Source organism: Pontibacter sp. CAU 1760 (assembly GCF_054482735.1).
Window position 1 is genome coordinate 346,028 of record NZ_JBTLRL010000002.1, and the last position, 57,671, is coordinate 403,698.

Genomic DNA, 57,671 nt, shown 5'->3' on the forward strand with positions numbered 1-57,671 from the left:
ACCATCACACCCATCACGTCAGCCTCAAAGGCTTTCTTAAAAGGGTATAGTTCAATGTCGGTCAGGCGCTTCACGCTGTGCTTCACAACGGGCAAGGCATAATGCGAATCGGTATCAGTATCGCCGTGGCCGGGGAAGTGCTTGGCCACGGCCAGCACGCCATGGTCTTGCAGGCCCTGGATATAGGCAATGCCGCGGCGGGTCACCTCTTCCTTCGACTCACCGAAAGAGCGGCTACCGATCACCGGGTTGGCGGGGTTCACGTTCACGTCCATCACCGGCGAGAAGCTCACGTTCACGCCCAGTCGCTTCATCTTCAGGGCGATCTCGCGGCCCATCAGGTAAATGTACTTCTCATCGTCCAGGGCGCCCAAAGTCATCTGGCGGGCAAAGTGCATGCTGCTGTCCAGGCGCATGTCCAGGCCCCACTCGGCATCCATGGCAATCAGCATGGGTACCTTCGCCTGGCGCTGAAATCGATTGGTGAGGACTGCCTGGCGCTTGGGCCCGCCTTGCATAAACATGATGCCCCCCACGCCATACCTGCTCACCAGGGTATCTATCTCACGGAAATGCTTTTCGTTTTTGTTAGAGTAGGCGGCCACCATAAAAAGCTGGCCGATGCGCTGGTCAGGAGAGAGCGTCGCCATCACGCTGTCGACCCATAACTTTTCCTTAGCATCCACCACCACTTCCTCCGATGGCTTTAAAGACATCAGTGGCCCCATGCCGAGAAAAACAAGAATCAACAACCCTAAACTAAAACTCTTCAACATCCTCTACTGCTATTTTTTAATAATTGGAACAAGTCAAAATTAAGCCTAATTTTGCAAAAGGCGGTTCAGAAATCAGACTAATTTAAGCAGGGGTACCGTATTTGCCTTTTGCTCGTTTTGAGCGGGGAAAAGAGTCTGAACCCTGCCTTCAGCAAACGTGGCCCCCAAGTGTAGCCCTACCATACTACCGCCACCTGCCAGTGCATTTGTAAATGCAGCCCCGCCACAATTTTTAGACGGAATTAAAGGGCGAAAGTTAAAGCGGATACTTTTAGGCTTTTCCTGATTCCAGAAACAAATCAGTCTGTAAATTAATAATAAATTTAACTCTGAATAAGTTCTGATTTACATATTTAGCAAAGCAAAAATTTAGCCGCAATGGCTGTAATCAACTGATTTAGAGAATAAAATTTATATATATAAATAAGTAGCTAACGATCCGGATGCCTGACATCATACACTTACTGCCCGATTTTTTGGCCAACCAGATTGCCGCTGGCGAAGTAGTGCAACGCCCTGCCTCGGTGGTGAAGGAACTCCTGGAGAATGCCGTGGATGCCCGCGCATCCACCATACAGGTGATTGTGAAGGAGGCCGGGAAGCAGCTGGTGCAGGTGGTGGACAACGGCGTGGGTATGTCGGAGACGGATGCCCGCATGTGTTTTGAGCGCCACGCCACCTCCAAAATCAGCACCACCGAAGACCTGTTCCGAATCCGTACCATGGGGTTTCGGGGCGAGGCGATGGCCTCGATCGGTGCGGTGGCGCAGGTAGAGCTAAAAACCAAGACGCGCCACGCCGATACCGGCACCAAGCTGCTGGTAGAGGGTTCGACAATAGCTTTGCAGGAGCCGGTGGCAGTGCCGGAGGGTACTTCCATAGCGGTAAAGAACCTGTTTTACAATGTGCCTGCCCGGCGGAACTTCCTGAAATCCAACGCGGTGGAGATGCGCCATGTGCTGGATGAGTTTCAGCGCGTGGCCCTGGCATACCCCGAAATAAGCTTTGCGTTGCACCACAACGACACAGAGGTCTTCAACCTGCCAGCAGGCAAGTTGAGCCAGCGCATCGTCAGCCTGTTCGGGAGCAATTACAAAGAGCAAATGGCCTACTGCGAGGAAGACACCACCTTCCTGTCGGTAAAAGGCTATATCGGCAAGCCGGAGCACGCTAAAAAGTCCCGGGGCGAGCAGTTCTTCTTCGTGAACAACCGCTTTGTAAAGAGCGGTTACCTGAACCACGCTGTGATGACGGCCTTTGAGGGGTTGGTGCAAAAAGAGAATCACCCGTTCTATGTGCTCTTCATCGAGCTGGAGCCGGAGAAGATCGACATCAATGTGCACCCCACCAAAACGGAGATCAAGTTCGAGGACGAGAAGACGGTATATGCCATTGTGCACGCGGCCGTGAAGAAAGCCCTTGGCACCTACAACATTGCACCTTCACTTGATTTCGACCAGGACGTGAACTTCGCGCCTCTGCAGCCGATCCGGGTGCAGGGCGGTTATTACGAGTTCGACCCGGAGGGCAGCGCGAGGTCTGCGGGCGGAAGCACTGCCTTTCCGGGGTTTACGCCGCCTGCCACTTCCCGCAGGGCAACCTCCAAAGGATGGGAGCAGCTGTATGAGCCCATGAAAGAGCAGCCGGCACAACAGGAAAGTACCACCTCCGCCTTTTCGGGCATGGGACTGCTGGACGATGCTTTTGCCGCGCCTGACATGCCTACCGGTTCGTCGAACAAGGCGATCCAGATACACCAGAAATACTTGTTGGTGCAGGTAAAGTCAGGGGTGATGATCGTGGACCAGCAGGCGGCACAGGAGCGCATTCTGTATGAGAAGTACATGGCCTCGATGCAGAAGAAAATGGGAGCCTCACAGGCGCTGCTGTTCCCGCAGACACTGCAGCTTTCTCCCACAGACGCCGCTTTACTGTTAGAACTGGCAACCGAGTTCCGGGATATGGGCTTTCTGTTCGAGGACTTCGGCGGCAACACAATTGTTCTGAACGGTATACCGGCTGATGTGCAGGCGGCCAGCGAGAAAGAACTGTTGGAAGAACTGATCGAGCAATTCAAAAACAATTCGGCCACGCTGAAGCTTGATAAACGGGAGAACCTGGCACGGGCCATGGCCAAGCGCCTTGCCTCCCGGTCGCTTTCGCGTATGTCGGACCTGGAAATGAATTCACTCGTAGATAAGCTGTTTGCCTGCCAGGTGCCGAGTTACGCGCCCGGTGGCCAGAAAACACTGGTGATCATGGAGCTCGGTCAGTTACACGATCTTTTCCAGAAAGGCTAAGTTTAGTGACAGCTTTTGGCGGCAGGCAGGAGTAGACCAATTTGAAACAAGTACCGGCTTCGTAGAGAACGACTCTGGCCGGATGTATACGACAAAGAAAACGACAGATGTTCAATATCACCCCCATGGTCAGGAATCTCCTGATCATCAACGTGGTTGTATTCTTACTACAAAACGGCGGCATTGTCAGCATGGACAATTTCGCCCTTCATTATTTTGGCTCCGATTACTTCAGGCCGGTGCAGCTCTTTACGCACATGTTTATGCATGGCAGCTGGGGGCACCTGTTCAGTAACATGTTCAGCTTGTTTATTTTCGGGCCGATGCTGGAGCGCTTCTGGGGGCCACAGCGCCTGCTGGCTTTTTACCTGATCACAGGCCTAGGCGCCAGTTTGCTTTATACCGGGGTGCGCGCTTACGAACTCAACAACCTAGAGCAGGAAACCGCCGTGTACCTGGACAACCCCAACCCGGTGGCATTCAATAACTATATGGATGAGCATCTGCGGCCCGGAGCGGGCAGGGAGTTAGCAGTGGCTTACCTGCGCAACCCGAATGAGATGCAGTATGTGGAGGCCAGCCGCGACATGGTGCGCCAGGTCTACAGTGCCGTGTTCAATAGCCCATTGGTAGGGGCGTCTGGTGCTATTTTTGCTATATTGATGGCCTTCGGCATGCTGTTTCCGAATCTGGAGCTCATGCTGCTGTTCCTGCCCGTCCCGATCAAGGCGAAGTACTTTGTACTGTTTTATGGGGCATATGAATTATACGCCGGTTTCAACCGGACACCGGGTGATAACGTAGCACATTTTGCGCACCTTGGCGGCATGCTATTCGCGTATATACTCGTAAAGATGTGGCAGCGGAAGGATTATCAGGATAATTTTTAAAGGACAATGAGCATCATTGAAGATATAAAGTACGCTTTCCGGCAGCCTAACAATACGTTAAAGCAGCTTATTCTCATCAACGTGATCGTGTTTGTGGTGCTCATCATCACACGCACGATCCTCTACCTCACGGGGGCTTCGGGCTTTTATAGCCTGATGATGCAGTACTTGGCGCTCAACTCATACCCGCTAACCTTCATTACCCGCCCCTGGACACTGATTACCTATTTTTTCACCCACGAGGGCTTTCTGCACATCATCTTTAATATGCTGAACCTGTATTGGTTCGGGCAACTGGTGCGTGAGTATCTGGGGGAGAAGAAGTTGCTGAGCCTTTACCTGCTGGGTGGTATAGCCGGAGGGGTTTTATACCTGCTGAGCTATAACTTTATACCTTATTTTGCCGACCGGGCTGCTTTCTCGATGATGATCGGCGCCTCTGCCAGTGTATTGGCCATTGTGGTGGGTGCCGCCACGCTCCTGCCAGACTTCTCCTTCAACCTGATTCTGATCGGGCCTGTCAAGATCAAGTACATTGCGGCGTTTCTGGTGTTGCTGTCTATTTCGGGCGCAGTGGGCGATAACGCGGGTGGTAATATCGCGCACATTGGCGGTGCTATCATCGGCTGGGTGTTTATCAAGCAACTACAACGCGGCAACGACATGGGCCGGCCCATTCATGCCGTTCTCGATTTCTTCACAAACCTGTTCAAGCGGCGCCCGAAACTCAAAGTGTCGCACCGCAACAGTGCGCCTGTTTCGGCCACTGCATCTGCCCGCAGGGGAAACGCAACTGTGAACGGCAACAGCAAGCCCGATCAAAACGAGATAGACCGCATCCTGGACAAGATTTCCAGTTCGGGGTATGAGAGCCTGTCCAAGGAAGAGAAGCAGAAGTTGTTCCAGGCCAGCCAAAAAGACTGATCCAGGGGTATGGCGGTGTTCAGGAACGAACCGGAGGAGTGGCAACGGCTAGACTGGATGATCCTACAAAGCGGCTATACCTGCCTGTACTCCCGCCAGGAGTTTCTGGTAAGGGATATGCTGTGGTTTAGGCAGGAGCGTTACCGGGTATTGGAGTTTGACTGCACTACCTGGAAAAACGAAGCCACCCTGCACATGGACCTGAAGCAGAAACTGCGTTTCCCGGAACGACACAGCAGTAATTTCGATGCCTTGCACGACAGCCTGAAAGAGATCAGCATCACCGGGAAAGGCATGGTGTTGGTCCTGCATCATTTGGATGCGGTGCACTCAGAAACATCGCAAAAGCTTTTGAACACCCTGGTGGTGGCTTCGCAGTGGCATTTGCTGTTAGGGGAGCGGCTACTGACCCTCGTGCAGGTCGATGATTCGGAAAAGACTTTTGAGCCGGTAGGGGCAAGACCGGTTAACTGGAACCCGCATGAGTGGCTATCGCCTCCTGGTCCGTAACTCCCGCTAAAAACAGAGACAGCTGCGGCGCTTCCATTTAGGAGCGCCGCAGCTGTCTCTAAGAAAAATTTATAGGCGGTTACGCTTTGGCAGACATATTGTCTAGCGCATCCATTACTTCTTTTACGTGGCCGCGTGAGGTTTCGAGCAGTTGCTTCTCCTCGTCGTTCAGTTGCAGCTCGATCACTTTCTCGATACCGTTCTTGCCCAGGATTACCGGAACGCCCAGGTATACGCCGTCAATGCCATACTCGCCCTCCAGCTTCACGCAAACCGGGAACACACGGCGCTGGTCGCGCACGATGGCTTCCACCATTTGTGCCGCTGCCGAGCCCGGAGCATACCAGGCAGAAGTGCCCATTAGCTTCACCAACTCACCGCCGCCAGACTTGGTGCGCTCAATAATAGCGTTCAACTTGTCCTCTGCAATCAGCTCCGTCACCGGGATGCCGCCAACCGTGGTATAGCGTGGCAGTGGCACCATCGTGTCGCCGTGGCCACCCATCAAGACTGCCTGGATATCTTTTGGAGACACGTTCAGCTCCTCTGCCAGGAACGCTCTGTAGCGCGCTGTATCCAGAATACCGGCCATACCCATCACGCGGTTGCGCGGGAACTTGGAGGTCATGTGCGCCGCATAGGTCATCACATCCAGTGGGTTAGAAACCACGATGATGATGGCGTTTGGCGAGTGCTTTATCACATTCTCTGTCACAGACTTCACGATGCCGGCGTTTGTAGAGATCAGGTCATCGCGGGTCATGCCGGGCTTGCGTGGCAGGCCGGAGGTGATCACCACCACGTCAGAGTCCGCCGTGCGGCTGTAATCGTTGGTTACGCCAACAGTGCGGGTGTCATATAAGTTAATCGGGGATTTCTGCCAGATATCAAGCGCCTTGCCCTCGGCAAAACCCTCTTTAATATCCACTAAAACTACTTCGTTCGCGATTTCGCGGTAAGCCAGCACATCAGCGCATGTTGCGCCTACGTTACCCGCTCCAACTACTGTTACTTTCATTTCAGATATGTTTTATTTTGTTTGAGATTCAATTTACTTCAGTAAATCTAACAAAATCTACTATTAATCAGCGCTAAAGTTTTCGTTTCATCTCCGGCATCAGTGCGGGTATACCATAAAGCTCCCAGCAGTTACGAGATTTATAACAGATGCGCCATCCCTATCAAAAATAGCTTTCCCGATGCTGTCAGCCCTTCGAATTTTGCATCCGCCCTTGCTGACATAAAATCTTGTCAGGCGTTACGCGTCATCATAATCTCTACCACTTGCTCGGTCTTATCGGTTACCTTAAAGCGGTTATCGGGGCGGTGGCCCACCACCCAGGCAATGGACTGGTCTGAGACTAATACCAGCGTCTGGGGCTTTAGGTTAGCGGGCACTTTCTTCTCGATCAGCAGATCACTGATTTTCTTTTTCCCGTTCATGCCCAGCGGCACAAACCAGTCGCCTTCCTGCCAGGCACGCAGCTTCAAAGGGAATTTTAGTTGGCCCGCATCAAGCGCGGCAACATGGGCTTTGGTGTTCAGCTTATACTCCCCGGCGGCAACGTAGCGGATGCTAAAGCTCAAATTCCCGGCCTCCGTGCTGGTGTCGCCCTCGTTGATGAGGGTACAGCCGAAATTGCTGAGGTTGCGGGGCGTGATCACCAGCTGTTCGCGGTCCTTCACGAGGGTATGAGTAGGGGAGTCGAACTGCTTGCCCGAAATGCCCTCCAGCGCCTGTACCAGCTCCAGCACCACGCTATAGCTAAAATGGTAGGGGCGGAGCAATTCATGCAGCACCACCGGCAGTCCGGTGGCATTTTGCAGCGGCCCCAGCGATAGGTATACCGCATCCTCCTCCTCTTTCAAGCTTTGCGCCCCGAGCTGCCGGATGTAGGCCGCCACAATAGCCTCAGCATGGCTCACGCGCTCGGCGGTCTGCTGCATGGTTTCCTCCAGGCTCGGGTTGATTTCCTTCAGCACCGGAATCACCTCGTGCCGGATCTTGTTGCGCTGGTACTTGGTGGTTTCGTTCGAGCTGTCCTCGCGCCATACTATTTTCTGGGTTGTCACAAACTCGTAAATGTCGTCTTTGGTGATGGAGAGCAGCGGGCGGATGATGTGTCCGTTCTTTGGCGGGATGCCATGCAGGCCCGCAATGCCAGTGCCTTTGGTGAGGTGCAGCAATATGGTCTCGGTTGTGTCGTTGCTATGGTGCGCCGTGGCGATGTAGTCGTAGCCCTCCCGCTGGCGCACCGCCTCAAACCATTGGTAGCGCAGCGTGCGGGCAGCCATTTGTGTGGAAAGCTTCTCCTGTTCAGCGAAGGCGCTGGTGTTGAAATTTTCCGTAAAAAACGGCACCTCATACTTTTTGGCCAGCTTTTTGACAAACAGTTGATCGGCCTCCGCCTCTTCGGCACGCAAGCCGAAGTTACAGTGGGCAACCGCGAAGTCATACTTAAGCTGGTGCAGCACCTCGCAAAGTACGGTAGAGTCGATACCCCCGCTCACGGCGGCTAATATTCTGCTCTCTGGCTGGCAGAGGCGATGGGATTGTATGAAACCTGAAACTTTCTGTAGCATAAAGCAGCGGCTGGTGAAATTTTTCTAATTTTGATTTTTGAAGTACTGAGATAGTAGGCGTTAGGCATTGGACTTTAAGAAGCAGCGACGCTGTGAAAGCCCATCCGCCCAACCGTTAGTATCTAGCATCCGGATTTGTAAATGAAGCTCACAAAACTACTGTTTTCTCTTGTCTTTACGCTGTTTACGGTGGTGGTTTTCGCGCAGCAGCGGCCAACACCGCCGCCTAAACCAAAACTGCAGGACAGGCAACAGCAACCGCCACAGCCCAGGGTGCAGCAGGTCCCGACTGACAAGGTGCAGCTCCTGCCCGGCACCGACTCTCTGGTGGGTGGTGTTTTCAATGGCCAGCGCATCGACAAGCTCTATGGCAAGGTGAAGTTCAAGCAGAAAGACACCATGCTTTCGGCCGACTCGGTGTACCGTTACAAGGAAACCGGTCTGCTGGAAGCCTTCGGGAATGTGCGGATCAACCAAGGCGACACCGTGACCATTACGGGCAACCAAGCCTTCTACGATGGTACCCTGCGCACCGCCAAAATGACCGGCAACGTGGTGATGCAAGACCCCCGCATGACGCTCAACACGCCCAGCCTGGATTACGATCTGAACGCCAAGACAGCGGTTTATACTGAAGGCGGCGTGATTGTGGACCCGGAGAACCGCCTGGAGAGCCGGGTAGGCTCCTACGACGTGACCTCCAAGATGTACAACTTCCAGCAAAACGTGCGGGTCACTACCAAAGACTACAAAATCACCTCAGAGAACATGCGTTACAATACGCTGAGTAAGATTGTGTACTTTCAGGGGCCTACCATTATTAAGGGGCAGCAAGGCGATTTGTATGCAGAGGAAGGGGTATACAACACGATTACCAAGATATCGAACTTTGGCCGAAACGCTTACATCCTGACCAAGGAATACCGCTTGGGTGGCGATAAGCTGCACTACAACCAGAATACGGGGTATGGCTATGCCGAAAAGAATGTGACCTTGCGCTCGCTCAAAGACGATGTGACCATACGTGGGCAGGTTGGCCGTTACTGGCGCGAAAAAGGGGAGGCCAAGGTATATGGCGGTGGTGCCCTGATGGAAACCAAGCTCGATAACGATACGCTGTTTCTAGCTGCTGACACCCTCTACTCGCGAGAGGCGAAGCAGCCCGGTGCTGCCAGTATGGTGTTTGCCTACCCTAACGTCAAGATCTTTAAGTCTGATTTGCAGGGAAAGGCCGACTCGCTGAGCTATAATCGAACCGACTCGGTGATGCACCTGAACAAAAAGCCCATACTTTGGAGCGATAACAGCCAGTTGGCCTCCGATACGATCCATATGGTGCTGAAGAACAAGACCATCGACCGGATGGATATGTATAGCAATGCATTCATCACCTCCGAGGATACCTTGCAAAACTATAACCAGGTGAAGGGGCGGGATATGACAGCCTTTTTCGAGGAGGGTAAAATACTGCGCGTGAACGTGAACGGCAATGGCGAGAGCCTTTATTTTGCCTTGCAGGGCGATACCATCCTGACAGGTATGAACAAAGCGATTTGCAGCGACATGGTGCTTCGGTTTGATAACAGCAAGCTCAAAAGAATCTCCTTTCTGGTGCAGCCCGACGCCAGTTTTGTGCCACCGCACGAGCTAAAGCCCACCGACAAGGAGTTGGAGGGCTTTGCCTGGATGAAGGAGCTGCGGCCCACTAAGCGCGAGGTGCTGGCCAGGCGCACAGCCGGCACCACTACGGCGCCAAAGGCGAAAGCCAGTTCCAAACAGCCAAAAGCAAAGCCTAAAAAGGCGGCGCCACCTGCCAGACAGAAGCCCGAAGAACCTAAGAGAGGCCTCCTAAAGCAAAAAAACTAACGCTTTGAGCAGTTTCGGCAGCCAATACCATAGTATTCTTGTAAATCATTCGGATATTCCATAATTTTGCCTGTTCATGAATAAAGGCTTTTTACATACCGCAGTGCTTTTTTGCCTGTTACTGCTTGCCAGTGGCTGTAGCAACTATCAGAAGCTTCTGAAGAGCAACGACATCACCAAAAAGTACGAAGCAGCACTCAAGTTTTATGAGGAGGAGGACTTCTACCGGGCATCGCAGCTGTTCGACCAGATAACCCCTTTGCTGGCAGGTACCGACAAGGCTGAAAACGCCCTGTTCTATCAGGCGCAGGCGCATTATCAGCAGGGCAACTATATACTGGCAGATGCGTATTTCAGGAACTTTTATACCACCTACCCACGCAGCCCGCTAGCCGAGCAAGCCGCTTTCATGCAGGCGGAGTCGTTGTATGAGCAGTCGCCGGGCTATGAGGAGGACCAGACCCCGACCGTGACGGCCATCCAGGCGTATGAGGAGTTTGCCGTGCAGTACCCGAACAGCGAGTACGTGCCGCAGGCCAACCAGAAGATCGAGGAGCTGTACGTGAAGCTGGACAAGAAAGAGTTTTACCAGGCTCGTTTATACTACCAGTTGCGTTACTGGCGCTCAGCCGTGGTGGCCTTCAATAACTTTCAGCGTGAGCACGCTTCTTCTCCTTACAGCGAGGATGCCGCTTTCCTGAAGTTAGAGTCGCAGTACCGCTTTGGTATGGAGAGTGTGCTCAGCAAGCAGGAAGAGCGTTTGGAAGAAGCGATCGATTATTTTCAGGGCTTCGTGGACCAATACCCCGATAGCAAATACAAGCGCAATGCCGAGCAAATCTATGACCAGACACGGTCGGAGCTCGAAAAAATAAAGAAGAACAAAAAGCAGAATACCTAAAAGTATAGAGACATATGGCAGCAGTTTCATCATCAATCGTTACCCGCAACATGGCCGACTTTGCAGAGCAAACCGGCAACGTGTATAAGTCTGTGGCAGTAATTTCTAAAAGAGCAAACCAGATTTCGGTGAAGCTGAAGGAGGAATTGAACTCTAAGCTGGCTGAATTCGCCACCACTGTGGATAACCTGGAGGAGGTATTCGAGAACCGCGAGCAGATCGAGATCTCTAAGTACTACGAGCGCCTGCCAAAGCCAACTAACCTGGCGATAGAGGAATTCCTGGAAGGAAAGGTTTATGTAAGAACCCCAGACGAGGAGCCGCAGGAGGAAATCAACCTGTAAGGCAGGCGAATGCTCCAGGGCAAAAAAATCATATTGGGCGTTTGCGGCAGCATCGCGGCTTATAAAGCGGCGCTGTTGGTTCGCTTACTGATAAGAGCAGAAGCAGAAGTACAGGTGATCCTGACCACTTCTGCTTCTGCTTTTATAACCCCCCTCACTTTGGCCACGCTTTCCAAAAGGCCCGTGCTCACAGAGTTTGTGAAGGACGAGACCGGCGTTTGGAACAACCACGTGGACTTAGGGCTATGGGCCGATGCGTTAGTCGTGGCCCCGGCAAGCGCAAACACGGTCGCTAAAATGGCCAACGGTTTCTGCGATAACCTGCTTTCCGCTACTTATCTCTCGGCAAGATGTCCGGTGTTTTTCGCGCCTGCCATGGATTTGGATATGTACCAGCATCCGGCAGTGCAGAACAACTTTACGAAGCTGCTGGGGTATGGCAACCGCATCATCGAGGCAGGGTATGGCGAACTGGCCAGCGGCCTGGTAGGGCAGGGGCGCATGGCCGAGCCAGAGGAAATTGTACAGCTACTTCAGAACTTCTTCGCAGGTGATCCAAAGATCGTTTAAAGGCAAAACCGTGCTCCTGACCGCAGGGCCAACGCAAGAGCCTATTGACCCCGTTCGTTTTATCGGCAACCACTCTACCGGCAAAATGGGGTATGCTTTAGCGGAGTGCTTTGCCGCACATGGCGCTACCGTATACCTGGTATCCGGGCCTACGAGTCTCACTACTGACCATCCGAACATCACAGTGAAGCACGTAACCACTGCCGATGAAATGTATGCAGCTGTGCTGCAGCAGGCCGACGCCGCCGACATTTTAGTGTACGCCGCCGCTGTGGCCGACTACAAACCGAAAGCGGTGGCTGATAAAAAAATCAAAAAATCCGGGAACGAGCTGACGATTGAACTGGTTAAGAACGTTGATATAGCAGCGACACTGGGGCAGCGCAAAGGGGCGGGGCAGTTTTCGGTGGGTTTTGCTCTCGAAACGCACAACGAAAGCGCGAATGCCCGGGAAAAACTTCAGAAAAAGAACCTGGACATGATCGTGCTGAATTCCCTGAATGACCCAGGAGCAGGCTTCCGCCACGATACCAACAAGGTAACCATACTGGAGCCGGAAACGGTCACGACTTTCGAGTTGAAGCCGAAAGCCGAGGTCGCGCAGGACATCATCAACTTAATTTGGGAGAGAGTACATGGCTAAGAACGTATTTGTATTGCTGCTGCTGCTTTTTAGCACCGCGTGGGTAGCCCGGGCGCAGGAACTGCAGTGTGATGTAGTGGTAAACAGCGAACAAGTACAGTATACCGACCGGCAGCTGTTCACGGACATGCAGAACAGCATCTTCGAGTTTATGAACAACCGCCGCTGGACGGATCAGGCTTATGGCCCAGATGAGCGTATCAAGTGCCGCCTCCTGATTAACCTGACCAGTATGCCCGAGATTGGGACTTTCCAGGCAAACGTGCAGGTGGTTTCGGTACGCCCGGCCTACGGCACTGCCTACGAATCCACGCTATTCTCTTTTATTGACAAGGACTGGACCTTCCGGTTCAACACAGCCCAACCGCTTGATTTTGCGGAGAACAACTACACCTCCAACCTCTCCTCGATGCTGGCCTTTTATGCCTACATGATTGTGGGGATGGATAACGACAGCTTTGGGCGGCTTGGGGGCGCAGGTTCCTTCGACCGGGCAAGAAACATCCTTAACATTGCGGCCTCGCAGGGCGCGGGGTTTACGGGCTGGAAGGCTTTTGACGGTAACCGCAACCGCTACTGGCTAATTGATAACCTTCAGGACCCGCAATTTTTGCCGTTCCGCGAAGGACTCTACAACATGCACCGGCAGGGGCTTGACATCATGGCCGAAAACCCGGAGAAAGCGCGCGGCACTGTGCTAACCTTTTTAGAAACGCTCCCGGCCCTGCAGCGCCAAAAGCCGAACTCTGCTATCCTCCGCTCCTTCTTCGATGCCAAGACTGATGAGCTGGTGAACATGTTCAAGACGGCCACCCCGGCACAAAAGCAGCAGGCCTTCACCATTTTATCGCAGGTAGACCCCACCAACAATGCCAAGTACAACGATTTGCTAAAACGCTAATATTTTTAGATTTTCACGAATTCGGCGTATCTTCGCGCACCCGGCAGCAAAGCCGGCTTTATACCTCAAAGCTTATGGGCAAGCGGCAACAGCGCATTTTCCGAAAAGACATCTCGCAGCATTCACAGGAACTACTCGAACAAAAATCTGTTCAAGTGATTTTACGCAGCAAAGTAGTCATCAACGGGGAGCTTACCAGCTTGACTAGCGAGGAAATCCAACTAAAGGACCTGCGCTTTAATAAGCATACCTTGCCGCTTGATGACGTGGAAGAGATCATTTACGATGTTGAGGCCCCGTATTAGCCTCCCGTAACGCTGGCTGCTTTTTCCTAGAAAGGAGACAGAGATCACACGTGTATCTTGTGTCTTGCTTTTCTTACTTTATAATTCAATAGAATTTCCGAACTTTAGTCAGGCGAATAATCTAACATTTCGCGTCCAAAGTTATGTGTGCCTTCCTATATGCTGACAGATCTTAAAATAAAGAATTACGCCCTGATTGAGAAACTGGAGATGAACCCATCGCCGGTACTCAATATCATTACGGGTGAGACCGGTGCTGGTAAATCCATTATGCTAGGTGCGATTGGCCTGCTGCTGGGAAACCGTGCCGACTCCAAGCTCCTTTTTAAGCAGGACGAAAAGTGCGTGATAGAGGGCGTGTTCGACATTTCGAGCTATAACCTGAATGAGCTTTTCTTGAAAGAGGACCTGGACTACGATAACCAGTGCATTCTGCGCCGCGAGATCAGCCCAAGCGGTAAAAGCCGCGCCTTTGTGAACGACACCCCCGTCACGCTGGACGTGATCCGGAAGATTGGGGAGAACCTGATGGACGTGCACTCGCAGCACGACACGCTGCAACTCGGCGATACCAGCTACCAGCTCAACATCCTGGATATATATGCCGGCAACACAGCCGCCATGGGCAATACTACTTTCGATGTTTACGCGGGCAATTTATCATACCTGCGCAAGTACAACGAGGCTTATCGCCAGTATAAAAAGCTGGAAAGCGACTACAAAAAGCTAACCGACCAACTGGCCCAGGCCCAAAAGGAGCATGACTATCATGCCTTTTTGCTGAATGAGCTGGACGAGGCCGGACTTCAGGAAAAAGAGCAGGAAGAACTGGAGGAGGAACTGAAGCAACTGGAGAACGCAGAAGACATTAAACTGAAGCTGACGCAGGCCGTGCAAAGCCTCACCGAGTCGGAGTTTAACATTACCTCGGCGCTGAAAGACACCGTGCATCTTATCGGGCAGCTGGCGCAATTTTCCTCGAAATACGAGGAGCTGCGCACGCGCACCGAAAGCTGCATGATTGAGCTGAATGACATTGCCGGCGAACTGGAGGATGCTGACCGCAACACTGAAGCCGATCCGGAGCGAACCGTGGAAGTACAGGAGCGTCTCAACCTGATTTATACCCTCCAGCGCAAGCACCAGGTGCAGACCATTGCCGAATTGCTGAGCATAAAGCGCGAGCTGGAGGAGAAGGTAGGCAGCGTGCTGAACCTGGACACGGCCATCGCCAACACCGAAGCAGCTATGAAAAAGGCCGAGAAAGACGTGAAAGAAAAAGCCGCCGTGCTTTCGGAGCGTCGCCGTGCCTCATTCGATACCTTTGAGCAAGAGCTTTATACCCTGGTAGCTGATTTGGGTATGCCAAATGCCCGCATCGTCATCCAGCACAACGAAGTTGCCCCAACGCCAACGGGTACCGACGACATCAACATCCTGTTCAGTGCCAACAAAGGTGCCCAGCCACAAACCCTTATCAAAGCGGCTTCGGGTGGTGAATTCTCTCGCCTGATGCTGAGCATCAAGTATATGCTGGCAGATAAAACTGCTTTGCCAACCATCGTGTTTGACGAGATAGACACTGGTATATCGGGAGAGGTGGCCGTGAAAGTGGGCAAGATGATGCAGCAAATGGCGCAGAAACACCAGATCATCGCTATTTCGCATTTACCCCAGATTGCGGCGCAAGGCAACTCGCATTACTTCGTGTATAAGGAAGACACCGCCGAGCGTACCATTAGCCGCGTGCGCAAGCTGAACGAGGAGGAACGTGTGAACGAAATCGCGCACATGATTGCGGGTGCCAACCCAAGCGCCAATGCCTATCAAAGTGCGAAAGAGTTGCTTTCACTCTAAAGAGATATTGCTATATTGCTGCCTTAAACGTGGTAAATCATAAAAATACATAGAAGACATGTCTTATAACCTGCTAAAAGGAAAGAAAGGAATCATCTTTGGCGCCTTGGACGAAAAGTCGATTGCCTGGAAGGTAGCCAAGCGCGCCCACGAGGAAGGCGCTGAGTTCGTGCTGACAAATGCACCGCTTGCCATGCGTATGGGCGAGATAAAGAAGTTGGCAGAGGAGTGCAATGCGGAGATTATTCCGGCGGATGCTACGTCTGTTGAGGATTTAGAGAACCTGTTCACCAAGTCTCAGGAGATTCTGGGCGGCAAGATCGACTTCGTGCTGCACTCGATCGGTATGAGCCCGAACATCCGCAAAGGAAAGTCTTACGGCGACCTGAACTACGACTGGTTCATGAAAACGCTTGACGTGTCTGCGCTGTCTTTCCATAAGATGATGCAGGTAGCCGAGAAGCAGGATGCACTGAACGATTGGGGTTCTATCGTGGCGCTGTCCTACATCGCGGCACAGCGCGTGTTCCCGGATTATACCGATATGTCGCAGGCGAAAGCACTGCTGGAGTCTATTGCCCGTAACTACGGCTACCGTTTAGGCAAGCAGAAAAACGTGCGCGTAAACACCATCTCCCAGTCCCCGACCAAAACAACTGCCGGTACGGGCGTGGGCGGTTTCGACGTGTTCTATGACTATGCCGATAAGATGTCGCCGCTTGGCAACGCGTCTGCGGAGGCTTGCGCCGATTATACCATCACCCTTTTCTCTGACCTAACCAAAATGGTGACAATGCAGAACCTGATGCACGATGGTGGTTATAGCAGCATGGGTATCTCTGAGGATATCATTGAGGCGCTACAGAAGTAATTCAGCATACCGAATTTATAAAATAGAAGGGCCTCTGCTACAATAGCAGAGGCCCTTCTATTTTATTTTTTTGTTGATGCTATTTCAAAAAATACTTTTTATCGCCTATCAAATTTAGCACTTGGGTCTACATCAGGGCGTTGCAGGTTTTCTGAAACGGCCCAGCCGGTGGCATACATCCATTGGGTCATCTTGGTCAGCTTTTCCAGGTCAATACGTTCCGCTTCGTCGCGGGGGGTATGGTAATCGGGGTGGAGGAGTGTGGTGAAGAAAATGGCCGGGATACCCGCCTGGGCGTAAGGCAGGTGGTCACTGCGGAAGTACCAGTTCTCCGGGTGGGTGGCCTCGTCCCAGGATGTGTCAATCGTGAACCTGGTGTGTTGCTTATTCGCTTCCAGTGCTGCCTCCACTAACTTATTGGAGTTGCGATGGGGTGGTATAGAGCCAAGCAAAGCAGCAGAGTCCGGGGCGTTGCGTCCAATCATGTCGCCATTCAGCACCGCTACGATGCTGCCTTTATCCACGGTAGGGTGTTCCACGAACCACCGGGAGCCAAACAGACCGCGCTCCTCCGCGCCGTGCCACACAAACAAAGCCGAGCGTTTGCCTGGGTTTTTCACCCAACTGCGGCCAATGGCCAAAAGCGCTACTGTTACCGAGGCATTATCGTCAGCACCGTTATAGATGGAATCGCCATCTACAGGAGCACCAATGCCGTCATGGTCGTGGTGGCCGCTGAAAAGCACGTACTCATTCTTTAGGCTCGGGTCAGCGCCGGGTGCCTTCGCCACCACATTCATGGAAGGGTAGGTATAGCTATTCACTCTGATGTCGGCGGTGAGTTTGGCACCCGCTTGGCGCAGGCTGGGCGCGACAGAAGAGTGCGCCAGCAGCACGGGTGCACTGTTGTTTTGCCCCTTGGCGTCAGCTTCCATAGTATAGGTGCCGTCCTCAAACACATGGCCCATAAAGCCGAAATCTTCCTCTGCCTTTGCGTCTGTTACCAGCACGATTGCGGCTGCTTTCTGATTCCTCAAGGCCTTGGTTTGCTGGCGCAGGGCCGATGCCACATAGCGGTAATTCCAAAGGCTCATACCAGTAGCGGGTAATGGTTTCGGGGCCTGCAAGGTCATCGCGATCACTTTGCCCTTCAGGTTGTGTTTCGCGGTGTCGGCCAGCGCGTTCAGCCATACTACCGGGGCATCAAGGCGAATTTCAGCGGGGTTGGTAACCCATACCTGCTGCCACAGTTTCAAAGGTTTTTTACTAATGCTGATCGTGCTGTTGTCGGCTACCTGCATGCGGCTGATCGGGAAGAATTGGAAATAAGTGCCATCCTCGCCGGCTGGTTCTAAGCCGGCCTCGCGGGCCTGCTCCACCACCCAGGCCGCAGCCCGCAGCTCGTCTACCGTACCGGCTCGCTTGCCGCGCATCGCATCACCGGACAACTCAAAAAGATCCTTGCGTAGCTCTTCCGTGCGGATTGAATTTAGATCCAGCGCCTGTGAGTTTGTAGCCTCTGGTGCAGATTTACTTATGGGGGTTTGGGTGCAAGCCGCCGTGGCCAGTAAAGCGGCAAAAAGCCATGTGCTATAAAAATGTTTCATGTCCTTTTATTGGGAAGGTGAGTGTGTCTTTTTAGTGGGTTCTGTTATTCATCCTCCCGATGCACCGTGCTGATATCGAAGGCCGGGATGCAGACAGACCAGTACTCGGCCTCCTCGTCATAAGGATTGGCGTAGCGCACACGGGCACCGGCTTTGATCAGCAACGATTCTCCGGCTTTCACTTCCACTTCCTCGCCATCAATCTCAATGCGCTTTCGGCCACGGGTTACGATCGTTATCTCGTCGAATTCCGGTTTTTGGTGCGGCTCGCCCCAGTGCGGTGGTGCCACCATGTGGGCCACACTGAATCCGCCGGTTCGGGTAGAGGCGTGGCCAAAATGCTCCTCAATCAGTTTCCCGTCGTGGGTAGGCACCCGAAAAGGATTGGTCTGTTTAAAATATTTTTTATCGCTCATAGCTGTATTTGTTTAACTAATAGTTGGCTCTCATGGCTAAGGTTGGCTGTTGCAAGGGCCGGCAGTATAACCTGTGACCCCTGCTATATCGGCCATGCAGGCATTGCTGTAGGTCTTGCCATCGCAGCCGCACACAGGGTCATACTGCATGGTGCAAATGCCCTCCGGGTTAATTTTCTGGGGGTCGATGCAAGAGGACTGCACGTTTTTCTGGCTGGTGCAGGAGAGCAGGCTGGTGCATGCTAGTGTCAGAACAGCCCATGTCAAAATCTTCATGGAAACAGGTTGGTGGTGTGTACGGGCTTATACGCAGCTGTATGGGATATTGTGCAGGCATTAACCTAGTATGGCGATACCCGTATGTATTTCACGAAGTGCAAAACTATGGAATATATCCAGAGAAACGATTATTTCTGGGTATAGCTGAACTGCCGGTCCAAGCTTAAAAACAAAGAGAACCAGATCCCATGTACACCAAAACAAACAAAACGATGGATAATTTAAATAACGATAACAGTAAGATACTCCTGGCCTCGCTGGCAGGCTTGGGGGCCGGTATATTGGCGGGTGTGCTGCTCGCACCGGAAGACGGCCGCGCAGCCCGCGAAAATGTGCGCCAGAGCCTGACGGAGGCCGGCGATGAGATTAACCAGACCCTCAAGCGCTGGACAGCTAACCTGAAATCCAGAAAAGGCCAGCAGCAAGACGATGAGCTGGTGATGCATGGCTCTTGGGAGGATGTGAGAAGGCAACTCCGAAACAACTATGCAGAACTAACCGAGGATGACCTAGCCTATGAGCAGGGTGGTGAAAAAGACCTGCTGGACCGTTTGCAAATCAGGCTCGGCAAAACAAAAGACGAAATCGTGCACCTGATCTCGGAGCTGAAATTCTAGAGAATCCTTGCGCATTGCATTGATTTAGCAGATTTTAGGACCATCGGTATAGCTTTAAGCTTACTATAATTGAATTCTTCTGTATAGTTATAACTTAATGCTATATATGAACGTTACTAAATACATAGATAATCAACAGCTTTTAAATTAATTTAATAACAACCTAAAACTATGAAAGATAATAGCGGAAAGATATTGCTGGCTATGTTGGCCGGTGCAAGCGCAGGTGTAATTGCCGGTTTGATGATGGCTCCTGACACAGGCGAGGCTACCCGTACAAGTGTTAAAAAATGGGCTGGCAAAGTAAGCAAGGACTTAGAGAAGAACTTGCAGACCGGTTTGGACGAGATCAAGAACATGAGCAACGAGGCTTATGCGAAAGTAAATGAAACCATGAAGAAAGACGGCGCCAACACCACAGGTACTGGCCATACGTCTGCTTCTACGACAGGCTCAACCGGAAGCACCACGGGCACTTCTGCGACTGGCGCATCTGCCACCGGCTCAACCGGATCTGCTGCAGGTTCAACCGGAAGTAATGTATAAGGTTATTGGTTAGGTAACTGCAGCAACCGACAGGTTGCCTGTAGGCCTAAAGAAAGCGCCTGCTCTACGGAGCAGGCGCTTTTGTTTTTAGCGGGGCCGCTAACCAATTGCCTTGGCTCCCGTTTATATAGATGACGATTTGATAACAATCAGGTCAATTTTTTAAAACGAAGGCAATTATTTTTTTTAATTCAAACTAGACTATGAAAACTCATATGGAATGCAGATCCCTCGGTGAAAATCCATCAAACTACACTACGAATTCGTCTATCCGTCAAATAAAGCAAAAGCCCGACACCTCAACAAAGAAAAGCAGTGGAGGAGCAGGTATGGCAATAGGGCTTGTGGCCGGCGCAGCCGTTGGAGCATTGGCCGGGGTGTTGTTAGCGCCTGATAAGGGAAATGTTACCCGCAAAAAGGTAGCAGACTCAGCCACGAAACTCGGAGACAAAGTAAACAAAAGCTATGCCTCCGGCAAAGAAAAGGCCAGTGCCTGGACAGATAAACTGACGAAGAAGGACGGTACAACGAACGCCTATGTGAACAAGGCACCTAACTTATCAGCAACTGACAGTTCAGGCAAGCCCGCTACCACAGCTGCCGGCACCTGGAAGAAAAGCCCGTACACAGACCCTGACAAGTGGGATGATCAGGAAGTGAAGAACATGACTAATACGGCCAGAAACACACCGGGCGTGTAATAAATTTTAAGATAAAACAGAAAGCGCCTGCTATACTTTAGCAGGCGCTTTCTGTTTACAAGCTATTTATAGAGGTTACTTCTCCTCTTCTTTCTTAGCCTGTTTTTCCGGCTTCATCTGCGGGAAGAACAGTACATCCTGAATCGAGTGCGAGTTCGTCATGATCATGCTCAGGCGGTCGATACCGATACCCAGACCGGCTGTAGGCGGCATGCCGTACTCCAGGGCACGCAGGAAGTCCTCGTCCAGCACCATGGCCTCCGTATCGCCGCGCTTGCCCAGTTCCAGTTGCTCCTCGAAGCGGGCGCGCTGGTCAATCGGGTCGTTCAGCTCAGAGAAAGCGTTGCAGATTTCCTTGCCGTTGCAGATCGCCTCGAAGCGCTCTACCAGACCTGGCTTGCTGCGGTGCTTCTTCGCCAGCGGGCTCATCTCCACAGGGTAGTCCGTAATGAAGGTTGGCTGGATCAGGTATGGCTCACAGGTCTCCCCGAAAATCTCGTCGATGATCTTTCCTTTTCCTAAGCTAGGGTCGATCTTGATGCCAAGGCCTTCGGCTGTCTGGCGCAGTTCCGGCTCTTCCATCTCCGAGATATCGATCTTCGTGAAGTGCTCAATCGCCTCGAACATGGTGAAACGCTTCCAGGGGCGCTTGAAGTTGATGATGTTCTCACCCACCTGTACTTCCGTTTTCCCGTGCAGGTCCAGGGCTACTTTTTCCACCATAGCTTCCACCAGGTCCATCATCCAGTTATAGTCTTTGTAAGCCACGTATAGCTCCACCTGCGTAAACTCCGGGTTGTGGAAACGGCTCATACCCTCGTTACGGAAGTCCTTTGCAAACTCAAACACCCCGTCAAAACCACCCACGATCAGGCGCTTGAGGTATAACTCGTTGGCGATGCGCATGTACAGCGTCATGTCCAAGGTGTTGTGGTGCGTTTTGAAAGGACGGGCAGCGGCACCACCGTAAAGCGGCTGCAGGATTGGGGTTTCTACCTCTAAATAGCCTTTGTCGCCCAGGAAGCTGCGCATAGAGTTTACCAGCTGCGTGCGCTTCTTGAAAGTCTCACGCACATGCGGGTTCACGATCATGTCTACATAGCGCTGGCGGTAACGCAGTTCCGGGTCGCTGAAGGCGTCGTATACATGCTCCACACCGTTCTCGTCCACCTCACGCTTCACAATCGGAAGGGGCTTCAGTGATTTAGTGAGCACGGTCAGTTCTGTTACGTGCACCGACGTTTCGCCAACCTGTGTTACGAAAGCGTAGCCTTTTATCCCGATGAAGTCACCGATGTCCAGCATCTTCTTGAACACCGTGTTATACATATCCTTGTTCTCGCCCGGTGCAATGTCGTCGCGCGATACGTAGATCTGGATACGGCCTGTGCTATCCATCAGCTCTGCAAAAGAGGCTTTCCCCATCACGCGGCGGCTCATCAAGCGACCTGCCAGCGTCACTTCCTGAAAGTTATTCTGCTCTTTATCGAAATTCTCCTTTATCTCTTTGGCAGTGGCAGTAACTTCAAAGGTCTCAGAAGGGTATGGGTTGATACCCATTTTCTCCAACTCTTCGCGCTCGTGGCGTCTGCGTAGTTCCTGTTCGCTCAATTGCATGCTATTTCTAAGTAATAGTGGTCGTTTTAAACAATCTGCAAAATTCGTAAATAAATAGCAGCTTTGAAAAGTTTAATTGCTGATTTAACTGCGCAGATGCGATTGCCATGTTGCGGACCGACCAGGCGCAGACGGTTAGAGACAAGGCAGGGTGTATTGTGGGCGATTGTGAGTTCAGGCTTACATGGGGCAACAACAAAAAGCTCCCGCAGGATGAACCTACGGGAGCCAGGAATATGTACATGAAGAAGCCGCTTACGCCGCCTGCCCCAATCGGTAATCCTCTTCACCGAGCAGCGGCTTGATGCGCTCGTGCATACGGGCAGCCACAAAAGAATGCTGCAAGTGCTTGGGCAGTTCCTGTACGAAGGCCTCGTATTGGGTAATGCCCATGGCCTGCGCCACATAGCTCTCGTGCACGCCATTCAGGTAACTCACAATCTGCAACAGCGACTCATGAAACAGCTTAAAGTCGATGTCGGCTTGCACAAAACGCTCTATCTCGCGGTGCGACGATGAGATGCGAAGGCGCGCCATCAAATCAAAGATAGAGGTATAACCCAGGCGCCAGGTGAGCTGCTGCCAATGCTGCGGACCGAACTTCTGTAACACCTCGTTGGTGCGGCTGCTGCGGATGGCTGTTGCCGGATTTGTCTGCACCTGCTGCCGTACCTGTTTGGCCTTTTGGCGGCGGGTCGTACGCAAAAACTGCCCGATCTGCGCCTGTGCCTCTAGTTCCTTGCCCGCAATCTGCAAACCGGGCTTGTAGTGGGCCAATGGCAGGCGGTTGACGTTAAACTCATCGAAGTGACCGGAAGCGTAAAAGCCTATGGCACGCGGGTAAGCGTTTCTGACCACTAGCCGGCCCGCCTCGCGGAGCACCAAGCCTTCATGCCCTGATGTAACGCCACGCGTACGCAGGAAAGCCTGCAAGCCTGCAAACACAGTATAATAAGCCTGCGGGAAAGTCCAGTGCAGGGCATTGCGCATATAAGCCTCGTCACCCAGTTCTGCCGTTGCGCGCAGGGCATATTCAGTACTCCAGCAGCTCAACATCAGGCGTTTCACTTCCGCTAGGTCGTGTTCGCTCAGCTCGGGCTTCGCCTCTTTAAAGAAAGCCAGGTGGTCCAGGCCATTGTCGTTGAAGTGCTGGATATGATAATTTATAGCAAAAAAGTAGTTCAGAAATACCTGTGCCGGAATAGATTTCTGCCACTCTTTTTCGGTCGCTTTCTGCTCCTCCGGATACAGCGAAACAACGTTTTCCTCTTCTTTCTCTTTCATACATACACAACACTTCAGGGCTGCTATCAGTTGCATGAAATGCTAAAAATTATAGTATAAAACAGGCCTTTAGAGACTGTGAGAGGAGTTTTTGAAAATAATTTTAAGATGTCTCATGAGGAGTTTAACAAAGCGTTAAATATTGCTAATTAAATTAGTTTTATCGCGTAGGATGGTAAATACGTAAGAGGGCTATAGGGATTAAGCGTCGGGTATAAACAGCAGTAAGATGGATATATCATACATTATCAACGAACTAGGAGAGGAGCGGGAAAAGTATTTTGACGCCGTAGCGCCACCCATTATCCAGACCAGCAATTTCGCCAGCAGTTCTGTTGCCGAGATGCGGCAGAAGCTGCAGCAAGAATCCGAGGTTTACCTTTATACCCGCGGCAACAACCCCACCGTCCGGATACTGGAGCAGAAACTGGCGGCACTCGAAAAAGCGGAGGATGCGATTGCCTTTGGCAGTGGGATGGGGGCCGTGTCGGCGGCGGTACTCTCGCAGGTGAAGGCAGGCGACCATATTGTGTGCGTGCAGCAGGTGTATACCTGGACTAAAAATTTGCTGCGTAAATTTCTGCCGCGCTTTGGGATACAGGTTACGATGGTGAAAGGCAGTGAGGTCGAGTTGCTGGAGCAGGCCATCCGGCCAAACACTAGACTGCTCTACCTTGAGAGCCCGACTTCCTTTACCTTCGAACTGCAGGACCTGCAAGCGGTAGCGGCACTGGGCAGGCGGTATAATTGCACCACCATCGTAGACAACAGCTTTGCCAGCCCACTCTACCAGAACCCGCTTGCGTTTGGCATCGACCTGGTGGTGCATTCCTGCACCAAGTACATTGGCGGCCACTCTGACGTGATGGGCGGTATCGTTTGCGGATCCAGGGAGCAGATCACTAATATATTCAGGAATGAGTACATGACGCTGGGTGCCGTGATGTCGCCGCACGATGCCTGGCTGTTTATACGTGGCTTACGCACCCTGCCGGTGCGCATGGAGCGGGTGGCCGCCTCTACTCGCAAAGTTGTCGACTACCTGGCCAACCACCCCAAAGTAGCGCAGGTGCTGTTCCCGTTTCTGCCAGACCACCCGCAGTATGAACTGGCTAAAAAACAGATGCGTGACAATGCGGGCCAGTTTTCCATTATCCTTCGCACAGACAAACGCAGGAAAGTAGATGCCTTCTGCGACCACCTGCAGCATTTCCTGATGGCGGCTTCCTGGGGCGGGCACGAGTCGCTGATCTTCCCGATGTCGGCAGCCTACGCCTCCGACGACATGCAATTTGACCTGCCGCACAACCTCATCCGATTTTACATTGGTTTAGAAGATCCGGACTACCTGATACGTGATCTGGAACAGGCATTTGATGAAATGTAAACAATTGTTGGTCAAAGGTATAAATGCTGCCGTTGCTTGTTGGTGCGGATGGCAAAAGCGGGAGTCCGGGCAAACAGGTTTCGGTTAACTGCTCATTTCTGCTAAATTTGTAATGATAACCCGGTACGCCAGGTACCGCCGCAGTGCTTTTGCGGGTTAAATTTCTTTAGCCATTCGAGTCCTTACAATCCTTTCTAATAGCAATACAACAAGTCTATGGTGAAAAATTTACACAAGCTGACCGCTGTGGTGGTGGCTGGCCTATGCTTTTTTGCGGAGCTGCAGGTTAACGCACAGACAACGATTACGACATACCCTTACAAGCAGGATTTTAACACCTGCACCTACGGCAGCGAGACCCTGGCAGGGGGCTGGGCACAGGTGAGCCTGCAGGGCAACGGCACTTGGAGTTGCTCTGATTTTGGCCTGGACGGCACCGGCGCCATGCAGATGAACGGCTATGACAGCAGCGTGCGGAGCAGCGTTGAGAACGAAGACTGGCTGCTGTCTGAGGCATTTAACCTGGCAAGCCTGCCCAAACCCCAACTGTCATTCTGGAGCATCTCGAAATACCGGGGCCCGGGCCTCAAGCTGATGGTATCCACTACGTACGATAATTCCGGCACCATCAACCCTGCTGATTGGACTGAAGTTGAGGCGGCTTTTCCTGCTGTAGACTCTGATTCCTGGACGCAGGCGAAAGTGAGCATGGAAGCTTACAAGAACAGCACTGCTCTGTATGTTGCGTTCGTTTATACCTCCGGCGCCGGCTCGAACCAGGCATCGCGCTGGATGGTAGACAACGTGGAGGTGCGGGACGTAAGTCGCCAGTTGTTGACAGAGAACACAAGCTTAAACTTTGGCGATGTGGCTGTGGGGGCAGTCTCAGCTACCAGATCATTCCAGTTCAAGGCCGAAGGGTATGCGCAGGACGTGGTACTGACGGCACCGCAAAACTTTGAGATCTCGAAAGACAGCGAGGCTTTTGCCCAGGCGCTCACTTATACCCCTTCAGATGCCGCTACTGACCAAACAGTTTACGTGCGGTTTAAGCCTGCCACCAAAGCTGTTAAACTAACAGGTGCAATTTCGTTTACCAGCGGCACCGAACTAAACGAGCAGCGGGGCAGCCTGGCAGGTTCCTCTATTCTGCGGGACCAAACACTGGATATCGTCACCTGGAACATCGAGTGGTTCGGCTCTGCTGGTAACGGCCCTTCGGATGATGCCTTGCAGTTTGCCAACGCGAAGAAAGTGCTGCAAGGTTTGGAAGCCGACATCATTGGGGTACAGGAAATCTCGGACAGCGACGCTATCAGGAAACTGGCTGAGGAAATGGGGTATGGCTACGAGACAATGGAGACTGAGTGGCAGTCAGGTGACAATTCGCAGAAGCTTTACTTCCTGTACAATCCGGCGGTGGTGCGGGTCAAGAAAGAAAAGGTGCTGTTGTCTAAACTATACAGCGATATTGTAGCGGGCAATGCCACCCTGCCCAACTATCCGCACAGTAACAGCGCCACGTTCTGGGCCAGCGGCAGGCTTCCTTACCTGGTGCAGTTCGAGGTAAACCTGAACGGCATAACACAGACCGTAAACGTGGTGAACATCCACGCCAAAGCCAACAGCGGGGACGACATGCAGCAGTATGAGCGACGCAAATACGATGTGCAGGTATTAAAAGACTCGCTAGACGCGCAGTATGCCAACACGAACCTGGTGCTGCTTGGCGACTATAACGACGATGTGGATATTTCAGTGGTTGGTACTAACAACGCATCCACATACGAGGCTTTTGTTGTTGATGCAGGCTATGCAGCCCTAACCTACGAGCTTAGTGTGGCTGATGCAGCAACTTACCAATCTGGTTCGCTGCGGAGCTTCCTGGATCATATTATTATTTCGGAGCCCCTCACACAGGAGTACATCAGCAGTTCGGTGCAGGTGGAGGAAAAGTTTTTGAATACCATCACGGACTTTAGGGAAACCACGTCTGACCACGTGCCTGTTTCGGCCCGCTTTGATCTGAGCGTGACGCCTGTAGCGACCTTTGCGCAGAGCAGCCTGACTGTAGGGGAAGATGCTGGCAGTGTCATGGTAAACCTGGCCCTGTCTGAAGCCCAAGCTGCCGCCCAGACTATCACCATCACAACCCAGCCCGATGCAACGGCCACCGCCTCAGATTATACCATAGCAGGTATGGAAAGGGGCAAACTAACGCTTGCCGTGCCAGCGGGTGCCACCACGACCTCCTTCACCCTTGCCGTACTGGATGATAACGTGTTTGAGCCAACCAAGGAAGTGCAGTTCCAGATCAGTTTCACTAGCGCTAACCTGGCTGTAGGGGTACAGGCTGTATACAGCTTGCTTATCGAGGATAACGACAATACCACCGGCATAGCTGATGCCACCAAAGGGCAGTTCAAGGTTTATCCAAACCCAGCTGATGCGGCTGTACGCCTGATTTTGCCAGAGCGGGTAGCCAAACAGCAGACAATCCGCCTGGCTGTGCACGGGATGGATGGTAAGGCACATTTGATTGTGAATGGTACCCAAGAAAACGCGCAGCAGGTGCTGAACGCAGCGCTTGCCAAGTTGCCGAAGGGTATCTACCTCCTCCAGGTAATAGCTGGCGAAGAAGTATTCCAGAGCAGAATGCTGAAGCATTAATCCGTTAAAAACCTACGCCGAAAGGGGCCTGTTGTGTTCGCAACAGGCCCCTTTCGCTTGAATAGCAGGAAACATCAGAATCCGGCAGCGGCATCATCCCCACGTGGGTCGGCACCGGCCTCTAGCCTGCCATCGGGCAGTACCAGGATCGCATCAATCCGGCCATAGGGGTTTCTCTCCTTAAGCTTATACCCTTTGTTTTGCAGGATCTGCCGTACTTCCGGCGCAATGGCGCTTGGCTCGTGCTGAATCTCATCGGGGAGCCACTGATGGTGAAAGCGTGGTGCGGCCACTGCCTCCTGCATCGTCATGTTATGTGCTACCACATTCAGAATGGCTTGGTATACTGACGTAATAATAGTAGATCCTCCCGGTGAGCCCACAACCATATAGAGTTTGCCGTTTTTTTCGAGGATGGTGGGCGTCATGGAACTGAGCATGCGTTTGTTGGGGGAGATGGCGTTGGCTTTTCCTCCTACTAACCCAAACATGTTGGGCACCCCAGGCTTCACGCTGAAATCATCCATTTCATTGTTCAACAAAAACCCGGCACCTTCTACCACCACTTTCGAGCCATACCCACCATTCAACGTGGTTGTGGCAGACACAGCGTTGCCCTGGGGGTCTACGATGCTGAAATGGGTGGTTTGCTCTGTCTCATATACTGGCAAGTCGCCCGCTTTGATGGCGGAGGAGGGAGTGGCTTTAGCGAAATCAAAAGACGCCATGCGCTGTTTCAGGTAAGTTGGGTCCAACAGTTCCTGCAAAGGCACCTCCACAAAATCGGGGTCTCCCAGGTAAGTGGCCCGGTCGGCATACACGCGGCGTTCGGCTTCTGTCATGAGTTGCACGGCAGGGGCACTTTGCCAGCCATAGCTGCCCAGTTCGTAGGGTGCGGTAAGCTGCAGCAACTGCAGCAAGGCTACGCCGCCGCTGGATGGTGGTGCCATCGAAATCACCTGAAAGCCTTTGTAGGTTCCTTGCACCGGGTTGCGCCACACGGCGGTATAATGCTGCAAGTCCTCGTGCGTGATGATACCGTTGCTGCGCTGCATTTCGCGTACCAACAGGTCTGCCGTCTTGCCTGCATAGAAGCCTTCGCGGCCCTGGTCGCGGATACGCTCCAGGGTATGGCCGAGATCTGTGTGCCGGAGCGTATCGCCAGCCAGCCAGGTTCCTTCGGTTACCAGGTAGGGGCGGTGCTTGTTAAATTGGATGAAAGCGGCTTTGGTATAGTTCAGGCCATTGGCTTCTTTCTCTGTCAATACCACACCGTGCAGGGCCAGGTCAATGGCTGGTTGTACAAGCTCGGCCCAGGAGAGCGAGCCTAGTTTAGCATGCAACTGTACCATGCCGTCTACGGTGCCGGGTACGCCTGCTGCCAGGTGTCCGGCTGTGCTGAGCCCTTGCACTACATTGCCAGCAACGTCCTGGTACATGGTAGCTGTGGCAGCGCCTGGAGCCGTTTCGCGGTAATCAATAGTTCCGGTGGTGCCGTTGTGATGCCGGTATACCAGAAAGCCACCACCGCCAATGTTTCCGGCAGCAGGCAATACCACGGCCAGCGCAAACTGAGTGGCAACGGCGGCATCGTAGGCGTTACCCCCTTTTTTCAGAATCTCCATACCTATCCGCGACGCTTCAGGGTGTGCCGAAACCACCATGGCTTTATCTGTCACGAGTCCCCGCTGGAGGTCTTGCGAAGCTTTAGGCTGCGTTGCGCAGCTGCTGATCAAAAACGGTATAAGCAGGAGGAGCCCCAGGAAACTAGAGGGACAAGGGGTAGAAGATCGTCGGTTTAAGCAGAAGGAGTGTGGCATAATGGGAGGATTAGCGTAATCTAATATAAAAAACGCCAGCTATGAATCATAGCTGGCGTTTCTACTTGGTTATTTCCGGGTTGTTATTTCAGGTCTTTTTTGATGATTGCCACGGCTTCTTCCAGGTATACGTCCTGCTTCAGGCTCTTCATGAACTCCTTGTTACGCACCACCTTGGCTGTGTCGCTAGACAGTGCCTGCAGGTCCTGCTGCAAACGGGCAACATCCAACACTGGGATTTCCTTTTGGGCAGCCTCATAGCGTTTTGTTATGGCTTCGGCCTGCGCCTGCTCTGCTTTGTACTGCTCTAGCTGCAGCGAACGCTCCGTTTTATCGGACTGCTTTTTCAGGCGTTCAGCACTCTCTTTAATCAAGGCGAAGCTGTTGTTCTGCGCCACACGCGCCTTACTGTTTGCTTGTATTTGCTGCAGGTTCACGGCACCGTTTTTCCAGGTCTTATACTTAGCTGGGGCAATTTCATCAAACGGCAGCGGGTAGTCCTGCTCTTTCTCGCCAAGCTCCAAGAAGCTGTAGGCGTCTGGCAGAATTACGTCTGGCGTTACGCCGCGTAATTGTGTCGTGCCACCGTTAATGCGGTAGAACTTCTGTGTCGTTAGCTTAAGGGCACCAAATGGCTTAAAGCTGTTGAACTGCGCCGGCAGTGCATCATCCAGTTCAAAGAACTGCTGCACGGTGCCTTTGCCATACGTTGGGCTACCCACAATCACGGCACGCTTGTAATCCTGCATGGCGGCTGCCAAAATCTCGGAGGCGGATGCACTGTTAGAGTTCACCAACACTACAAGCGGACCATCATACTGCACTTTCGGGTCACGGTCGTCGAGCACCACGGCTTTGCCGGATGCCGTCTTCACCTGCACGATCGGGCCCTGGTCGATGAACAGACCGGCCATTTCCACAGCGTCAGACAGGGATCCACCGCCGTTATTGCGCAGGTCTAATACCAGGCCTTCCATACCGGCTGATTTTAATTTCTCTACTTCCTTCTTCACGTCAGCACCGCTAAAGCGGCCATCCTTGTTCTGGAAATCAGCATAAAAGCCAGGAAGCTTTATATATCCGATTTTTTTACCGTCGTTGATGATCGCTGACTGGGCATAGCCTTCATCAAGCACAATCACGTCACGCACAATCGGTATCACCTTGGTAGAACCATCGGGTTTCTTTACCGTCAGGCGCACTTCAGTTCCTTTCTTGCCACGGATCAGTTGGATGGCGTCGTCCAGGCGCATACCTTCTATCAGCACTGGTTCGCCATTGCCCTGGGCTACGCGCTGTATCGCATCGCCCGGTTTCAGGTCGCCTTGCAGGTAAGAGGGGCTGCCCGGTACGATCTCCATCACTTTAATCTCGCCGTCTTTTTCCTGTAACGAAGCACCTATACCCTCCAAACGGCCAGTGAACTCAATGTCAAAGTTGTCCTTGTCCTTCGGCGGGAAATAGCCCGTGTGCGGGTCATATACGTTCGTGATCGCATTGATATAAGTAGAGCGGCGATCCTCGTTATTTACTTTGGCAAGGCGGCTGTACAGGTCGTCGTAGGTTTTCTTTACCTTCTCGCGGGCTTCTTTTTCTAACGCCGTTACCGACTTCTTCTCCGTTTTCTCACCTTTTTCGATGGCTTTTTGCTGTTCTTCCTGCAGGTCTACCAAACGGACAAGCGTCTGGTACTTGAGCTGCTTGCGCCACGCCTCTTTCAAGGCTGCTTTGTCTTTGGCATACGCCAGCTTCTCACCGTCGGTCTCAATGGATTCGTTTACTGCAAAGTCAAATGGCTTCTCCAGGATTTCCTTGTAATAAGCTTCTGACTCTTTGATGCGCTGGGCAATCAGGTCTGCAGAAATATCGAAGAATTCCAGCGAGCCTTGGCGCAACTGTTCATCGAGCGATGTGCGGTACTTGCGCAGGTTCTGTACATCCGACGCAAGCAGGAACTTCTTGTTGAAGTCGAGCCTGTCGAGGTATAAATCGAAAACCTTCTGCGAGAAAGCGTCATCTATTTTCTCAGGCTGGTAATGGCCTGAGCTTAGGCCCTGCATCAGGGCTTTGATGAGAATCTGGTTCTTCCCTTCCGGAGCATTGTCCCGGCTATAGAAAATGAAGGAGCCTGTGAGCAGGATCACAACAAAAACTGATAGGAATATTTTAAAACGGGTTGTCAATGATAGCATCTATTTATGGATTGGACTTACAGTAATGTACTACGCAAAAGTGATGCCGCATATTATATGCGCATGTTGCCACATTTCTTTAACCTGTAATGTAACAGGAAAACTTCTCAATTCATAGAGGAGGTACGGGTTCTGTGCAGCACATTTACTTTTTTCTATACGGGTATAAAACCAGTAAAATATAACTCTAAAAGAGTTTTTTTCGTTTCCTGTAGCATAAGAACCAAATAAAATAAAGCTATGCAAGACCGTAATGAAAAAACAATAGAAGTTTTACAGGAACTGAACCAGTTCGTTAACGATAGAATAGAAGGCTACAAGCACGCCTCAGAACTCACCAAGAACCCGGCGCACAAGTCGTACTATGACAACCTGATCCAGGAAAGCAACAGCTTTTCGCGTGAGATCAATAGTACCATCAGCAGCTTCGGGGGTGAGAAGCAGGAAGGCACCACCATGAAAGGCAAGTTTTACCGTGGCTGGATGGATGTGAAAAACTCCGTTGCCGGACGCGACGAAGAGTCTATCATCAAGTCGAACCTGTACGGTGAGGAGTGGGCGCAGAAAGCCTATAACGATGCACTGGACCACAAGGCGGAATTACCGCAGAACATTGTGCAGATGGTAGAGAAGCAAAAGCAGTCTTCGTTAGAGACTTGCCAGAAACTGCACCAGATGAAAGAAAGTGTAGACTAACACTCACAAATTCAGAATAATCAGAAGGGGTTACCGGTATTTCGGTAGCCTCTTTTTTTATGCCTGTGATAAACAATTGTAAAAGAAAGCAGTACAGTTGAACCTACGTTTTGCCTATTAGCGATGAAGAACATTCTGTTTTTTGGGGACAGCCTGACGGCTGGCTACGGCCTGCCTGCGGCACAAGCATACCCTAGCTTGTTACAGGAACAGTTAAAGCAGGAAGGGTATGATGCCTATAAAGTAATAAACGCCGGCTTGAGCGGCGATACCTCTGCTGCCGGGGTGCACCGGTTGGACAGGTGGCTGCAGGAACCGATAGCGATCTTAGTTCTAGCCTTGGGCGCAAACGATGGGTTGCGTGGCATCCCTGCCCGCGAAACCAGCCAAAACCTACACGAGATCATCCGGCAGGTAAAGCACCGGTACCCGGATGTGAAGGTGATTGTCTCAGGTATGGAAATCCCGGACATCATACCTGGGCGCTACGCGGCAGAGTTCCGGAAAATTTTCCGGGAGCTGGCCCTAAAGGAGAATGCTTTGTTCATCCCGTTCCTGTTGGAAGGAGTGGTGGGTAACCGCTACCTAAACCTGCCTGACGGCCTGCATCCGAACGCAGAGGGGCAAAAAGTGCTGGCGCAACATACCTGGAATGTTCTAAAGGGTATCCTGTAAAAAAGGAGAGGAGCCTCTCTAAGAAAAGCTCCTCCTTCATGATCGGTACATATCAAGTAACTGTTTACAAGCTGTTTGAGATACCGCCTTCCGTATTTTCAGCTTCCAATTCCATTGCCTTCGCTTTTTCCATTTGTGCCTGCAGCTCTTTCTGCGTGCTACGGGCCCATAAGGTAAAGGCATTCATATTGGCTTCCTCCACATCGGCTAAGTTGTCCCTGTATTTTTCCAGGGCCTCTTGCTGCGCGTCTCCCATCGTGTCCCAGAATCCTTCCTCAAACTCATCGGCCTCCGTTTTCTGCAGTTCGTCAAGGTATTCTGTCTGCTTTTCCTCGAGGTTGGCAGGCAGCGTTATGTTATACTGCTGAGCCAGCTCCTGTAACTCCTGTTGCTTGGTTTCATACCAGGTAACCATCTGCTGGCTATACTGCTTCAGGTTGTCGGTGCTGGCTTTCTCGGCGCCAAGCTGCCCAAGTCTAATCAGGAGCATGTTGTTTCGGGCAGCAAATGCCAGCAGCTCTTCGTTTTCTTCTGTCAAGGCAGCATCGGCTCCGGCTACGGTGGCAGTGCCCTCAGCCTCTTGCTCGCCGTTGCCAGAGTTGCACGATGCCAAACTAAGCATCCCGAATAGGCAAACGGCTATAAATGCGGTACTTTTCATAGTTTCTGGTTGTTTAAGATTAGATTGAATTTTAGTATACTTGCTTACGTGTTCACCCTGAATTGTTTGCCTCCTATGCATCGCATTATAGCTTAAACCGATCATCTCGTTGGCAGCAATGAGGGGTATAAAACAGAACAGCCTGCCCGTTGAGGGGCAGGCTGTTCTGTTTGTCTTTTTGAGAGCGGTGCTTTAGTAATAAATGTGCTCTCCTCTGTTTTTGTTGAAATGAGTTTCAAAGTAACGGGCATCCTCAGCGTTGTGCGGACGGAAACCTAAGACAATGTTGCCTTCCTTTACACCGGACTCGTACACTTTCGCGCGTTCTTCCGGAATACCGGCACCTACTAAGGCGCCAATCAATCCACCGGTCAATCCACCGGCGCCGGCGCCGGCTAAGCCTGCTGCCAGTGGTCCTGCTACCACTAAGCCTAAGCCTGGTATGGCTACTGAGGTACCAATGGCGGCGACAGCACCGATAATGGCACCTAAGGTACCACCAATGGCTGAACCAGCCCCTGTGCCTTCCAGCGACTTGTTGCCTAATTCTGTTGTGTCGTCTTTATCGTCATCACCGAAGTGGCGCTTACGGGCGTCATCTGACATAACTACGTTAATGTCATCTTTATCATATCCGCGTGCTCTTAATTCATCATAGGCGCGTTCTGCGGCATCCCTGTCTGGAAACATTGCGGTCATCATTCCCGAATTATCTGTTCTATCTGTCATAGCTCTACTTTTAATTTATAGGTTAATTAGTATCTGAGGCAGGCGACAGCTTCATAATGCAAAACTGCCCTGCCTGCCTGTTTTAACGGCAACAGCAGCGTATAGTTACAACTTTAGCCATAGTTGGCTCAGCTGCGATGCTCATTTTGTCCTATTGGTGGGGAGGGACGAGCACTTTGTCAACAACGTGCACAATTCCGTTTGATGCCTGCACATCGGCTTCCAGAATGCGTGCCCCGCCCACCGTTAGCACCGAGCCGGTGCGTTTTACAATCACTTCCTGGCCTTGGGCTGTTAGCATGGGCATATCGGGTTTCATCTCAGCCGTGCTGATTCTATTGGGGAGCACATGGGCCTGCAGAATACGGGTCAGTTCCATTTTACTGGATGGGTTTTTCAGGGCCTCCAGGGTACCCGTAGGGAGGTCTGCAAAGGCCTCATTGGTAGGGGCGAACACTGTGTATGGGGCCGGGCTTTCTAAGATCACCACCATGTCGGCTGCCCGAACCAACTCGAAGAAGGTAGATAAGTTAGGGTTTTGCTGCACCAGTGCCACAATGTTCATGTTCCGGCCAATCTCGTTACTAGCCGAAACAGTTGGGTTGGTTTCGCCTTCCGCCGACATGTCTGTATCTGGGTCCATGGGGGCCTGAGGGTTTGCTTCGTTCTGGTCTGTCAAGGCGGGCTCGATGGAGATGTCTGACTGGTCTGTGCTGGTGTCTGAGCTGGCACAACCATAGTTAAACGTCAGGATCGCGGCAAAGGCCACTGCCAGTTTAAGTTTCTTTTTCATAGGTATAATTTGATAAGTATAATATCAGGCTTTAATAAACGACTATCCTGCTGAATCAGTTTAAATCGGGGGGAAGGGGTATGAGGGTGGCTAAAAGCAAAAGCGGTCTCCCCGAATTCAGGAAGACCGCTTTTAGTTGTAAGATGACAATTATGATATAAGGTTTGTCTGATTAGTAACCGGCGCCTTGCTCTACGGCAACCTGGTCAGGCATGATAACGGCATCCACTACATGGATAAAACCGTTGGAGCCTTCGATGTTATTCTGCACAATATTGGCGTTCCCAATCATCACGTTCGTACCGTTCAAGGTCGAAGAAATCGGGATATAGCGGTTCTCAGAAACCTGGATTCGCTGAGAGGTGTTAAATTGCATCGAGCTTACTTTGCTAGGCAGCACGTGGGCCTGTATAACCTGCATGAGCTTCGCCTGGTTTTCTGGCATCACCAACATTTCCAGTTTGCTTCGGTCTATTTTGGCAAAGGCCTCATTGGTAGGGGCAAAAAGCGTTGCTTCATTTAAGCGGTTAATATCCTCTACCAGATTAGCTTGTTCTATTAGCTTCACGAAAGTCGTTAGGTTAGGGCTTTTTCTAGCCAGATCCATAATGCTATACTGTTCCGTGTTATCAATGTCATCAAACATGTCACTTATTTCAACAGTATTGGTTAGCGGTAGCGTTGCCATAGTCACGGTAGCCAAAGGTGCCACGATCTCTCTTTCTATTACCAAAGCCTGCATTGTTGCTGCATCTGCGTCGGTGGTAGAGCCTGCCATGGTCTGGGTTTCGCTCATGGTCGTCGTTTCGTCCATAGCGGTTGCATCGGTCATGTTTTCATTCGAGCTGGCACAGCTAAACATAAATAGTGTTGAGGCAAGTGCCATCGGGATTATTGTTCTCTTTTTCATAGCTTTCAGGTTTAAAATTTAACGTCAGGGAATTATGTAATCTCCTGTAACACTATATTTTAACTGAAATTATCGGAAAATGTTAAGCTGAAGGGGTTCGTTAAGGAGGGTAAATTAAACGAAAAACGCCCTTTAACTTAAAGCTAAAGGGCGTTCACTTATTAATTATATACTTTGACTACAAAAACGTAATCTTTTAGCTTTTCAAGCTGCTGAGGCCTATTCTGACCGGAAAGTGCATTATTTTTAGGGATAGCTGTCTTTACCGGAGCCTCCTGAGAAGGCAGTTCGTTGATCATTTGCATCAGGTAAGCTGACTTGATGGCGAATGAAGCGCCCTCCTGGCCCGCTTGCTTACCACTAATTACCCCAATCAGGTTGCCTTTATCATCCAGCAAAGGTCCACCGCTGTTACCAGGGTTAAGCGGGATAGAGATCTGGTAAGCCGTCGTGTCGCCTTCAAAGCCTGTGGATGAACTGAGTGATCCTTCTCCGAATACAATATCCTCGCGAGGGTAACCCAATGTATAGACTTTCTCGCCTAGCTGCGACTCAGCCGTTTTAAAGGTGTAAGGCAAGTTACCGAAAGAGACGAAGGTTGGGTCAACCACCTTCAGGATAGACAAGTCATTGATTTGATCGCGGTATACCTCCGTGACTTTATACTTCTGGCCAGATTTATTTTCGATCAGCACAGAGTCAGCACCCTCTACCACATGCGAACTGGTAACCAAGTAGCCGTCAGCACTGATGGCAAAGCCGGTGCCGCTGAAGGCCGCAGCCCGTGGCGCAGGTTTAGAAGCGTCGTTTATGCCATTTATGATGGCTGTCTGCGTCTTTTTGAGGAGTTCTACCTCACGGCGAAGCTCTACATAACGGGCAGCTTGCTGGCGTACAGGAGCTTTCATTTGCTGTACGCTCCAGTGCGCGCCGAAAACAGAGAGCAGCGACACGCTGGCAGCCACGGCCATTGTCTGGGCATGACGATTGAAGAAGACTTTCCAGGCAGCAGGTGTAGCCGGAGCCTGTGTTGTCTCAGTCTCCATCTCCGCATGTATCAAGTTAAGCTGTTTGCGGAGCGTCTGGCGCTGGCCATAGCTCTTCATAGCCTGCAAAAGCTGTTTCTGCGAGCGTACCTGTTCCTGCAAGCGGCTATCCGTATGCAACAAGGCCTCGAAAGCGGCTTTTTCTTCAGCAGCCATCTCTCCCTTCAGGTAACTTTCTATTTGCTCGTAAGCGCGATACTCTAGCATGGTATTGTCCTCTTGGCCTGTACCCAGGCATGTTTCATCTCTTTCCTCTTACACCTCTGGCTTGTAGGTGGCAAAAAATATTTTTTTCAGGCGTTGCAGGCACTTGTACTTCTGGTTCTTGGCCGTGTCTGAGTTCGTGTAGCCGTACTTTGCTGTGATGTCCTGCATGTTTTGCGTGTTGATATAAAAATCTTCCAGCAAACTGCGGCAGGGTTCCCCCACTTGCGCCAGGGCATCGCCCATAATGTCAAATTGCCTTTCCTGTTCTTCGTGCTGCTGGGTGTCTTCCTCCACGGGTATAAAACCCTCCGAATCCTCCACCCTTGTGGCAAAACGGCCTTTTTCTGCCAACCTCTTCAGCCAAAGCCGCCGGCACACCGAGTACAGGTATGTCTTGATCTGGCAGTTCAGTTCCAGCGTATTGGCCCTGATCTTTTCGTAAAATACGATAACGCCTTCCTGGTAAATGTCCTTGGCTTCGTCATCAGTTCCACTGTTGCTCATAATAAAATGAGAGATCATGGGGAAATAAAGTTTGTACAGGTGGGCTAATGCGCGTTCATCGTCGCGTCGGATGCCTTCCATCACCGCCTCATCCGTCTCATACAAACTCTTCTTCATTCCTGTCAATTTTTAATACCTTTTGGGCCGCAATGTAACCCGTTGAAAAATAATTTTTATTTTTTTTAAAAAGCCGGGTTACCTATCGCCCGTTCCGGTATGAAGTTCAAAATCGAAACCAAAAAACTTAATCACAACACAAAATGAAAAATTTATTCGCTTTCGCCGTTATCGCTCTTGCTTTCTCTTTCACTGCTTGCAACGAAGAAGCTGCTACTGAAACTGAAGTTGTAGAGACTGAGGTTGTTGAGGAGACTCCAGTTGTTGAAGAGACTGTAGTTGAAGATTCTACTGCTATCGTAACTGACTCTGCTGCAACTGTAGTTGAGTAATTATATCTGAGCTTGGGCATTTCGCTTATAGTTCTGAAATAAATAAAGGGGCCCCGCATAACTGTGGGGCCCCTTTATTTTGCCCTGCTGATGATAAATAACGCATTTAGTATAATTCATATCGAGTTGATTGCCAGTTTGATGTGTGCTGTTCGTGGTGGTATGCTAAAGTTTTTCAATTATTTTTTAAAAAGCCGGGTTACCTATCGCCCGTTCCGGTATGAAGTTCAAAATCGAAACCAAAAAACTTAATCACAACACAAAATGAAAAATTTATTCGCTTTCGCCGTTATCGCTCTTGCTTTCTCTTTCACTGCTTGCAACGAAGAAGCCGCTACTGAATCTGAAGCTGTAGAAACAGAAGTTGTAGAGACTGAGGTTGTTGAAGAAGCTCCAGTTGTTGAAGAGGCTCCAGTTGTTGAGGAGACTGTAGTTGACTCTACTGCTACTGTGGTTGAGTAATTATATTAGGACTGGAGCGTTTCGCTTATAGTTCTGAAACACATAGAGGGGCCCTGCATAACTGTGGGGCCCTTTTATTTTGCCCCGCCGGGAAGGCCAACCTGCTAAGTATGGTTTGGAGGTATGGGCATGAAAAAAAGGAGTGAAGCCCGTCGGCTATCACTCCTTTTCTAATTATCTATGCTTCTCAGCTTTTCGTCTCTCTATTTCACTGTTGATCAGGCTGAACTCCCGGCTGCTTTGCCCGGCAATGGCCGTGTTCTCGTTGGCACGCCGCAGCAAGTAGGGCATTACCGCCTCTACAGGTCCATAGGGTACGTACTTGGCCACATTATACCCTGCCTTGGCCAGGTTATATGACAGGTTATCGCTCATGCCATACAGCTGTGAAAAGTAAACCCGTTTGTCTTCCGGCGCAATGTTATGGGCTGCCATCAGGTCCATCAGCAGGTATGAGCTTTGCTCGTTGTGCGTACCGGCGCAGAAATAAATCCGATCTAGGTGATCCATGCAAAAACGCAGCGCACTGTCGAACAGCTTATCAGACGCCTCCTTGGTCGGGTTGATTGGGTCGGGGTACCCCATGGCCTGCGCGCGTTTGCGCTCTTTTTCCATGTAGGCCCCGCGCACTAGTTTGGCCCCAAGGTAATAACCACCTTTCACGGCATCAGCGTAATCCCGCCGAATCACCTCCATCCGGTCGTGGCGGTACATCTGGTACGTGTTATACACAATGGCACGCTCCGTATTGTAACGGGCCATCATCTCATAGGCCAGCAGGTCAATAGTGTCCTGGATCCAGCTCTCTTCGGCATCCACAAAAACCGGCACGTTGGCCTGGTGGCATCGCCGGCACAGGGTATTCATGCGGTCGCGCCCGCGCTCAAAGGCGGCACGCTCCTCCACGCTTAGCTCCTGGCGGGTCTGCACCTTCTCCAGTAGATTAATATCAATCAGGCCGGTTACCTTGAACACAGAAAAAGGAATGAGTGCATGCCCGCGGGCTTTCTCTACGGTGCGCAGCAGTTCTGCCAAAGTGGCATCAAAGCTTTTCTCGTCGCCTTCCCCCTCCACAGAGTAGTCCAGGATGGTGCCGATATTGTATTGGCTCAGTTCACGAATCGCGCGTTCAGACTCTTCAATGGTCTCACCACCGCAGAAATGATTGAAAACGGTTTTCTTGATGATAAACTTAACGGGCAAGTGCAGATTGATGGCCGTGTTCAGCAGGGAACCGCCTACTTTCACGAGCGTGTTGCTGTTCATCATTTTAAATAGCAGGTAAAGCTTATATAACTCAGCGTCTGTTTTTGAGCCAAACGCTACGGCTGTGTCATCAAAAGACACGGTGGTACCAATGTTCATGTAAGTAAAATTAGTGCTGTAAAGATAGCGTTTCGGGCATCGTGCGCAATCACCTGTAGCAGGCACTTGAAGTACAATTTTCGGACCGATTCGCAGATGTTTTCAGGCTGATGCTAAGTTGATTTTTTTATAGTTTTCAAGCTGTCATTTTTATAAATTTAAGCGCAGTTTGTTGCTATTGTAGTAAGCAGGAGGCTTGTTGGCTTTCACTAAATATTTTTGCTCTCCCTCTTGTGCGTTTTGCCTTTTATGCCAGATAGTAGGGTAAAGTATACCGGTAGCTACTATATTGCAGAGGCAGCCTGCGTGAGCACTTGGTGCGCTGCGTTTTCTTATTGATGATCTTAAGCCGTACGAGAACTGTGACAGAAACTATACATATTGGCCAGCAGGCATTAGAAGAGCTGGCTGTGATGCTGCAAAACAGAGCTTTCAGCAAAGTGGTGGTACTGTTGGATGAGCATACGCTGGCCCACTGCTACCCGCAACTAAAGCCTCACCTGCCTGAGCACTCCGTCATCCAGATCAGCAGCGGCGAAGAGCACAAGACGCTGCAAACCTGCGAATACATCTGGCAGCAGATGACGGAACTGCACCTAGACCGCTGGGCGGTGCTGGTGAACCTGGGTGGCGGTGTGATCGGCGATATGGGCGGTTTCTGCGCTTCCGTTTTCAAGCGCGGGATATTCTTTGTGCAGGTGCCCACCACCTTACTGGCGCAGGTAGATGCCAGCGTAGGCGGCAAAACCGGCATCGATTTTCATGGCCTCAAAAACCACCTGGGGGTATACCAGGAGCCGCAGGCGGTATTTATCAACCCTGCTTTTTTGCAAACCCTGCCCCAGCGCCAGCTAAAATCGGGCTATGCCGAGATCATCAAGCACTGGCTGATTGCCGACAAGGCTAAGTTTGAAGAACAGCGCAATATCGGGCTGCTAACGGATAACTGGGAAGAACTTATCCGGCACTCGGTGGCCATCAAATCGGAGGTGGTAAACGCTGACCCACTGGAAGGCGGCTACCGCAAAGTGCTGAACTTCGGCCATACCGTAGGCCACGCCGTAGAGACCTATCTGATGAGCCAGGCGGATCGGCAATTGTTGCACGGCGAAGCCATTGCCGTGGGTATGATTTGTGAAACATACCTGTCGGTAAAGAAAGAACTGCTGTCTGAGGAGGACCTTGGGCGTGTGGAGGTTTTCCTGGAGATGGTATACGAGAAGGTGGTACTGAAGCCAGAGGACATTCAGGCGATCGCAGTCCTGGCGCTGCAGGATAAAAAGAACTCCGGCTCAGCCATCAACTGCACGCTGCTCAACGGCATCGGGCACGCCGTATACAACCAGCCCATCACACTCCCTGACATTGAGGAATCATTACGCTACTATCAATCCTTATGATATCATCCAAAAAATTACGCTCAGTAACGCTGTCGCATCCCACCGGCGTGCTGAACGGAAGTATAAAACTACCAGCCTCTAAAAGCGAGGCGAACCGTGCCTTGATCATCGCGGCACTGTCGGGAGAGGAGGCAGAACTGCTGAACCTGTCGGAGGCGAACGACACCCAACTGCTGCAACGCCTGCTCATAAGCGATGCAACTGAGATAAACGCAGAAGACGCAGGCACAGTAATGCGCTTCCTGACAGCCTATTACGCAGTGACCGGGCAACAGAAAACCTTAACCGGCACAGACCGCATGTGCCAGCGCCCAATCAAGGTGCTGGTGGAAGCCTTGCGCGAATTGGGTGCAGACATCAGCTATTTGGGTGAAGAAGGCTACCCGCCCCTGCAGATGAACGGCTTCAACGGCAACGGGAAAAGCAAACTGACTGTGCGCAGCGACATTAGCAGCCAGTATATCTCGGCGTTGCTGATGGTTGGGCCACTGTTGTCTGACGGCCTGGAACTCGAACTGGAGGGCAAGATCGGCTCGCGGCCCTACATCGAAATGACGCTTTCACTAATGGCGCATTTTGGCGTGAAGGCTACTTTTGAAGGCAATACCATTACTGTGGCTCACCAGTCGTATACCGCTACCTCGTTCAGTGTGGAGTCAGACTGGTCGGCGGCAAGTTACTGGTATAGCATGGTGGCGCTGGCCAGAGAGGCCGACATTACCCTGCTGGGCCTGAAAGAGAAATCATTCCAAGGCGACCGGGCCATTGTAGACATCATGGACCGGCTAGGGGTGCATACCACCTTTACACCGGAGGGTGTGCAACTATCAAAGAAAGCGCATAAGCACCACGCCTCCTTTGATTTCTCGGACTGCCCAGACCTGGCTCAAACCATTGTGGCGCTTGGAGCAGGCAAAGGAATCGAAATAGACATGACAGGCTTGGAGAGCCTTCGCATCAAGGAAACGGACCGTATTCAGGCGCTGCAACTGGAAGTCCTGAGCATGAAGGCCTCTGTAGAGGAAGTGACACCAGAGCTGTTTAAATTAAAGCCAGGTATCCTGCCGAAGCAGCAGCTGTCGTTCCGTACCTACGAAGACCACCGCATGGCTATGGCCTTTGCACCCATAGCGCTCCTGCAGCCCATTGAGATAAAGGAGCCGAGCGTTGTGCGTAAATCATACCCCCGGTTTTGGGAAGACCTGCAGCAGGTTGGCTTCGTGATAACGGAGAATGCCTGATGAAGGCGCGCCGGTTATATGGTGATGCCGGGCAAATTGCGGCACTCCTGCAGCAAATGGAGTTGCAGGAGACCGCTGCCGGCGGGTATGCCGCCGTATACCGCCACCCGGACACAGGTGCCTTTTGGTTACAGTGCTATGCCACGGCCGCCGTGCAGGGGGGCGGTTACCAACTCCTGATCAAACTGCCCTTGCCTTCTACCGATAAGTTGATTGAGGTTGCCTTGCAGAGTGCGCACACCGATGAGGCCGTTGCGGCACTTTTCCGGTTGCTGGACGAGGAGGCGCTGGAGAAAAAAGATTTCCGGCAGGAGTTGGTACAGCATTTGGAACGATTGGCTGAAGAACCGCTTAATGCCTTCACCCGCCAAAGAGTGGAGGAGGTGATTCGGTTAACAGCGCTGGACGACCCGATGAACAAGCGCGAGGTATTGCATAAGAGCCAAGCTGAGATTGCGCAGGATGCCGCCGAATTTGAGCAGATCGCGCAATGGGCAAAAGCATTACTGAGGCGTATCAGGGAGTAGGCTGCCTTATGCTGCCCACTAGCAGCTGCAAATAAGAAGATGCCTGTAATAACCGGCTGCCATACCAACTGAACATCTCCCCATCAACCACCACCACTGTGGCCTGCGGGCAAAGCTCCTGGAACTCCCGCACATGTTTTTCCTTGAAGGGGTATGGCTCCGATGAAAGCAGGATGAGCTGTGGATTCGCTTCTTTCAAGGCCTCTGGACTTATCTCCGGGTAGCGCGCCAAGGCTGCAAAAACATTTTGGAAGCCGTAGCGCTGCAGCATGTGGTCGATAAAGTTCTGGTTGCCGACAGCCATATAAGGTTTGCGCCAGATAAAATAAGCTGTGTTGATGGAAGGCTGCAAAGGCTCTATCACCTCAAAACCTTCTTTGATTTGAACTACTAATTCCTCCGCTCTAGTAGCAGTCCCTGTCAGTTGCCCTACCTGCTGTATCATGTGCAGCGCGTCTTCCAAGGTATAAATATCGCTTATCCATACCGGATACTTCTGCTGCAATGCTTCAATGCCTTCCTGATAATTTTCCTCTTTGTTGCCGATGATGAGGTCGGGCTGCAACTTCGCTATTGTATCGAGATGGAAGTTTTTGGTACCACCGATGATTGTTTTTTGCTGTGCGGCTTCTTTGGGGTGGATGCAAAATTTGGTTATACCCACAACCCTGTCTGCTAATCCTAAATCAAAAAGCAGCTCGGTTTGAGAGGGCACCAGCGATACAATGCGCTGCGGCAATTGTGGCAGCGTAATATGGTGGCCCATTTGGTCGGTGAAGTTCACGCTAAAGTATAGTTAAGCTGAAAGGTACAAACTACTAAGCTGCTTGCTGCCAGCAAAGGGTATAAACGCCAACAAAGTGGCTTTAAGACTTAGGTTGACTGTTTTACGCCGCTTGTTGAGTGTGATTGGGAATATAATAACCAACGGAAACACAACTATAAAGAGCTTAGAAGGCTCAGGCGCAAAAGCCATGGTAGCCAGTGCCGCAACAGTAAAAACTGTGACCAGGCAGAAGTTAGTACGGTTCATCGGTTACAAAAATGGGTTGATGAAATATACGAAAATGCATTAAAAGCAAAAACCTCCGAAGCACAGACTCCGGAGGTTTTGCCTGGTATGAAAAATGTTAGCTCAGGTAGCGGAAATCCTGCTTGTCCTGAATCTTGAGAATCGTCTCGTAAATCATCCTGATCACGCTGTCTACATCTTCTTTGTGCACCGTTTCCACGGTCGTGTGCATGTACTTAAGCGGAAGCGAGATCAGGGCCGAGGCCACACCGGCGCTTGAGTAAGCAAAGGCATCGGTATCAGTACCGGTTGCACGTGAAACAGCCGAGCGCTGGAACGGAATATCCTTTTCCTTGGCCGTGTTGATGATCAGGTCGCGCACGTTGTTCTGCACAGCCGGGCCATAGGCAATCACAGGGCCTTTGCCGCAATGAATGTCGCCACTGGTTTTCTTATCATACATCGGCGACTGCGTATCGTGAGTCACGTCGGTGATGATGGCCACGTCCGGCTTGATGCGGTGGGCAATCATCTCAGCACCCCGCAAGCCGATCTCCTCCTGCACGGCATTCACGATGTAAAGGCCAAAAGGCAGCTTGTTTTGGTTTTCTTTCAACATACGCGCCACCTCGGCAATCATAAAGCCTCCGATGCGGTTATCGAGGGCGCGGCCTACGTAGTAACGGTCGTTCATGACGGTAAACTCGTCCTCAAACGTAGCCACGCAGCCCACGTGTATGCCCATTTCCTCTACTTCCTCGCGGTTCTTGGCACCGCAGTCCAGGAAAACAGTCTCGATGGTTGGGGCTTTGTCCTGTTCCACTTTGCGCACATGGATCGCTGGCCAACCAAAAATCGCTTTCACTATACCTTTTGAGGTATAAATATTCACCCGCTTGGATGGCGCAATCAAGGCATCAGAACCACCGTTACGCTTCAGGTAAATATAACCTTCCGGGGTGATGTAGTTCACAAACCAGGAAATCTCGTCGGCATGCGCCTCAATGACCACTTTATAATCGGCCTCTGGGTTGATTACCCCCACTACGGTGCCGTAAGTATCCGTAAAGTAGCTGTCGATGTATGGTTTAACGTAGTCCAGCCACAGTTTCTGCCCTTCCACCTCAAAGCCGGTAGGAGAGGAGTTGTTGAGATATTTCTGTAAGAAATCAAACGATTCTTGACGCATATTTTTCGATTAAAAATTAAAGACTAATAACCATGAATAATTAGAACTAGCACACAACTAAGTGAGTAGGTTTCTAATTTTGAATTCATAATTAACTTACAGCGGTATGTTTCCGTGCTTCTTTCTTGGGAGCGTTACAGCTTTGTTTTCCAGCATTTTAAATGCTTTTATCAATTTTGCCCTTGTCTCAGACGGCAGGATCACCTCGTCGATAAAGCCACGGTGTGCTGCGCGGTATGGCGTGGCAAACTTCTCTTTGTACTCCTGCACTTTCTCAGCCAGTTTCGCGGCAGGGTCTTCGGCGGCAGCTATCTCGCGCTTGAAGATGATCTCCGCGGCTCCCTGTGCCCCCATTACGGCAATCTCGGCAGTTGGCCAGGCAAAGTTCATATCCGCACCAATGTGCTTGGAGTTCATTACGTCATAGGCACCGCCATAGGCTTTGCGCGTAATAACCGTGATGCGTGGCACAGTGGCCTCGCAAAAGGCGTAAAGTAATTTCGCGCCGTTGGTGATGATGCCGCGCCATTCCTGGTCGGTGCCCGGCAGGAAGCCTGGCACGTCTTCCAGTACCAGCAACGGCACGTTAAAGCTGTCGCAGAAGCGCACGAAGCGGGCTGCCTTGGTGCTGGCGTTAATGTCCAGTACACCAGCCAGTACCGCCGGCTGGTTGCCTACAATACCGATGCTGCGACCACCCAGGCGGGCAAACCCCACCACAATATTCTCCCCAAAGTTCTTATGCACCTCAAAGAAAGAGTCTGCATCGATGATGCCCTCAATCACTTCGCGCATATCGTAAGGCTGGTTCGGGTTTTCCGGTATAATGGTGTCGAGTACTTCCCGTGTCTCGTCGGCCTGCGCCTCATAAGGCAGCATTGGCGGAAGGTCCTCGCAGTTCTGCGGGACATAGCTGAGCAGCTTTTTGATATAAGTGATGCACTCCACCTCATTCGCGCAGGAGAAATGTGTTACGCCGCTTTTGGTGCTATGCGTGCTGGCGCCACCTAGTTCTTCGGATGTTACCTCTTCGTGCGTTACCGTTTTCACCACGTTAGGGCCGGTCACAAACATATAGGAGGTATCCTCCACCATCATAATAAAGTCTGTGATGGCAGGGGAGTAAACAGCGCCACCGGCGCATGGCCCCATGATAGCCGAGATCTGGGGAATGACACCTGAGGCCAGCGTGTTGCGGTAGAAAATATCCGCGTAACCACCCAAGGATACAACACCCTCTTGGATGCGGGCACCGCCAGAGTCGTTCAGGCCAATCACCGGGGCTCCATTTTCCATGGCCAGCTCCATGATTTTCACGATCTTCTCGGCATGGGTTTCAGAAAGAGAGCCACCCAGCACGGTAAAGTCCTGGGAGAACACATACACCAGTCGCCCGTTGATGGTACCATATCCGGTTACTACGCCATCGCCTAAGAAATACTGCTTGTCCAGTCCAAAATCTTTGGAGCGGTGCATCACAAATTTGCCGATTTCCTCGAAAGAGCCTTCGTCCATCAGTAAGTGGATGCGCTCGCGTGCCGTGAGCTTGCCTTTCTTGTGCTGTGCCTCAATGCGGTCTTGCCCACCTCCCAAAAGTGCTTCAGCGTTCTTGCGCGCCAGCGTCTCCAGTTGGCTTTGTCTGATTTCTCCTGCCATGTATGTGTCGTGTATCTAGTCTGGTGTTATGAAAGTGTTAATTTTTCAAATTTAAAAAAACTCTGCAGCTATCACTCGTGCCGGCTCATCTTTTTGCTGCCAGGGTATAAGGGTGCAACCGGTTCGAGCTGTGCAAAAAATAAGGGCTACCTATACAGGCAGCCCTTATTCACTTTATATAAACGCAATTATTCTTTTGTCTTGTCTAAGTCAGAAGACTTGGTAGGCTCTGTTTCCTCGGCTTCATCAGAAGCAGTCTTTGGCTTTTTGCCGGTGCTTTTCTTCGAAACAAAGGTCAGCTTCTCTTCGCCTTCCTTATGGCTCACCTGAATGACATCTCCCTGGTTCACCTCCGCTTTCAGGATTTCCTCTGCAATCGGGTCTTCGATATACTTCTGAATCGCGCGGTTCAACGGACGCGCCCCATACTTCGGATCGTATCCTTTCTCGGCCACATAGTCTTTCGCTTCTTTCGTCAGTTCGATGGTATAGCCCAATGTCTCTACGCGCTTGAACAACTTGCTGAGCGAGAGCTCGATGATCTTGTGCATGTCCTCACGGTTAAGCGAGTTGAACACGATCACATCGTCCAAACGGTTCAGGAACTCAGGCGAGAACGTTTTACGAAGGGCGCTGGCAATAGTGCCTTTCATGATATCGTCCACGTTTTCCTGCTTGCTCTTCGACATGAAACCGATACCGGCCCCAAAGTCCTGCAAGTCGCGGGCACCAATGTTAGAGGTCATGATGATGATGGTGTTCCGGAAGTCAACCTTGCGGCCCAATCCGTCTGTTAATATACCATCATCGAGCACCTGCAGCAACAGGTTGTACACATCCGGGTGCGCTTTCTCAATCTCATCCAGCAGTACCACAGAGTATGGCTTACGGCGGATCTTCTCCGTCAGCTGGCCACCTTCTTCGTAACCCACATATCCCGGAGGCGCTCCTACTAAGCGAGACACACTGAATTTCTCCATGTACTCACTCATGTCGATGCGCACCAACGAATCTTCTTTGTCGAACAGGTAAGTAGCTAGCACTTTGGCAAGCTCTGTTTTACCAACCCCAGTTGGGCCAAGGAACACGAACGAGCCGATTGGCTTCTTCGGGTCTTTCAGACCTACACGGGTGCGCTGGATAGCTTTCACTAACTGGCCGATCGCTTTGTCCTGGCCGATTACTTTGCCTTTCAGCTCTTCGCCCATGTTCAGGAGCTTCACACCCTCTTTCTGGGCAATACGCTTCACCGGAATACCTGTCATCATGGCAATAACCTCTGCCACATTTTCCTCTTTCACGGTATAGCGCTTCTTCTTGGTCTCCTCTTCCCAGTTTTTCTTTGCTGTTTCCAACTGGTCGATGAGTTTTTTCTCCTTGTCGCGCAGTTGGGCAGCCTCTTCGTATTTCTGGCTCTTGACCACGCGGTTCTTCTCTACCTTGATGTTCTCGATTTGCTCTTCGAGCTTCAGGATGTCATCCGGCACAATGATGTTGTTGATGTGCACCCGCGCACCCGCCTCATCCAGAATGTCAATGGCCTTATCTGGCAGGAAGCGATCGCTCATGTAGCGGTCCGAAAGTTTCACGCAGGCCTCAATGGCCTTGTCAGTATAGTTTACATGGTGATGGTCCTGGTACTTGTCTTTGATGTTGTGCAGAATTTCCATCGTCTCCTCCGGTGTGGTAGGGTCTACCATCACAATCTGGAAACGACGGGCCAAGGCACCATCTTTCTCAATGTACTGGCGGTACTCATCCAGGGTAGTGGCACCGATGCATTGAATCTCACCACGGGCAAGCGCAGGCTTGAACATGTTAGAGGCATCCAGGGAACCAGAAGCGCCACCAGCACCCACGATGGTATGGAGCTCATCAATGAACAGGATTACGTCCGGAGACTTCTCCAGCTCGTTCATCACGGCCTTCATACGCTCCTCAAACTGGCCACGGTATTTTGTACCGGCTACCAAAGAGGCTAGGTCCAGGGTTACTACGCGCTTGTTGAAAAGCACACGGCTTACCTTTTTCTGGATGATGCGCAGGGCCAGGCCTTCCGCAATCGCAGTTTTACCGACACCAGGCTCACCAATCAGGATCGGGTTGTTTTTCTTGCGGCGGCTCAGCACCTGTGCCACACGCTCAATCTCTTTTTCACGGCCAACAATCGGGTCCAGCTTATCGTCCTCGGCCAGTTTGGTCAGGTCGCGGCCAAAGTTGTCGAGCACCGGAGTGCGCGACTTTTCGCCGGCTTTTTTGCTGCTACTGCTGCCTGAACGGGAAGACGAGCTGCCGAATAATTTGTCAGAATCATCTGAATCGTCAGTGTCTGACGACGCGAGTGGATTATTGCTGTGATAATCCAGGGAATCTCTTATTGCTTCGTAGTTCACGTTGAATTTCGATAAAATTTGAGAAGATATATTGTCTTCATCCCGAAGGATGGATAATAAGAGGTGCTCCGTGCCGATGATGTCGCTTTTGAAGATCTTCGCCTCCAAATAGGTTATCTTCAGCACCTTCTCTGTCTGCTTCGTAAGCGGGATACTGCCGGTGATGTTGCTGCTCTGGGTAGCGGTATTTCGGGTAGCCTGCTCTAAAGCGTACTTTAACTCATCTATCGAAACGCCAAGCTTCTTCAGCAGGGCAATGGCAGTGCCTTCTCCCTCCCGAATCATGCCCAATACCAGGTGCTCTGTCCCGATATAATCATGACCGAGCCGAATAGCTTCCTCACGGCTGAGCGAGATCACCTCTTTTACTCGGTTTGAGAATTTTGCTTCCATGTATACTATAACTCCGTGTAATTCTTTAAAGACTAATTAATTGTAATTGTTTGAGGCTAACATTAGAAGCCAATTTCTAAACAAGCTATACGATGCAAATGTTTAGTACTCTGCCGCTTTACTGAAGGAAAGATAGAGCCGCGGGCCCCTGCGTAAACAACAAATCAATTATACTAAGGTCTGATACAAATTGTTTGCCAAATACTTGCGTATAAGGTTTTACGTGCAAATTGTCAGGATAGATTTTTGGGTGGACCCTGTTTCGCAGGTCTAGTACATTTTCGGGCTGCTCCACCTCAAATGATTCCGTAAAACCGAGCGGTCTGTTCAGTTTTAGTAATTTAAGATAAAGCTTTAACAAATCCGTATTCAGCTCAAATAAATATTGGGGCCTGCGCGCATATACATCCTGCAGGTAGTCGCTGTAAAACTCGAAGTAGGGGGCACGGCCATAGGCGGCCTGTAGGGTGCGCCAATGGATGTTGTACCATTTCTGGCTGTAGTCAATCTCAATTTCAGTGATCAGGGTTTTGTCTTTGCTGCTCCCGTGCAGCACCGGAACGCTGAGCGGCTGCATGCCCTGCGAAGTGAGCACATGGCAGCGGTTGCGGTAACTCTGCTTGGTATAATTTTCGTGTCGCTCCACCAAAAGGCTTTCTGCGCGAAGCGCATGCCAGAAGTAGGAGATAGGAGGGTTATAATGCGTTTCGGTTAAGAGAATCAAAAGGGTATAAATTACAATTAGCCAGTTATTAGATTATGACAGGTATAAATGCCGAGGCATTGTGACTGCGCCCGAAAGCTATGCCTGCCTTACGGCTAAAGTAGCATATTTATCTAATTTCATAATGCCGCCACAGGTTGTACCTTTGTAGCCTGCTGCTATTTCATGAGAAAACACGAATCCATACCCCCAGTTTCTATCCCGCTTTGGTATATGCTAACAGGCTTGTCGTTACTGCCTTGGGCAGTGTTGTATGCGCTGGCTGATGTAGTGTTTGTGCTCCTGTATTTCGTGATCGGATACCGCAAAAAAGTGGTGCAGCAGAATTTGCTGCATGCTTTCCCTGAGAAAAGCGCGCAGGAGATAAAGCAGATTACCAAAGCGACTTACAGGCAACTGGCCGATGTGATCGTGGAAACCCTGAAGCTGCGTACCATGAGCCCAGCCGAGATGAGGCGCCGCATCACGTTTACCAACCAGGAGCTGCTGGATAGCTACGTACGGCAGGGCAAGACGGTAATTACCATGGGCTCTCATTCCTGCAACTGGGAATGGGTGCTTTCTGCCGGTGCAGTGCAGTTCGGCTTTCCTGCCGACGGTATCTACAAGCCGCTTAACAACGCATTTTTTGAAGCGTACATGCTACGTACGCGCACGCAGTTGGGTGCGCGGCTTATCAAGATGAAAGACACGCTGCGCGACTTTGCCGCAAACCGCCATACCCCACGGGTGGTGGCCATGCTCTCCGACCAAACGCCGCTCCGGAGCGAGATTAACTTCTGGACCACTTTCCTGCACCAGGACACGCCATTTTATGTAGGGGCCGAGAAAATCGCGACTCGCTTTGGTTGCCCGGTCCTGTTCCTGGACATCAAGCGCAACCGGCGGGGGCATTATACCCTTACTTTTGAGGAAATATGGGATGGCGCCCAGCCGCTGGAGGCTGCTGCCTACCCCATCACGACAGGTTTCGCCCAAAAGCTGGAAGCAGCCATCCGCCTTAACCCCGCCGATTACCTCTGGACCCACAGGCGGTGGAAACATAAGCGGCCGCAGGCGGCTTAGTGCCGAGTTCCGAGTTTCAAATCACATAACCCGGAACTCGTAATTCGGAACTCTAAAGGTATTGCTTGATGTCTCCGGCTCCCTCGCGGAGTACTTCAAAGTTGTTGGTTACGTCTACCACGGTGGAGGCAATGTTCTGGCCGGGGCCGCCGTCTATCACGGCATCTACCAGGTTTTTATACTTTTCAAATATCAATTCCGGGTCGGTGCTGTATTCCAGCACCTCGTCTTCGTCGCGGATGGAAGTAGACAGGATCGGGTTGCCCAGTTCTTTTACCAGTTCCAGCGCGATGTTATTGTCCGGCACGCGTATTCCTACCGTTTTCTTGTTCCCGGCATACTTCGGCACGCGGCTGCTCGCGTCCAGCACAAAGGTAAAAGGGCCAGGGAGGGCTTTCTTCATCACCTTGTAAGTGGGCGTGTCGATTTTGGCATAGTCTGAGATGTGGGTGAGGTCCGAACAGATAAAAGACAGGTTCACTTTGTCCGGCTTCACCCCCTTAATCTGGCAGACGCGCTCCACGGCGCGGGCATTGTGTATATCGCAGCCAATGCCATAGATGGTATCGGTTGGGTAGATGATGACACCGCCTTTGCGCAGGATCTCGACGGCCTCCAGGATTTTGCGCTGCTGTGGGTTCTCGGGATGTATTTGTAGGAAAGATGCACTGCTCATAGTTCTAGCGTGTTTGGTTAATGGTGGGAAATGCCCGAAGGCACGATAAGGTAAACATACTTAATTATCCGGGCAAGCGTTGCACGGGCGGCAAAGCAGTCAGGGGAAGCTAAAAAGAATTCAGTTGCGCCAAAACCATACAGATAAGCTAGATTAGTATTATTTTTGAGGCCTGAAAATGAATGGGTACGGAACCTTATACCTTATTTCAAGCCTTTTATCAGCATTATGTCCAAAAATGTGAATACACCCAGACCGAAAAGAGTGAAGAAAGAGAAGAGTATGCTGGTGCCAGGCCTGGCCGTGCTGTTTCTGTTTCTGTTTGTGAGCTTTTCTTATTACGCTTACCAGATTGTGTACACAGCTAACGTGGACACCAAAGACCGCGAAACTTACGTGCTTATACCCACAGGAGCCACCTACAACCAGGCCATGGACTCCGTAGAGGCAACCGGCACGATCATCGACAGGCTCTCCTTGCGCTTTATGTCGAAGCTGATGGATTACGACAAGAAGGTGAAGCCCGGCCGTTACCAGATCCAAAATGGCTGGAGCAACCGCGAACTGATCGGGGCCCTGCGCCTGGGCAAGCAGACCCCCGTTAACTTAACGTTTAACAATATCCGGCTGCGCAGCCAATTAGCCAGCAAACTGGCCGCTAACCTCGAGGCAAACGAAACAGCGGTAGATAGCCTGTTGAACGATGAGGCTTACCTAAGCGCACTTGGCTTCGATACCACCAACATCGTAAGCATGTTCATCCCGAACACTTATGAAGTGTACTGGACCACATCGGCACCGGAACTAATGGAGCGCATGAAAAAGGAGTATGACACCTTCTGGACGCCGGAGCGAGAGGCAAAGGCAAAGGAGTTAGGCTTGTCGAAGCAGCAGGTATCTACACTGGCTTCTATTGTGCAGGCCGAAACCGTCAAGAACGACGAAAAGCCGCGGGTGGCTGGAGTATACCTAAACCGCCTGGAGAAAGGCATGCTGCTGCAAGCCGACCCTACCGTGGTGTTCGGGGTGGGTGATTTCACCATTCGCCGTGTGCTGAACGTGCACCTGCGCCACGACTCTCCTTATAACACTTATAAGTACAAGGGCCTCCCGCCGGGGCCGATCAATGTGCCGAATATCTCCAGCATCGATGCCGTGCTCAACCCGGAGCAGCACAAGTACATTTACTTTTGCGCGAAGGAAGACTTTTCTGGCTATCACAGCTTCGCCGAAACGCAGGCTGAGCATGTGGCCAATGCACGCCGCTACCAGCGCGCCCTCAATGCCCGTAACATTATGAAGTAATTTAATTGTTGATTGCTAATGGCTGATTGATTTTATGGTTTCAGCGTTTACCAATCAACAATTGACAATCAGCCGTTAAAATGTTTGAATCAGAAGTGCAAATACGCGTGCGGTACGCCGAAACCGACCAGATGGGATACGTGTACTACGGCAACTACGCCGCATACTATGAAGTAGCCCGTACCGAGGTTTTCAGGCGTTTAGGAATCCATTACAAAGAGATGGAGGCTACCGGAACCATGATGCCGGTAATGGAACTGAAGTGCAAATACATCCGCCCGGCCAAGTATGACGATTTGCTGACCATAAAGCTGTTGCTTCGGAATAAACCAAATGGCTCCCGCATTCTGTTTGAGTATGAGGTGTATAACGAAGCCGAAACCCTGCTGAATGTGGGCGAGACGACGATGGTGTTTGTGGACATGAAGACCGGAAGACCCACTGCGGTGCCGGAACTGATCCACCAAAAGATGGACGAATACTTTAGCGAATGAGGCTAAACCAGCAATATCTGAAGCGGCGCAGGTCGTACCGCAAATTCATCGTTTTCCTCAAGCGCTGGCGATTCAACGATGGCCAGTCTTCGGTATACGACGTGGCAGATGTGCTGATCGGCGAACTCCGGCTCGACTCCATTACGAAGCGGGCATCCTATATGGCCTTCAACTTCACGCTGGCTATTTTCCCTAGTATCATTTTCCTTTTCACGCTTATCCCCTATATCCCCAGTGTGCTGTCGCTGGACCTGAGCCAGAGCATCTTCAGCTTCATCGAGGACTTTATGCCTGAGGAGATGTATGCCGTGGCCTATAGCACCATCGAGGATATTGTGAATAAGCCGCGCGGTGGTTTGCTGTCCTTTGGTTTCCTGTTTGCGCTGGTGCTGTCTACCAATGGCATCATGTCGCTCATGGACGCTTTCGATAAGAAATACCATACCTTCTATAAGCGGCGCTACGTTAAAAAGCGATTGATTGCCACAGCCCTAACGGTAGTGCTGGCCTTTATCCTGTTCACAGCGGTAGCCACCATCTTCTTCGGGCAATGGATGCTGGACGTGCTGGTTTTCTATGAGGTCGTAACCGAGAGTTATACCTATACCCTAATCATCGTACTGAAGTACATTGCCATTGTGCTCCTGTTCCTACTGGCTACTTCGCTGATCTATTATTTTGTGCCTGCCATTGAGGACAAGTGGCCTTTCTTCTCGGCAGGGGCTGTGGTGGCCACCGGGCTGATCTTCCTGGTGTCAATGATATTCTCTTTCTACATCACCGCGTTTGACAGCTACAACAAGTTCTACGGCTCTATCGGGGCACTCATCGGTTTGATGATCTGGCTTGATTTCGTATCGATGATCCTTATACTGGGCTTTGAGATCAATGTGAGCATCGACACGGTAACCAAGCGCCTGGTGCGCAAAAGGAGCGGCCGCGCGGCCAGGGCAGGCGTTTAACCACGTGCTTCAGGCTGAAAAGAGTAGCCATTCAGCGGATTCAGGAGCCCATAAGCGTTTAGATCCTAAAAAAAACACGCTTCACAATCAGTAGGTTATAGAATAGAGGGCGATTGCCGTAAAAATTATTGAGGCAGGATTTTGATAATTCAACGGAGCCCCCTACTTTTGTACACGAAATAAGACAGAGAGTTGGCGGAGTGGTCGAACGCGGCGGTCTTGAAAACCGTTGACTGTAACAGGTCCGGGGGTTCGAATCCCTCACTCTCTGCTGGTAGCGATACCAAAAAGAGCAAAAATCCCGTAAATCAGCGATTTACGGGATTTTTTGTTTCTGCCCCCCTGCTAAATCATTCAGTTTTTCTCCAACCTAAGAGGTATACGGGGATCCGAAACTTGTCTGACTTTGGGTTCCCTAATTTGATGTATCAATTTGGTTTACAGCAAGATGTGTGGGGTTTGTGCATCTTGTTGAGCCTGAAAATGGCCCGTGGAAGCATGACGTCTGTGGAGGCAAGGACAGTAAACACATATCTGGACATACTCAGGTCCAAGGCATACACATGCCCGCAGGAACTTATGCAGGAAGGTAAGCCGGTGACAAAAGAGATACTCCGGGACAAGATAGGGGTGGAGGAGAGGTCCGTCATGCTAATGGAAGTATTCCAGAGGTACACCATGAGCAGGTAGAGAAGCTAGTGGAGAAAGTCTTTGCCCCGGGCACGCTGGAGCGCTACAGAACCTCCTTGCTGCACACACACACAAGTACAAGGCAGAGGACATTAACGTGAGGAAGCACGACTTTGGGTTTATGTCAGCCTATGTTGGCCCAATAGGGGCTGTGCGCAGAACACTACGATTCATTGCCTGGGAAATTTCAGGAAGGTGACCAACATCTGCCTGAAACAGTCTCCAGTAAAATAACGCAATTCCAAACGCTGCCTTTCGGGGCCATCAGCAGGCACCCCTACAAAGGAGCAGAAGAGGCACAGGAAGGCGCAGGCAGCCTTCCTGTGCCGGTGGCATACACGGACCGGCAGTGCTAAATCTTCGGCATCGTCAAGGACACCCACAGAGGAAAGCACAGAAACTATGGCCTGAACTGGAAGTTGGTATCGGTTAGCAACAGCCTGAAGATAGACTGCCGACCCCTTAGCCAGGCTACCCCTTGGAATTATTTGGAAAGATGTCTATTACCAAATAAATTAGTGTGGTTAAATTTTGCTTTTGAAGCGGCAAAATCCCTTTTCCCTAAAAGCCTGCCTATGAATAGCCCTAATACTCCTAACCGAATCATTGCGATTGGGGCCTCGGCAGGGGGCATCGACGCGTTGTATTCTTTTTTCGACCGCACCCCTTTAGACCAGGTAGCCTATGTGGTTATCCAGCACCTCTCTGCTGACTATCATAGCCGATTAGCAGAGCTGTTGAAAAAGCATAGCCAGCTCCAGATTTGCGTGGCCGAAGACCATATGCTGGTAGAAGCCAACCGCGTGTATGTCATTCCAAGTAATGCCTTCCTGACCATACACCAGGGAAGGCTTCAGCTAGCAGATAAGCTTGACCAGGAGCGACCCCATTTGACCATCGACACTTTCTTTAAGTCACTGGCTGCTGACCAGGGTGACAAAGCCATTGGCGTCATCCTTTCTGGAACAGGCCACGATGGCAGTGAAGGCATTGGGGCCATCCGAAAAGCTGGTGGCCTGGTTTTGGTGCAAGACCCACAGACAGCGCAGTACGACCAGATGCCAAAGAATGCCATTGCCACTGGTTGGGCAAGTGCGGTGCAGCCGCCGGAAGCGATGCCCCGCGTTATTCGGAACTACGTGCAAGGCACCGACTTAACCGGGCTTGATGCGCTCTCCGGTGAAGAGAAACAAACCTTGCAAGACACGAAGAAGCTAAGCAAAGCGGAGGAAACGGCCTTGGTTGCTATCGTGGATTTTCTCAACGGAGAGTTGCCCCTTGACTTTTCCGAGTACAAACGCCCTACTATTTTTCGGCGGATACGCCGGCGCATGGCCCTGTTGCAGATAAAAGATGCCACACATTACTTGCTTCACCTTAAAGAGGACCCAGCGGAACTGCAAGCCCTGGCCAAGGATTTTCTCATAAGTGTGACTTCTTTTTTCAGGGACAGCCAGGCTTTTGAAGCGCTCGAGCAGAAAATAATCCCCGCTATTCTGGGAAAAGGCCACGAGCACGTGAAAATATGGGTAGCCGGCTGTGCCACGGGAGAGGAAGCTTATTCTTTGGCGATGCTGGTAGCCGAATACATGGAGAAGACCCAACACCAAGCAGAGGTGAAGATATTCGCTACGGATCTAGACCAGGCCGCTCTTCGGGTCGCCTCCAAGGGGGTGTATCCGGCCAGTTCGGTCAGAAAGCTTTCGCCCGCCCGGCAGGAGCGCTTTTTCACACCGGTTGAAGAAGGTTTCAAAGTAAAAAAAAGCATTCGCCAGATGCTTATTTTTGCCTACCATGACCTGATCAGGAACCCGCCCTACTGCCATGTCGACCTCATCTCCTGCCGTAACCTGCTCATCTACCTCAATCCGGCCCTGCAAAAAAAGGTTTTCGGCCTGCTGCACTTTGGCCTCCGCCAAAATGGCTACTTGTTTTTGGGGTCCAGTGAGCAGACACCGATGCATGAGCTGCAGTTCTTAGAAATTGACAGAAAAGCAAAGATTTACCAGAAAACATCTCCCTCTCAGCCTATTCAGTTGGGGGGCTTTTCCCTGCCGCTTACCGGGGAAG

54 protein-coding genes and 1 tRNA gene (2 of these 55 running past the window's edge) are annotated in these 57,671 nt (G+C 51.3%); 32 read left to right on the top strand and 23 right to left on the bottom strand.

The genetic code is table 11. From position 1 onward, the window contains the following. Positions 1-749: the beginning of a glycoside hydrolase family 3 N-terminal domain-containing protein gene (locus ACXYMU_RS03935; protein WP_458985049.1), read on the bottom strand. 2,176 nt of this gene lie to the left of the window's left edge; only the first 749 of its 2,925 coding nucleotides appear in the window; it begins with the start codon at positions 747-749; its stop codon lies off the left edge, out of view. A 470-nt stretch (positions 750-1,219) separates the two neighbouring features. On the opposite strand from ACXYMU_RS03935, the gene mutL reads away from it, so the two are divergent. The 4 genes from mutL to ACXYMU_RS03955 all read left to right on the top strand — a co-directional run bounded on the left by mutL (position 1,220) and on the right by ACXYMU_RS03955 (position 5,400). Continuing rightward, the gene (gene mutL / locus ACXYMU_RS03940) at positions 1,220-3,076 is read left to right on the top strand and encodes a DNA mismatch repair endonuclease MutL (RefSeq protein WP_458985050.1); all 1,857 of its coding nucleotides are present in this window, start codon (positions 1,220-1,222) and stop codon (positions 3,074-3,076) included. A 107-nt stretch (positions 3,077-3,183) separates the two neighbouring features. Next, positions 3,184-3,966, top strand: coding sequence for a rhomboid family intramembrane serine protease (locus tag ACXYMU_RS03945; protein ID WP_458985051.1), 783 nt, complete (start codon positions 3,184-3,186; stop codon positions 3,964-3,966). Positions 3,967-3,972: 6 nt separating this feature from the next. Continuing rightward, complete coding sequence (locus tag ACXYMU_RS03950) at positions 3,973-4,890, top strand: rhomboid family intramembrane serine protease (RefSeq protein ID WP_458985052.1); 918 nt, start codon at positions 3,973-3,975, stop codon at positions 4,888-4,890. A gap of 9 nt (positions 4,891-4,899) precedes the next feature. Further along, entirely contained in the window at positions 4,900-5,400 is a 501-nt protein-coding gene (locus ACXYMU_RS03955) for a barstar family protein (protein WP_458985053.1), read from the top strand. Between the two features lie 79 nt (positions 5,401-5,479). On the opposite strand, the gene mdh is transcribed toward ACXYMU_RS03955, so the two are convergent. Both mdh and tilS read right to left on the bottom strand, forming a co-directional pair. Then, entirely contained in the window at positions 5,480-6,418 is a 939-nt protein-coding gene (gene mdh / locus ACXYMU_RS03960; protein WP_458985054.1) for a malate dehydrogenase, read from the bottom strand. A gap of 233 nt (positions 6,419-6,651) precedes the next feature. Next, positions 6,652-7,983 carry a tRNA lysidine(34) synthetase TilS gene (gene tilS, locus ACXYMU_RS03965; RefSeq protein WP_458985055.1) on the bottom strand — a complete coding sequence of 444 codons (1,332 nt, stop codon included), beginning with the start codon at positions 7,981-7,983 and terminating at the stop codon, positions 6,652-6,654. Positions 7,984-8,124: 141 nt separating this feature from the next. On the opposite strand from tilS, the gene ACXYMU_RS03970 reads away from it, so the two are divergent. The 9 genes from ACXYMU_RS03970 (at position 8,125) to ACXYMU_RS04010 (ending at position 16,241) form a co-directional block, all read left to right on the top strand. Continuing rightward, the gene (locus ACXYMU_RS03970; RefSeq protein WP_458985056.1) at positions 8,125-9,849 is read left to right on the top strand and encodes an OstA-like protein; all 1,725 of its coding nucleotides are present in this window, start codon (positions 8,125-8,127) and stop codon (positions 9,847-9,849) included. Positions 9,850-9,925: 76 nt separating this feature from the next. Beyond that, positions 9,926-10,750 (top strand): outer membrane protein assembly factor BamD, encoded by an 825-nt coding sequence (locus ACXYMU_RS03975; RefSeq protein ID WP_458985057.1) that lies wholly within the window; start codon positions 9,926-9,928, stop codon positions 10,748-10,750. A 14-nt stretch (positions 10,751-10,764) separates the two neighbouring features. Then, complete coding sequence (locus ACXYMU_RS03980) at positions 10,765-11,094, top strand: DNA-directed RNA polymerase subunit omega (RefSeq protein WP_458985058.1); 330 nt, start codon at positions 10,765-10,767, stop codon at positions 11,092-11,094. A gap of 9 nt (positions 11,095-11,103) precedes the next feature. Further along, entirely contained in the window at positions 11,104-11,664 is a 561-nt protein-coding gene (locus ACXYMU_RS03985; protein ID WP_458985059.1) for a flavoprotein, read from the top strand. Then, positions 11,645-12,307: a bifunctional phosphopantothenoylcysteine decarboxylase/phosphopantothenate--cysteine ligase CoaBC gene (gene coaBC / locus ACXYMU_RS03990; RefSeq protein ID WP_458985060.1), complete on the top strand. Its 663-nt coding sequence runs from the start codon at positions 11,645-11,647 to the stop codon at positions 12,305-12,307. Before ACXYMU_RS03985 ends, coaBC begins: the two co-directional genes overlap by 20 nt. Further along, a complete protein-coding gene (porD, locus tag ACXYMU_RS03995) occupies positions 12,300-13,208 on the top strand; it encodes a type IX secretion system protein PorD (protein WP_458985061.1) in 909 nt (302 codons plus the stop codon). The genes coaBC and porD overlap by 8 nt, the downstream gene beginning before the upstream one ends. Positions 13,209-13,282: 74 nt before the next feature. Then, on the top strand, positions 13,283-13,513 hold the full coding sequence (locus ACXYMU_RS04000) for a hypothetical protein (protein ID WP_458985062.1): 231 nt from the start codon (positions 13,283-13,285) through the stop codon (positions 13,511-13,513). A gap of 159 nt (positions 13,514-13,672) precedes the next feature. Next, on the top strand, positions 13,673-15,370 hold the full coding sequence (recN, locus tag ACXYMU_RS04005; RefSeq protein WP_458985063.1) for a DNA repair protein RecN: 1,698 nt from the start codon (positions 13,673-13,675) through the stop codon (positions 15,368-15,370). A 58-nt stretch (positions 15,371-15,428) separates the two neighbouring features. Next, positions 15,429-16,241: an enoyl-ACP reductase FabI gene (locus ACXYMU_RS04010; RefSeq protein WP_458985064.1), complete on the top strand. Its 813-nt coding sequence runs from the start codon at positions 15,429-15,431 to the stop codon at positions 16,239-16,241. 98 nt (positions 16,242-16,339) lie between these two features. On the opposite strand, the gene ACXYMU_RS04015 is transcribed toward ACXYMU_RS04010, so the two are convergent. From ACXYMU_RS04015 to ACXYMU_RS04025, 3 genes are read right to left on the bottom strand one after another with little or no spacing between them, the layout of a single operon-like run. Further along, positions 16,340-17,848 (bottom strand): M28 family peptidase, encoded by a 1,509-nt coding sequence (locus tag ACXYMU_RS04015; RefSeq protein ID WP_458985065.1) that lies wholly within the window; start codon positions 17,846-17,848, stop codon positions 16,340-16,342. A 44-nt stretch (positions 17,849-17,892) separates the two neighbouring features. Next, on the bottom strand, positions 17,893-18,264 hold the full coding sequence (locus ACXYMU_RS04020) for a cupin domain-containing protein (RefSeq protein WP_458985066.1): 372 nt from the start codon (positions 18,262-18,264) through the stop codon (positions 17,893-17,895). A 36-nt stretch (positions 18,265-18,300) separates the two neighbouring features. After that, complete coding sequence (locus ACXYMU_RS04025; protein WP_458985067.1) at positions 18,301-18,540, bottom strand: Kazal-type serine protease inhibitor domain-containing protein; 240 nt, start codon at positions 18,538-18,540, stop codon at positions 18,301-18,303. A gap of 215 nt (positions 18,541-18,755) precedes the next feature. On the opposite strand from ACXYMU_RS04025, the gene ACXYMU_RS04030 reads away from it, so the two are divergent. From ACXYMU_RS04030 to ACXYMU_RS04040, 3 genes are all read left to right on the top strand, one after another. Further along, a complete protein-coding gene (locus ACXYMU_RS04030; protein ID WP_458985068.1) occupies positions 18,756-19,160 on the top strand; it encodes a hypothetical protein in 405 nt (134 codons plus the stop codon). 171 nt (positions 19,161-19,331) lie between these two features. Continuing rightward, positions 19,332-19,706 carry a YtxH domain-containing protein gene (locus ACXYMU_RS04035; protein WP_458985069.1) on the top strand — a complete coding sequence of 125 codons (375 nt, stop codon included), beginning with the start codon at positions 19,332-19,334 and terminating at the stop codon, positions 19,704-19,706. Between the two features lie 329 nt (positions 19,707-20,035). Beyond that, positions 20,036-20,407: a YtxH domain-containing protein gene (locus tag ACXYMU_RS04040; protein WP_458985070.1), complete on the top strand. Its 372-nt coding sequence runs from the start codon at positions 20,036-20,038 to the stop codon at positions 20,405-20,407. A 75-nt stretch (positions 20,408-20,482) separates the two neighbouring features. Here ACXYMU_RS04040 and lysS read toward each other — a convergent pair whose 3' ends face one another. Further along, on the bottom strand, positions 20,483-22,024 hold the full coding sequence (gene lysS / locus ACXYMU_RS04045; RefSeq protein WP_458985071.1) for a lysine--tRNA ligase: 1,542 nt from the start codon (positions 22,022-22,024) through the stop codon (positions 20,483-20,485). Between the two features lie 255 nt (positions 22,025-22,279). Beyond that, positions 22,280-23,308, bottom strand: a complete 1,029-nt coding sequence (locus tag ACXYMU_RS04050) for a hypothetical protein (protein ID WP_458985072.1) — start codon at positions 23,306-23,308, stop codon at positions 22,280-22,282. Positions 23,309-23,537: 229 nt separating this feature from the next. On the opposite strand from ACXYMU_RS04050, the gene ACXYMU_RS04055 reads away from it, so the two are divergent. Both ACXYMU_RS04055 and ACXYMU_RS04060 read left to right on the top strand, forming a co-directional pair. Next, a complete protein-coding gene (locus ACXYMU_RS04055; RefSeq protein ID WP_458985073.1) occupies positions 23,538-24,695 on the top strand; it encodes a trans-sulfuration enzyme family protein in 1,158 nt (385 codons plus the stop codon). 216 nt (positions 24,696-24,911) lie between these two features. Further along, positions 24,912-27,365, top strand: a complete 2,454-nt coding sequence (locus tag ACXYMU_RS04060) for a choice-of-anchor J domain-containing protein (protein ID WP_458985074.1) — start codon at positions 24,912-24,914, stop codon at positions 27,363-27,365. A gap of 74 nt (positions 27,366-27,439) precedes the next feature. On the opposite strand, the gene ggt is transcribed toward ACXYMU_RS04060, so the two are convergent. Both ggt and ACXYMU_RS04070 read right to left on the bottom strand, forming a co-directional pair. Then, positions 27,440-29,029, bottom strand: coding sequence for a gamma-glutamyltransferase (gene ggt, locus ACXYMU_RS04065; protein ID WP_458985226.1), 1,590 nt, complete (start codon positions 29,027-29,029; stop codon positions 27,440-27,442). Between the two features lie 239 nt (positions 29,030-29,268). Next, positions 29,269-31,329: a carboxy terminal-processing peptidase gene (locus tag ACXYMU_RS04070; protein ID WP_458985075.1), complete on the bottom strand. Its 2,061-nt coding sequence runs from the start codon at positions 31,327-31,329 to the stop codon at positions 29,269-29,271. Positions 31,330-31,617: 288 nt separating this feature from the next. Here ACXYMU_RS04070 and ACXYMU_RS04075 point away from each other — a divergent pair, with 288 nt between their 5' ends. Then, complete coding sequence (locus ACXYMU_RS04075; RefSeq protein WP_458985076.1) at positions 31,618-32,073, top strand: PA2169 family four-helix-bundle protein; 456 nt, start codon at positions 31,618-31,620, stop codon at positions 32,071-32,073. 123 nt (positions 32,074-32,196) lie between these two features. After that, entirely contained in the window at positions 32,197-32,748 is a 552-nt protein-coding gene (locus tag ACXYMU_RS04080; protein ID WP_458985077.1) for an arylesterase, read from the top strand. A gap of 64 nt (positions 32,749-32,812) precedes the next feature. On the opposite strand, the gene ACXYMU_RS04085 is transcribed toward ACXYMU_RS04080, so the two are convergent. The 6 genes from ACXYMU_RS04085 to ACXYMU_RS04110 all read right to left on the bottom strand — a co-directional run bounded on the left by ACXYMU_RS04085 (position 32,813) and on the right by ACXYMU_RS04110 (position 37,715). Beyond that, a complete protein-coding gene (locus ACXYMU_RS04085; RefSeq protein ID WP_458985078.1) occupies positions 32,813-33,409 on the bottom strand; it encodes a DUF4142 domain-containing protein in 597 nt (198 codons plus the stop codon). Between the two features lie 192 nt (positions 33,410-33,601). Then, positions 33,602-34,138: a hypothetical protein gene (locus tag ACXYMU_RS04090; protein WP_458985079.1), complete on the bottom strand. Its 537-nt coding sequence runs from the start codon at positions 34,136-34,138 to the stop codon at positions 33,602-33,604. 151 nt (positions 34,139-34,289) lie between these two features. Then, a complete protein-coding gene (locus ACXYMU_RS04095) occupies positions 34,290-34,931 on the bottom strand; it encodes a fasciclin domain-containing protein (protein ID WP_458985080.1) in 642 nt (213 codons plus the stop codon). A gap of 172 nt (positions 34,932-35,103) precedes the next feature. Beyond that, positions 35,104-35,841 carry a fasciclin domain-containing protein gene (locus tag ACXYMU_RS04100; protein WP_458985081.1) on the bottom strand — a complete coding sequence of 246 codons (738 nt, stop codon included), beginning with the start codon at positions 35,839-35,841 and terminating at the stop codon, positions 35,104-35,106. 161 nt (positions 35,842-36,002) lie between these two features. After that, positions 36,003-37,094: a S1C family serine protease gene (locus tag ACXYMU_RS04105; protein ID WP_458985082.1), complete on the bottom strand. Its 1,092-nt coding sequence runs from the start codon at positions 37,092-37,094 to the stop codon at positions 36,003-36,005. Positions 37,095-37,142: 48 nt separating this feature from the next. Beyond that, the gene (locus ACXYMU_RS04110) at positions 37,143-37,715 is read right to left on the bottom strand and encodes an RNA polymerase sigma factor (protein WP_458985083.1); all 573 of its coding nucleotides are present in this window, start codon (positions 37,713-37,715) and stop codon (positions 37,143-37,145) included. Positions 37,716-37,858: 143 nt separating this feature from the next. Here ACXYMU_RS04110 and ACXYMU_RS04115 point away from each other — a divergent pair, with 143 nt between their 5' ends. Together ACXYMU_RS04115 and ACXYMU_RS04120 are read left to right on the top strand one after the other, a co-directional pair. Continuing rightward, complete coding sequence (locus ACXYMU_RS04115; protein WP_458985084.1) at positions 37,859-38,047, top strand: hypothetical protein; 189 nt, start codon at positions 37,859-37,861, stop codon at positions 38,045-38,047. Between the two features lie 264 nt (positions 38,048-38,311). Further along, complete coding sequence (locus ACXYMU_RS04120) at positions 38,312-38,509, top strand: hypothetical protein (RefSeq protein WP_458985085.1); 198 nt, start codon at positions 38,312-38,314, stop codon at positions 38,507-38,509. Positions 38,510-38,683: 174 nt separating this feature from the next. On the opposite strand, the gene ACXYMU_RS04125 is transcribed toward ACXYMU_RS04120, so the two are convergent. Next, a complete protein-coding gene (locus tag ACXYMU_RS04125) occupies positions 38,684-39,874 on the bottom strand; it encodes a proline dehydrogenase family protein (protein ID WP_458985086.1) in 1,191 nt (396 codons plus the stop codon). A gap of 362 nt (positions 39,875-40,236) precedes the next feature. Here ACXYMU_RS04125 and aroB point away from each other — a divergent pair, with 362 nt between their 5' ends. The 3 genes from aroB to ACXYMU_RS04140 are packed head-to-tail and all read left to right on the top strand — an operon-like array spanning position 40,237 to position 43,042. Continuing rightward, positions 40,237-41,274 carry a 3-dehydroquinate synthase gene (gene aroB, locus ACXYMU_RS04130; protein WP_458985087.1) on the top strand — a complete coding sequence of 346 codons (1,038 nt, stop codon included), beginning with the start codon at positions 40,237-40,239 and terminating at the stop codon, positions 41,272-41,274. Then, a complete protein-coding gene (locus ACXYMU_RS04135; protein WP_458985088.1) occupies positions 41,271-42,515 on the top strand; it encodes a 3-phosphoshikimate 1-carboxyvinyltransferase in 1,245 nt (414 codons plus the stop codon). Before aroB ends, ACXYMU_RS04135 begins: the two co-directional genes overlap by 4 nt. After that, positions 42,467-43,042, top strand: a complete 576-nt coding sequence (locus ACXYMU_RS04140; RefSeq protein ID WP_458985089.1) for a hypothetical protein — start codon at positions 42,467-42,469, stop codon at positions 43,040-43,042. Before ACXYMU_RS04135 ends, ACXYMU_RS04140 begins: the two co-directional genes overlap by 49 nt. Here ACXYMU_RS04140 and ACXYMU_RS04145 read toward each other — a convergent pair. The 5 genes from ACXYMU_RS04145 to ACXYMU_RS04165 all read right to left on the bottom strand — a co-directional run bounded on the left by ACXYMU_RS04145 (position 43,032) and on the right by ACXYMU_RS04165 (position 50,409). Next, positions 43,032-43,808, bottom strand: a complete 777-nt coding sequence (locus ACXYMU_RS04145; RefSeq protein ID WP_458985227.1) for an ABC transporter substrate-binding protein — start codon at positions 43,806-43,808, stop codon at positions 43,032-43,034. The genes ACXYMU_RS04140 and ACXYMU_RS04145 overlap by 11 nt on opposite strands. Positions 43,809-44,172: 364 nt before the next feature. After that, entirely contained in the window at positions 44,173-45,243 is a 1,071-nt protein-coding gene (locus ACXYMU_RS04150) for a M42 family metallopeptidase (RefSeq protein ID WP_458985090.1), read from the bottom strand. 96 nt (positions 45,244-45,339) lie between these two features. Continuing rightward, complete coding sequence (locus ACXYMU_RS04155) at positions 45,340-46,899, bottom strand: acyl-CoA carboxylase subunit beta (RefSeq protein WP_458985091.1); 1,560 nt, start codon at positions 46,897-46,899, stop codon at positions 45,340-45,342. A gap of 188 nt (positions 46,900-47,087) precedes the next feature. Beyond that, the gene (locus ACXYMU_RS04160; protein ID WP_458985092.1) at positions 47,088-49,685 is read right to left on the bottom strand and encodes an ATP-dependent Clp protease ATP-binding subunit; all 2,598 of its coding nucleotides are present in this window, start codon (positions 49,683-49,685) and stop codon (positions 47,088-47,090) included. A gap of 118 nt (positions 49,686-49,803) precedes the next feature. Then, on the bottom strand, positions 49,804-50,409 hold the full coding sequence (locus ACXYMU_RS04165) for a WbqC family protein (protein WP_458985093.1): 606 nt from the start codon (positions 50,407-50,409) through the stop codon (positions 49,804-49,806). Positions 50,410-50,574: 165 nt separating this feature from the next. Here ACXYMU_RS04165 and ACXYMU_RS04170 point away from each other — a divergent pair, with 165 nt between their 5' ends. Continuing rightward, on the top strand, positions 50,575-51,474 hold the full coding sequence (locus tag ACXYMU_RS04170) for a lysophospholipid acyltransferase family protein (protein WP_458985094.1): 900 nt from the start codon (positions 50,575-50,577) through the stop codon (positions 51,472-51,474). A 52-nt stretch (positions 51,475-51,526) separates the two neighbouring features. On the opposite strand, the gene ACXYMU_RS04175 is transcribed toward ACXYMU_RS04170, so the two are convergent. Then, positions 51,527-52,150 (bottom strand): L-threonylcarbamoyladenylate synthase, encoded by a 624-nt coding sequence (locus ACXYMU_RS04175; protein ID WP_458985095.1) that lies wholly within the window; start codon positions 52,148-52,150, stop codon positions 51,527-51,529. A 264-nt stretch (positions 52,151-52,414) separates the two neighbouring features. Here ACXYMU_RS04175 and mltG point away from each other — a divergent pair, with 264 nt between their 5' ends. The 6 genes from mltG to ACXYMU_RS04205 all read left to right on the top strand — a co-directional run. Then, the gene (gene mltG, locus ACXYMU_RS04180) at positions 52,415-53,455 is read left to right on the top strand and encodes an endolytic transglycosylase MltG (RefSeq protein WP_458985096.1); all 1,041 of its coding nucleotides are present in this window, start codon (positions 52,415-52,417) and stop codon (positions 53,453-53,455) included. A gap of 80 nt (positions 53,456-53,535) precedes the next feature. After that, positions 53,536-53,949 carry an acyl-CoA thioesterase gene (locus tag ACXYMU_RS04185; RefSeq protein WP_458985097.1) on the top strand — a complete coding sequence of 138 codons (414 nt, stop codon included), beginning with the start codon at positions 53,536-53,538 and terminating at the stop codon, positions 53,947-53,949. Then, positions 53,946-54,911 carry a YihY/virulence factor BrkB family protein gene (locus ACXYMU_RS04190; RefSeq protein WP_458985098.1) on the top strand — a complete coding sequence of 322 codons (966 nt, stop codon included), beginning with the start codon at positions 53,946-53,948 and terminating at the stop codon, positions 54,909-54,911. Before ACXYMU_RS04185 ends, ACXYMU_RS04190 begins: the two co-directional genes overlap by 4 nt. 186 nt (positions 54,912-55,097) lie before the next feature. Then, positions 55,098-55,182: transfer RNA gene (locus ACXYMU_RS04195), tRNA-Ser, on the top strand. 592 nt (positions 55,183-55,774) lie between these two features. Beyond that, entirely contained in the window at positions 55,775-55,957 is a 183-nt protein-coding gene (locus ACXYMU_RS04200; protein WP_458985099.1) for a hypothetical protein, read from the top strand. 219 nt (positions 55,958-56,176) lie between these two features. Next, positions 56,177-57,671, top strand: the 5' end (the start) of a protein-coding gene (locus ACXYMU_RS04205) for a chemotaxis protein CheB (protein ID WP_458985100.1). 2,228 nt of this gene lie beyond the right edge of the window; 1,495 of the gene's 3,723 nt are visible here — the first part of the coding sequence; its start codon is at positions 56,177-56,179; its stop codon lies off the right edge, out of view.

Coding starts and splice junctions, on each gene's coding strand:
- ACXYMU_RS04145 (WP_458985227.1), bottom strand. CDS start 43,808: ATGGGCCACCATATTACGCTGCCACAATTGCCGCAGCGCATTGTATCG.
- ACXYMU_RS04020 (WP_458985066.1), bottom strand. CDS start 18,264: ATGAGCGATAAAAAATATTTTAAACAGACCAATCCTTTTCGGGTGCCT.
- ACXYMU_RS03945 (WP_458985051.1), top strand. CDS start 3,184: ATGTTCAATATCACCCCCATGGTCAGGAATCTCCTGATCATCAACGTG.
- ACXYMU_RS04155 (WP_458985091.1), bottom strand. CDS start 46,899: ATGGCAGGAGAAATCAGACAAAGCCAACTGGAGACGCTGGCGCGCAAG.
- ACXYMU_RS04075 (WP_458985076.1), top strand. CDS start 31,618: ATGCAAGACCGTAATGAAAAAACAATAGAAGTTTTACAGGAACTGAAC.
- mdh (WP_458985054.1), bottom strand. CDS start 6,418: ATGAAAGTAACAGTAGTTGGAGCGGGTAACGTAGGCGCAACATGCGCT.
- ACXYMU_RS04120 (WP_458985085.1), top strand. CDS start 38,312: ATGAAAAATTTATTCGCTTTCGCCGTTATCGCTCTTGCTTTCTCTTTC.
- ACXYMU_RS04010 (WP_458985064.1), top strand. CDS start 15,429: ATGTCTTATAACCTGCTAAAAGGAAAGAAAGGAATCATCTTTGGCGCC.
- ACXYMU_RS04190 (WP_458985098.1), top strand. CDS start 53,946: ATGAGGCTAAACCAGCAATATCTGAAGCGGCGCAGGTCGTACCGCAAA.
- tilS (WP_458985055.1), bottom strand. CDS start 7,983: ATGCTACAGAAAGTTTCAGGTTTCATACAATCCCATCGCCTCTGCCAG.
- ACXYMU_RS04055 (WP_458985073.1), top strand. CDS start 23,538: ATGGATATATCATACATTATCAACGAACTAGGAGAGGAGCGGGAAAAG.
- lysS (WP_458985071.1), bottom strand. CDS start 22,024: ATGCAATTGAGCGAACAGGAACTACGCAGACGCCACGAGCGCGAAGAG.
- ACXYMU_RS04060 (WP_458985074.1), top strand. CDS start 24,912: ATGGTGAAAAATTTACACAAGCTGACCGCTGTGGTGGTGGCTGGCCTA.
- ACXYMU_RS04185 (WP_458985097.1), top strand. CDS start 53,536: ATGTTTGAATCAGAAGTGCAAATACGCGTGCGGTACGCCGAAACCGAC.
- ACXYMU_RS03985 (WP_458985059.1), top strand. CDS start 11,104: ATGCTCCAGGGCAAAAAAATCATATTGGGCGTTTGCGGCAGCATCGCG.
- ACXYMU_RS04025 (WP_458985067.1), bottom strand. CDS start 18,540: ATGAAGATTTTGACATGGGCTGTTCTGACACTAGCATGCACCAGCCTG.
- recN (WP_458985063.1), top strand. CDS start 13,673: ATGCTGACAGATCTTAAAATAAAGAATTACGCCCTGATTGAGAAACTG.
- ACXYMU_RS04105 (WP_458985082.1), bottom strand. CDS start 37,094: ATGCTAGAGTATCGCGCTTACGAGCAAATAGAAAGTTACCTGAAGGGA.
- ACXYMU_RS04090 (WP_458985079.1), bottom strand. CDS start 34,138: ATGACAGATAGAACAGATAATTCGGGAATGATGACCGCAATGTTTCCA.
- ACXYMU_RS04035 (WP_458985069.1), top strand. CDS start 19,332: ATGAAAGATAATAGCGGAAAGATATTGCTGGCTATGTTGGCCGGTGCA.
- ACXYMU_RS04125 (WP_458985086.1), bottom strand. CDS start 39,874: ATGAACATTGGTACCACCGTGTCTTTTGATGACACAGCCGTAGCGTTT.
- ACXYMU_RS04170 (WP_458985094.1), top strand. CDS start 50,575: ATGAGAAAACACGAATCCATACCCCCAGTTTCTATCCCGCTTTGGTAT.
- ACXYMU_RS04095 (WP_458985080.1), bottom strand. CDS start 34,931: ATGAAAAAGAAACTTAAACTGGCAGTGGCCTTTGCCGCGATCCTGACG.
- mutL (WP_458985050.1), top strand. CDS start 1,220: ATGCCTGACATCATACACTTACTGCCCGATTTTTTGGCCAACCAGATT.
- ggt (WP_458985226.1), bottom strand. CDS start 29,029: ATGGTGGTTTCGGCACACCCTGAAGCGTCGCGGATAGGTATGGAGATT.
- ACXYMU_RS03955 (WP_458985053.1), top strand. CDS start 4,900: ATGGCGGTGTTCAGGAACGAACCGGAGGAGTGGCAACGGCTAGACTGG.
- ACXYMU_RS04110 (WP_458985083.1), bottom strand. CDS start 37,715: ATGAAGAAGAGTTTGTATGAGACGGATGAGGCGGTGATGGAAGGCATC.
- ACXYMU_RS03975 (WP_458985057.1), top strand. CDS start 9,926: ATGAATAAAGGCTTTTTACATACCGCAGTGCTTTTTTGCCTGTTACTG.
- ACXYMU_RS03980 (WP_458985058.1), top strand. CDS start 10,765: ATGGCAGCAGTTTCATCATCAATCGTTACCCGCAACATGGCCGACTTT.
- ACXYMU_RS04015 (WP_458985065.1), bottom strand. CDS start 17,848: ATGAAACATTTTTATAGCACATGGCTTTTTGCCGCTTTACTGGCCACG.
- ACXYMU_RS04000 (WP_458985062.1), top strand. CDS start 13,283: ATGGGCAAGCGGCAACAGCGCATTTTCCGAAAAGACATCTCGCAGCAT.
- ACXYMU_RS04135 (WP_458985088.1), top strand. CDS start 41,271: ATGATATCATCCAAAAAATTACGCTCAGTAACGCTGTCGCATCCCACC.
- ACXYMU_RS04160 (WP_458985092.1), bottom strand. CDS start 49,685: ATGGAAGCAAAATTCTCAAACCGAGTAAAAGAGGTGATCTCGCTCAGC.
- ACXYMU_RS03970 (WP_458985056.1), top strand. CDS start 8,125: ATGAAGCTCACAAAACTACTGTTTTCTCTTGTCTTTACGCTGTTTACG.
- ACXYMU_RS04085 (WP_458985078.1), bottom strand. CDS start 33,409: ATGAAAAGTACCGCATTTATAGCCGTTTGCCTATTCGGGATGCTTAGT.
- ACXYMU_RS04030 (WP_458985068.1), top strand. CDS start 18,756: ATGGATAATTTAAATAACGATAACAGTAAGATACTCCTGGCCTCGCTG.
- porD (WP_458985061.1), top strand. CDS start 12,300: ATGGCTAAGAACGTATTTGTATTGCTGCTGCTGCTTTTTAGCACCGCG.
- ACXYMU_RS03950 (WP_458985052.1), top strand. CDS start 3,973: ATGAGCATCATTGAAGATATAAAGTACGCTTTCCGGCAGCCTAACAAT.
- ACXYMU_RS04040 (WP_458985070.1), top strand. CDS start 20,036: ATGGCAATAGGGCTTGTGGCCGGCGCAGCCGTTGGAGCATTGGCCGGG.
- ACXYMU_RS04115 (WP_458985084.1), top strand. CDS start 37,859: ATGAAAAATTTATTCGCTTTCGCCGTTATCGCTCTTGCTTTCTCTTTC.
- ACXYMU_RS04150 (WP_458985090.1), bottom strand. CDS start 45,243: ATGCGTCAAGAATCGTTTGATTTCTTACAGAAATATCTCAACAACTCC.
- ACXYMU_RS04100 (WP_458985081.1), bottom strand. CDS start 35,841: ATGAAAAAGAGAACAATAATCCCGATGGCACTTGCCTCAACACTATTT.
- ACXYMU_RS04175 (WP_458985095.1), bottom strand. CDS start 52,150: ATGAGCAGTGCATCTTTCCTACAAATACATCCCGAGAACCCACAGCAG.
- ACXYMU_RS04080 (WP_458985077.1), top strand. CDS start 32,197: ATGAAGAACATTCTGTTTTTTGGGGACAGCCTGACGGCTGGCTACGGC.
- ACXYMU_RS04050 (WP_458985072.1), bottom strand. CDS start 23,308: ATGAAAGAGAAAGAAGAGGAAAACGTTGTTTCGCTGTATCCGGAGGAG.